Source organism: Gluconobacter sp. Dm-74 (assembly GCF_018256135.1).
In the GTDB taxonomy this organism is placed as follows: Bacteria; Pseudomonadota; Alphaproteobacteria; order Acetobacterales; family Acetobacteraceae; genus Gluconobacter; species Gluconobacter cadivus.
The window spans coordinates 455,604-511,677 of sequence record NZ_JAERLX010000001.1; the positions used below are offsets into that span (position 1 = coordinate 455,604).

Consider the following 56,074-nt stretch of genomic DNA (forward strand, 5'->3'; position numbering starts at 1 on the left):
CACGGCATCCACTTCCATGAAAAGGGCAACTGCGCGGCTCCGAAATTCACCAGCGCGGGCTCGCATGTCCATGCGACAACGCCGGTGGTGCATGGCCTTCTGAAAGCGGATGCGAATGACGCCGGGGATCTGCCGAATCTGTATGTCGCACCGGACGGGACGGCGACGGTAGAGCTTTATTCCACGCTGGTTTCGCTGAAGGGCGGCAAAGCTCTGCCTGCGCTGATGGATGCCGACGGTGCATCTGTGGTGGTGCATGCCAAGCCGGATGATTATCAGACCCAGCCGATTGGCGGTTCGGGCGACCGGGTGGCCTGCGCCGTTCTTCACTGAAGCGCGGCGTTATTCCCGGGTCGGGGGGCGGTCCAGCAGAAGATGGCGCGCTTCCTCGATCGAAACGCCTTCGTTAAGGAGGCGGGTGACGGTCTCGATAATCGGCACCCGCACATTATGTTTGCGGGCAAGGGCGAGCATCGCGGGGGCGGTCAGAACGCCTTCCGCAACTGTCGTGCGCGAAGCAAGAATATCCGCGAGCGGGCGACCTTCGCCAAGTTCCAGGCCCACGCTGTAGTTGCGTGAACCGCGACCGGTGCAGGTCAGAATAAGATCCCCCATGCCCGCGAGGCCCGCAAGCGTGCTGGCGCGGCCTCCAATGGCTTCGGCGACGCGGCCGATTTCGGCCACCGCGCGGGTGATCAGAGCCGCGCGGGCGTTTTCGCCCAGTCCAGCGCCGATCGTGATGCCTGCGCCGATAGCAATGACGTTCTTGGCGGCTCCCGCAAGCTGAACACCAGCGGCGTCATCGCTGGCGTAAAGACGAAAGCTGGATGTGTTGAGGAGCGCCGTGAGGGTTTGTGCAAGCGCAAGGTCCGAGCAGGCCAGTGTTGCGGCGGCGGGGAGACCTTGGGCGATCTCGATGGCAAAGTTCGGACCGGAAAGAACGCCTGTCGGGCGGTTCGGCATGGTCTGGGCCAGCACATCGAGCGGCAGGAGAGAGGTGGCTTGTTCCAACCCCTTACAGCAGGTCACGACCGGAACGGCCGGGTCGAGCACGGTCTGAAGCCGCGTTGAGACATCGCGGGCGGTCTGCACCGGGGTTACGAGCAACACGACATCGGCGGTGCGCGGGAAATCACCGGTAATGGTGACGGTGTCGGGCAGGGTGATGTCTGGCAGACGCGGCAGGGTGCGGGTTCCCGGCGGGACCGGGTTTCGCATCCAGAGCGTGACGTCCGCGCTGGTAGCCGCCATGGCGCAGGCCAGCGCCGTTCCCCAGGCTCCAGCGCCGATGACGGCGATATGCGGGCGTCTGCTCATCATTATTCCTCGGCCAGCCGTTCGATCGTGATCTTGATATCTTCCGCGTCAGGAGAACGCAGGCCGACAGCAAGGGCTTCGAGAATATTGCGCGCTTCGTCCTCAAAGCCGAACGGGGCGTTGACGACCAGCAGACCACAACCGTTCAGACGCGACGGATCGACAGGCGGGCGCAGCAGAAACTCGCAGGCGAGCATGTCCCGGAAGCCCGCGTCCTGAAGGGCCGTATAGAAGGCGCGGACGGGTGTACGGTGCTTGATCGGGTACCAGACGGCGACGATTCCGGCGCGGAAGCGGTTACGGATCAGGGCAACAGCCTCTGCACAGCGGGCGAAATCGTCCGGTTTTTCAAACGGCGGATCAATGAGAACGAGACCGCGCTTGAAGTCCTTGGGCGGGAGAAGCGCGCGCAGGGCTTCGTAACCATCACGGTGATGGACGGCGGCCTGCGGGTCTGCATGGAAGAGGCGGCGGAGGGGGCGGACGTCTTCAGGGTGCAGTTCGCAGGCAATAAGCTGATCCTGCGGGCGCAGTTCGGCGCGGGCGAAAGCCGGAGAGCCGGGATAGCGGTGTCGGTCCTGCACATTGGGGCGGACGGCGTCGAGATACTCCGCAAGTGGTGCTGCGGTCGGACTGTTCAAGAGTTGGCCGATGCCTGCGCGCCATTCGCCGGTTTTTTCAGCTTCTTCGGACGTCAGATCGTACCGGCCGCATCCGGCATGGGTGTCGAGGATGAGGAAGCCCGCGGGTTTGCGCTTGAGCGCCTTGATGAGCGCCAGAAGCAGAGCGTGCTTCATGCAGTCGGCGAAGTTTCCGGCGTGATAGATGTGACGGTAGTTCAAGAGAATTGTTCCGGGATGGCGGGAGTGCGTTCAGAGAGCGGCCAGCGGGGGCGGGCGGCGGTGTCGATGTCGTTGGGTGTTTCGCCTGCATGAAGACGCTCAAGCGCAGCCCACGCAACCATCACCGCATTATCCGTACACAGCCGCAGGGGCGGAGCGAAGAAAGGGATGCCGTGATTGGCGGCGACCTGTTCGAGGGCGTGGCGCAGGGTTTTGTTGGCCGCGACACCTCCTGCCACGACAAGCGCTGTGGCATTCGGGCTGAGGGCGAGGGCATGTTCGGCACGGTCTGCCATCACATCCGCGACGGCGCGCTGGAAGGAGGCGGCGACGTCTGCGGCGAACTGGCGTGGCAGGGCATCGCGGCTTCCGGTCGGATCCTGCGTGTCGATCAGGCGGCTGACAGCGGTTTTCAGGCCCGAAAAAGAGAAATCGCAGCCTTCGCGGCCTTTGAGCGGTCGGGGAAGCGCATAGGCATCGTCCCGGCCTTCGGTGGCAAGTTTTTCCAGCGCAGGGCCGCCGGGCCAACCCAGGCCGAGCATTTTGGCGACCTTGTCGAAGGCTTCTCCGGCGGCGTCATCAATGGTGCCGCCGAGGCGAACATAGCGGCCCGTCTGTTCGACCGACACGCACTGGCAATGACCGCCTGAGACGAGCATCGTCAGGTAGGGAAAGTGAAGCTCCGCTCCGAGACTGGGAAGTCGGGGCGTGAGAATATGGGCTTCGATATGGTTCACGGCCATGAAAGGACGGTTCAGCGCCATGGCCAGCCCTTTGGCGTAGGAACTGCCAACAATCAGGCCGCCAATCAGACCCGGACCGGTCGTGCCAGCGAAAATATCGATGTCGGCGAGCGTCAGAGACGCTTTTTTCAGGACTTCCGCCACCAGAGCGGGCAGGGCGTCCAGATGCGCACGGGCCGCGATTTCCGGGACGACGCCACCAAGAATGGCATGATCGATCTGGGACAGCACGCTTTCGGCCAGAATGGTGCCGTCATAAGCGAGAATGGCGCAGGCCGTATCGTCGCAGGACGTCTCGATTGCGAGAAGGGGACGCGCAGGTGTGGGAGAATGAGTAACGGGGGCTGACATCCCCTTATTATGGCCGAGTCTGTCATATCATGACAGTCCCGTGTGAATGGGCTAAAGCTGCCGTTCATGAATGCTCCCGTCCTGCCTTCCGATGCGCTCCAGCGAGTTGCCGCGGAAGCCGTCCGCCGTTCCCATGCTGCTGAGCCGCCGACTGGCCGCAAGCTCCCTCTCCGTGTCGGGTCGCGGGCGTCGCCGCTGGCGCTGGTCCAGACGCGCAATTTTCTGACGCGTCTGACGCGGTTCTGCCCGGTCCTGCGCGACATGGGTGCGTTTCAGGAATACCAGATCAGCACAGAAGGCGACCGCAATCAGGTTCAGCGTCTGGCGGAAATTGGCGGTAAGGGACTGTTCGCCAAGGAAATTCATGAGGCACTGGTTGCAGGGCGGATTGATTTCGCCGTGCACAGCCTCAAGGATCTGGAAACCAATCTGCCGCCGGGCCTCGTGCTGGCCTGCACGCTCAAGCGTGAAGACGCGCGCGATGCGCTGATCCTGCGGGACCGGACCGTAAAGATCGACCCCGAACGCCCGTATGACTGCCTGCCCGAAGGCGCGCTGATCGGATGTGCGTCCGTGCGGCGTCAGGCGCAGATGCTGCATGTGCGGCCTGATCTGCGGTTCGGGCTGCTGCGCGGCAACGTGCAGACCCGACTGGACAAGCTGCGGGCCGGGGCGTGCGATGCGACGCTTCTGGCGCTGGCCGGGCTGCGTCGTCTGGGCATGGAAGATCGTGTGGATGTGGTGTTCGAGCCGCATCAGATGCTTCCTGCCTCAGGTCAGGGTATCGTGGGCGTGACGGTTCGTGAAAGCGATCTGGAACTGCGCGAACTGCTGTCTGCGATCGAAGATCCGGAGGCCCGGGCCGTTTCGACAGCCGAGCGCGCGCTTCTGGCGGAGCTTGACGGCTCCTGCCGGACGCCGATCGGAGGCTATGCCCGCATCGAGAAGGGCGTGCTGAAGCTGACGGGCATGATTGCAAGCGAGGACGGCACGTTCCTGTTGCAGCGCCACATCGAAGGCGCGCCGCTCGAAGCCGCCCGTATGGGAACGGAACTTGCGGACGAACTGCGCCGCGATACGCCGTCCAACATTTTCGAAGACATGAGGCGTCCCTGACGTTTCTCTCGGACCGCGTCGTTCTGGTGACCCGGCCGGAGCCCGGACTGTCCGCTACCATGGCGGAAGTCAGGGCTCTGGGCTGGCAGGCGATAGCGTGTCCGATGCTGGACATCACGACACTGGCGCCGGTTGCTCCTGAAAACTTCCGTGCGGTTCTGGTGACAAGCGCGAATGCACTGCCTGCGTTGCGGGACTGGCCGAAGGATAGACTGCTCGTTGCCGTGGGCTCGCAAACGGCGGCGCGGGCGCGTCAGGCCGGATTTATCCATGTTGAAGCGGCAGACGGAGATGCCCTGGCTTTGACCGCATTCTGCCGGATGCGGGGCATTACGGGCGCAGACGTGCTTCTGGCCAGCGGCGAAGGCTACGGTCTGGATCTGGCGAGAAATCTGGAGGTGCAGCGGGCGGAAGTTTACGCAGTCAGCAAGTGTATGACGTTGCCGGATGATGCGGCGGCGGCTCTGCGGGAGCGACGAGTCGAAGCTGTGCTGCTGTATTCCGGGAAAACGGCGGAAGCGTTTCGAGGAGCACTTGGGGCCGAAGATGTGACGGCACTGTCTGCCGTGCGGGCGCTCTGTCTGTCAGAGGCCATAGCCGCGCGCCTGAACCATAAGGAATGGCGCGCGGTGATGTGGCCCGATCCGCTAAAGCAGCTCGGGCCAGTTGCCTGAGATCAGGCTTCGACTCAGGCTTCTCCGGCGGGTTCCGGGAACTGCTGGGCGCGCTTGGCCTGCCACAGGGCCACGAAGTCGATCGGCTGAAGCACGACGGGCGGGAAGCCGCCGTCACGCGTGACATCGCTGACGATGGCGCGGACATACGGGAAGATCAGGCGCGGCACTTCAACCAGCAGGATCGGCTCGACCAGTTCCTGCGGGGGGTTGGTCAGTGTCACGACAGCGGCATAGGTCAGTTCGGCGATGAACACCGTACGACCGGCCTGTCCACCTTCCTGTGCGGGCGGCTCAGCGGCTTCGGCGCGGACGGCCAGAGCGACTTCATAGACGGCCTGGTCTTCTTCCAGACGGTTGGCCTGGACGTCGATGTTGACGGAAATCTGCGGGGCAGAGCGAAGCGTTGCGAAAATGGACGCGCCAGCCGGAACTTCGAAGGAAAGATCCTTCGTATATTGCAGGTTGATGGCGAGCGGCATTGCCGGCACGTTTTCCTGACCCATCACGGTGTTGTCGGCGGTGTTCTCTGACATGCGGTCTCCGGTTCCGCAGGGGCGAACCCCATGGCGGACATCGATTGAAACGATTGCGATCCCTCGGCGGTAGCATGATGTCTGCTGAACGCCAAGACACGCTTCTGGCCGACAGATGGTTGAGATCAGAGGGATTGCACCCTATCTGTAGGGCAACGGATCTTTAAACCGGGCACTGCAAAGTCCGGACAGTGAGAAACAGAGCTTCATGTCTTCTGACGACATTCACCTCCCCGCTGGCCTCATGGCACATGCTGGCCATTCTTTCCCCTGGGACCTCGTGGTCCTGTTCGTGCTCGCCGTGGTGCTGGGTGTGAGGCTGTACCGTGTGCTCGGCCGTCGCGTCGGAATGCAGGGTGTGCGGCAGGAGCGTCCGGGCGGTGGCCGGTTCGGTTTTGGACCGCAGAAGGGCGTTGCTCCTGATGCAGCACGTCCGGGCGCGCCGCCTCCACTCCCGGGACAGGCTTCGGGCAAGGGGGATAATGGTGCGTTCGCCGCCACCGTGCCGGATGTGGACTATGAAATTCCCGCACCTGTGACCCGTGTCGGTGGCGTTCTGGCTGAAATTGGAACGACTTTCCCCGGCTTCTCGCCCTCAGGCTTTCTGAAAGACGCTGAAGACACGTTCCGGCAGGTTGTTCCGGCCTTTGCGGTCGGGGACCGTGCCGCGCTGGAAAAACTTCTGACGCCCGCTGCGCTGGAGAGTTTTTCTGCGGCAATCGACGCTCGGACGCAGGCTGGTGAGACGCAGCGGAGCGATCTTCGTGGCGTTGAGAGCCTTTCCATCCTTGATGCGATGCTGGTGTCTGCGGACGACGGGCAGCGGACAGGCCGAATCGAGGTGCGCATCGTGTCGCGGCAGGTGAATATCCTGACCGATCGTCAGGGCGAGCCCGTGGTCGGAACCGAAGCCGTCACCGAGTTCCATGATCTGTGGCTGTTCGAGCGTGTGGCTGGACAATCCGATGCACAATGGCGTCTCGCGGCTTCCTGCCCGGCCTGATCGTTTTTCGAGATTTTTTCTGTTCGAGTTTTCTGCCTGTCCGATGAAAAAACTGCTGACTCTGATGACTCTCGGCGTGCTGTGCGGCTGTACGCCGCAGGAGGCGCCGTCGTCATTTTCGCTCTCTCCTGTAGGATATGATTCGCTTGCCGGATGGGGGCAGGAGGATTTTGCATCGCTGATGCCGCTGCTTCGGGAAGAGTGCCATCGGCTGTCGCAGTTGCCGCCTGAGACGCTTCTCGGCGGAAGCGACGCCATCAGCTACGGGCGCCATGCTGCCGATTGGAGCAATGCCTGTACCGCGCTTGCGACGGCAACGGACGCCAGAACATATCTGGAAACATGGTTCCAGCCTTATGAGACCGCTACCAAAGCGTTCTATACGGGTTATTTCGAGCCACAGATTCCTGCGTCCCTGACACGCGGCGGGGAGTATCAGACGCCGGTCTATGGCCGTCCGCATGATCTCGTCCGGGCGAAGGCGACCAACGGCCAGATGGTCAGCGGGCGCTGGGTGAACGGACAGTTCGCACCCTATTACGACCGGGCCGCTATTGATGGCGGTGCACTGGAAGGGCAGGGGCTTGAGATCGCCTGGCTGAAAAACCCGATCGATCTGTCGTTTTTGCAGATCCAGGGCTCGGGACGGCTGATCCTGCCCGATGGTGGGCAGGGGCGTGTGAGCTATGACGGACGCAACGGGCAGGCTTATGTGCCGCTGGGGCGTGTGCTTGTGCAGCAGGGCGAACTGCCTGCGGATGGTGTCAGTATGGACAGCATCCGGAACTGGCTGGAAACCCACCCGGACCAGATGATGTCCGTGCTGGAGCGCAATCCGAACTATGTCTTTTTCCGTCGTGACGACGGTAATCTGGCGCAGGGGCCGAAAGGCGCGTTCGGGATGCCGCTGACGGCTGGACGTTCCGTGGCGGTTGACCGGTCTCTGGTGCCATTTGCGATGCCGCTCTGGGTTGAGACGAAGCTGCCTTATGGCGCGGGCCAGCCCGTCACATGGGATCATCTGGTGTTCGCGCAGGATATCGGGACCGATATCAAAGGCGCGGGCCGGGCTGATCTGTTCACCGGTTGGGGCGCGAGCGCGCAGTCCATCGCCGGGAACCTGCATGCACATGGCCGGATGGTGCTGTTTCTGCCGCGCCCACCTGCGGATTCCGGGGCGCAATGATCCGCAGTCGCCGGGAAAAACTCGGTGTTCATACGCTGATCCGGGGAGACTGCACGACGGTTCTCAAGCGGATGCCGTCGCAGAGTGTGGACGTGGTGGTGACGTCGCCGCCCTATAATCTGGGTGTGTCGTACCGGACATATCAGGACCGGCTGCCGGAAGACGCGTATCTGGACTGGCTGGAGGATGTCTGCACCAGTTTGTGTCGCGTGATGAAAGATGATGGGTCATTTTTCCTGAATATCGCAGGATCGTCGTCCCAGCCCTGGCTGCCGTTCGAACTGATGACGCGGTTGCGCAAACTGTTCGTGCTCCAGAATCATATCACCTGGATCAAGTCGATTTCGGTCGGCGAGATCACCTACGGGCATTTCAAGCCGCTGAATTCGGCACGTTTCGTCAACCGCAACCATGAGCATGTGTTCCATCTGACCAAGACAGGAACCGTGCCGGTCCAGCGGCTGGATGCGGGTGTGCCGTTTACGGACAAGAGCAATATCGTCCGACGGCAGCACATCACGGACCGGCGGTGTCGTGGCGATACGTGGTTCATTCCCTACGAGACGGTGCGCAGCCGCAAGGAGAAGTTCAGCCATCCGGGGACGTTTCCGGTGGCGCTTCCCGAAGCCTGCATCCGGCTGCACGGGCTGCGGCCCGGTGGCGTGTTGCTGGACCCGTTCATGGGCTCCGGGACGACGCTGGTGGCGGCGGAGCGGATGGGCTGTGTGGGGATCGGGATTGATACCGATACGTCTTATGTGAACGTGGCGCGCAAGCGGGTGCGGGCTGCGATCGATCATGAGGACGAAGATTAATCGACGACACCTGTTTTTCTGACAGGTTCAATCACTTTGACTTTGCGTGTCACTTTTCGACATTATCACGACACCGTGAGCATAAGGAGAAAAGTGGTGCGTTCCAGCACGATTACAAAGGGAATTGCCGGTCTGGTGGCGCTGGGCGTTGTCGCCTGGGGCGGGACTGTCACATATCTCGAGCATTTCGATCATGCTGGAGCACCGCAGCTTCCTGCCAGCAGCCCAACGCGTCAGGATCCGACGGCCATGGCGGCTTTTGCGGCTCTGCGCGAAGTGCGCTGCGATTACTGCCACACGCAGAATGCGAACCTGCCGTTCTATTTCAGCCTGCCGCTGGCCAACCAGATCATGAAGCGCGATCTGGTGCAGGGGCAGCGTCATTTCGAATATGCGCCTGTTCTGGCCGCGTTGCAGCAGGGCAAGCCGCCTTCGGTCGAGCAGCTTTCGCGCATCGAGGAAGTCATCACCCAGAACCGTATGCCGCCTGCGGCTTATCTGCTGATGCATCCGCATGCCCATCTGAACGAGAAGCAGCGCGTGGACATCCTGAACTGGGTGCGTGAACAGCGCGAGCGTTATTATGCGACGCCGGGCGTGGCAGCGCAGTTCCGTGGCGAGCCGATCCAGCCAATTCCCGAGAATGTGGGCGTGGACTGGAAGAAGGCTGAGCTTGGTCGGGCGCTGTTCTTCGACAAGGGCCTGTCGGGTGACGGAACGCTCAACTGCGCAAGCTGTCATGGTCTGGACAAGGGTGGTGTGGACAACCTGACGACCGCGACGGGTATTGGGGGCCAGAAGGGGCCGATCAATGTGCCCAGCGTCTATAATTCTGTGTTCAGCATGTCCCAGTTCTGGAATGGTCGTGCAAAGGATCTGGCGGAGCAGGCGGCAGGTCCGGTCATGAACCCGCTCGAAATGGGTTCGCATGACTGGGCGACGGTGGCCGAGCATGTCCGGAGCACACCGGGCTATGCCGGGCAGTTTGAGGCGGCTTTCGGTTCCGATCAGATCGACAAGGACACGATCACTGGCGCGATTGCGGAATATGAAAAGACGCTGATCACGCCGGACAGCCGTTTTGACCTGTATCTGAAGGGCGATGCAAAGGCGATTACGGCGCAGGAAAAGCGCGGCTATGAGCGCTTCAAGGAAATCGGCTGCTCAGGCTGCCATAGCGGTATTGCCGTGGGGGGTGACGCTTACGAGATCCTTGGACTGGAAGGCCCGTATTTCGAAAACCGTCACACGAAGCTGACGGCCGCGGATGAGGGGCGTCTGTCTGTGACGCATGCGGAAGGCGATCGGGCGCGGTTCAAGGTTCCGAACCTGCGCAATGTCGAACTGACCGGACCGTGGCTGCATGATGGTTCGGCCACCACGCTGGAGCAGGTCGTGCGGGAAATGGCACGTTACGAGACGCCGGATCGGGACATCGCCGATCAGGATGTGGCGGATATCGTGGCGTTCCTCAAGACGCTGACAGGCAAGTACGAAGGCATTCCTCTGAAGGATGTGCCCGCTGACCAGCCGTTGCAGGCTCCGGCTTCGAACTGAAGTCTGCGGAAACTGCGGAAATAAAAAACGGCCCCGGATCATCCGGGGCCGTTTTTTTTATGGGCTGTGTCTGTAAGGGCTTATTGCTGCGGAACGGGATTGCACTGCGGCGGAACAGGCTGGCCGGTCATGACTTCGTTAGTGAAGATCGCGGAATCGGCCAGAGAGCCGTTGACCGTCTCACTGTGGTTCAGACCCTTGTAGAGATGCGCCTGAACAAGCGATCCGGCAGCGCAGGCGGCTTTAACCAGCCCGAGCTGAAGTGCAGGCGGGACGTCACGGTCTTCTGTGCCCGTCCCGGTGAAGAGGGGCTGGGCCAGCTTGAGGGTTGGGAACTCCATGCCCTTCAGAGCTGGGCTGATAGCCTTGAGAAAGGTCGGCTGGAGCGTGTTGTGCAATGTCAGGCCAGCGGCCTGCGTCTGCTGGGACAGAGATGTCAGGCATTCATGCGCCGCCTTGCGATAGAGGGGCAGCGCCTTGGGTGTGAAAGCCTCTTCGGGACGGAAATGTGGGTCGTGTCCTGCCAGTCCGGTGGCAAGGTAGAGGACATAATCGACGAGCGGGCTGTAGCCTGCGTCGGGATGGGCGGCATTCTTGAGCAGATCCCCAAGAAGTTCGGGCGTGACGTAGGGGGCTCCGGTGGCCACGGTGCCGCGGATGTCCAGTTCGGGGGCGTAGGTCGGCGCATAGGCCGCCGTAGCGACGGCGGCGCCACCGCCCTGAGACTGGCCGACAATCATGATTTTGTTTTTCAGGTCCGGCACGTTGGCCAGTGCGGCGCGGATGCTGTCGAGGACGCTATAGGCTTCGACCCGGGTGTCCAGATAGGCATGCGTGCCGGGTCCGCCGAGGCCCTGATAGTCCGTTGCGACGATAGCGAAACCGCGTTTCATCCATGTTGAAAGATAGGTGCTGTTGCGATCGTTATAGGGATTGAGGGAGGGCGCGCAGCTATCGTCCACGCCGACAGTGCCGTGTGCCCAGGCGACGATCGGCCAGCCGCCTTTTGGCGCAGGGCCGGGGGGAAGGATGATTTCGGCCGTGACGGGAACGAGGCCCTTGCCGGTAATGCCGTTCGTCGAAAGATAAGTGATGCGCAGGGCGCGCCCGGCGTCTGGAAGGCTGAGCGCTGCGGCCAGCGGCGCCGAGGTTGTGATGGTTCCGGGTTTTTGAGCGCCGGATGGGGCTGCGGCCTGTGCCGCGCTGAAACAAAGGGCGGTGCTGGCGAGAAGGGGGGCGAATTTGCGCAGGAAAGGCAGGGGCATGGAAGATCCTAGGTCGGTCTTGGGCCGGTCTGGCGTTGCAAGCGAGACTGACGGCATGGTCCTTAACATCAAGTGAATTTAAAATGGCTTTGTGTAAGAGACGGCATCTGACGTGATGCGGGCAGTTCAATCGTCCTGCGCGAGGCGGCGGTCGGCGGCCTTGTCGATCCGTTCACGCTCTTCCGCCGTCAGCAGGCCGCGTTCGTATTCCTGTGTCGCGCGGGCCTTGGCGTTGCTGGCGCGGGCGCGAGTATCGATCGGGTAAGTGCGTTTTTCAGGTAGCGCGAAGGCACTGTCGGGAAGGCTGTCGCGCTCTTCCTGTGTCAGATGGCTCATGGTCCTGTTCTTTCGGAAAATGGAACCTGAGGCGTAAACGCATCCGCAGACGGAAAGTCCCGAAAGAACATTGTTCAATGATGCCCGAAGCCGTTACATGCTCGGGGCCTGAACTGTCTGATGGACAAGGGCGGCCGGACAGGAAGTGAGGATAGTGTGGCGAAGCGGGATCTGAGGGAGGAGGAAGCGACGCTGTGGCGGACGGTTGTCCGCGATATCAAGCCGTTGCGGTCTCCGCGCTCCCCGCGTCGTCTGGTGCCTGCGGCCAAGGTCGAGCCTCCGGTATCCTTACCCGAGGTCCCGCGTTCCATGCCGCTCGTGACGGGACGCTCTTTCCCGCCTGTACAGTCTGAGAAGCCGAAACCGCGTCCTGCGGAGCTTTCGGTGGGTGTTCGTGCGCCGGGGCTGGATGATACGAGCTGGAAACGTCTGTCGCGTGGGCAGATGAAGGTGGATGCGCGGCTCGATCTGCATGGCTATGTTGTGCAGGAGGCGTTCGAGCGACTGTATGATTTCATGCAGCGCGCGCGGGTGCGGAATTGGCGCTGCGTAGAAGTGGTGACGGGGCTTGGTAGTGGACAGACCAGCGGGCTGATCCGTCGTGAGCTTCCAATGTGGCTTCAGCGCGGGGATCTGCGCTCCATGGTTCTGGCTGTTGTGCATCCCCATGCGGCCAATCACGGATCAGTCAGGATTTTGTTGAAAACGCGCCGTCGCTGACGCTGTCAGAGGTGGCGGGTTTCCTGCCCTTCGCGCCAGCGCGGTGTATTGACGGAGAGCCACCGGCGCAGGGCCAGCGTGGCGCCCAGATCGGGAACGGCGCGTGAGAGGAACGGGGCCGCGTTGTCGCCCGTGACCAGCTTGAAATGATGTGTTTCGGCCCAGCGCCTGACACCGGCATCCGCAGTGGCAGCCGTGCAGGCCCGGTTCCATTGCGCGACGATCTCAGGTGGAGTCAGCATGGGGAGGGCAATGGCCATGGCCGTATCTGCGGCGGCGGAGACAGCCTGCCAGGCGTGATAGAACGGCCCTTCGGGCGCGCGGTGTCTCGCCTGCTGATAGGCTTCCATGAAAATGGGGATGGTCGTCGAATGCGTGTCGGTCAGGTCGCCGGTGTAATAGATCGCGCTCGTACCTTCTGGCAGGTTGGCGAGGACGTCATCAAGCGGTCGGTCGAGCGTGTAGGGAGAAATCTGCACGGCATCGACGGTGCCTTCGTGCAGGGCGGTCAGGGCGTTTGACGAATCCACATAACCGGGCACGGGAATGGGGCGCAAACCGAGAAGCGAGAGGCCCATCAGGGCATTCAGTTCCGGGCCGCCAATGCGGGAGACGGCAAGGCGGACGGGATGATCGTGGAAGAAACCCGTCAGGCGGCTGCGCAGGGTCTTGTGCAGTTCAGCGCGGGCAATGACGACCGTCGTGGTGGAGGCCACCAAAACGGGAGTCCAGCGTCCAAAATCGTAATGGACGCGGGAATCGCCTGTCAGGGATGCCAGAAGTGTGGCGCCGGGAAAGGCCAGCGCCGTATTGCCGTCAGGCGCGCTGTTGGCATCGAACAGATTTGCGGCGCGAACGCCGTCCTGTCCGATATCGGGGGTCAGTTCGAGAGGGGTCGCCAAACCCAGTGTGTGGGAAATGGCACCACTTGCGAGTTCTGCGAACTGGCCGGGGATGGAGGCGAGCGTGCCGCCCAGAAGGAGCTGAACATCCGTCAGGGTCCCGGCGCGCGCCGGGGTGTTCAGGAAAGGAGCGGTTCCGCCAAGGGCCGCCAGCCCTTTCAGGGCGGCACGTCGGGTCAGTCTCACGGCCAGCGGACTTCCGGCGGCATGCTCATGAGGATGGCTTCGGTGTTCCCGCCCGTCTTGAGACCGAACAGCGTGCCACGGTCATGCAGCAGATTGAACTCCACATACCGGCCACGGCGGATGAGCTGGGCATCGCGGTCCGCTTCGGTCCATGGGGTGAACATCCGGCGGCGCACAACAGCGGGGTAGGCGTCATGGAAGGCCATGCCGACATCCTTCGTGAAGGCGAAGTCCTGATCCACATTTCCGGTAGAGAACTGATCGTAGAAAATACCGCCCAGACCGCGTGGTTCGTTGCGGTGGGACAGGTGGAAGTAGCGGTCGCACCATTCTTTGAAGCGGAGGTAATGTTCCGGGTCGTGGCGGTTGCAGGCATCTTCGAACGATTTGTGGAAATAGTCCGCGTCCGACCGGGCTTCCGCGCTGTCAGGGAACATGGGCGTGATGTCCCCGCCGCCGCCGAACCAGCCCTTCGTCGTGATGATCATGCGCGTGTTGAAATGCGCGGCACTGACATGCGGATTGCACGGATGGGCGACGAGGGAGACGCCGGTTGCAAAGAAACGCGGGTCTTCTTCGGCGCCCTGAATGTTTTTGCGGAATTCGGGGGAGAACTCGCCCCAGACGGTCGAGACATTGACGCCGACTTTCTCGAACACGCGGCCGCGCATGACGGACATGACACCTGAACCGCCTTCGGGGCGGCTCCAGGCCGTGCGTTCGAAACGGCCGGGGGCGGTGCGGTCGCGCAGGACCTGCGAACCACCTTCGGCCGCTTCGTCTTCGAGTTTTTCGTAGGACGCGCAGATGCGGTCACGGAGGGTTTCGAACCAGGCTTTGGCGTCCTGCTTGAGGGCGTCGTGAGGTACGTCTGGACGAACGGTTTCGGCGAAACCGGGGCTGATCTGGTCCATTTTTTCTTCCCCCGTCTATACAGGACAAAACTTCGTTACGCGCAGTGTCCTAGCAAATCGTGCCGTCGTCGAACAGTTGGCTGATGCATGACTGACGCTCATTCGTGGCGGGCATCCGTGGCGGGACGATGGCGCAAAGGCATTTTCATTTCGTAAAAACGCTGGGTTTTGTGAAAATATTTTGCTGAACGCGGGAAAGGGGCATGTCCGGCGCAGGAGGCTTGCGCGCCGGGCGTTCTCGTGGTCCAGAACGGGCGAGCGGACCAAACAACAGTCAGGAACAGACATGTCTTCGGAACAGGAAATCCAGCCCGTCATCGGTGTGATCGGTGGTTCGGGGCTGTACGATATCGACGGACTCGAAAACAAGGAATGGCGCAAGGTTGAAACGCCTTGGGGTGAGCCGTCCGACGAACTGCTGTTCGGGACGTTCGAGGGCGTGCAGTGCGTATTTCTGCCGCGTCATGGACGGGGTCACCCCATTCCGCCGTCGCGCCTGAATTTCCGCGCCAATATCGATGCGCTCAAGCGCGCTGGCGTGACGGATATTCTGTCGCTTTCGGCTGTGGGGTCGCTCAAGGAAGAGCTGCCGCCGGGGCATTTCGTGCTGGTGGACCAGTTCATCGACCGCAGCTTTGCGCGTGAGAAGAGCTTCTTCGACACGGGCTGTGTGGCGCATGTCGGGATGGCGGACCCGGTTTCGGCGCGCGTGCTGGATGTGGTGCAGGATGAAGCGGCTTCGCTCGGTATTCCGTTCACGCGGGGCGGGACGTATCTGGTGATGGAAGGTCCGCAGTTCTCCACGCGTGCCGAGAGCGAACTCTACCGGTCCTGGGGCTGTTCGGTCGTGGGCATGACGAACATGCCGGAAGCCAAGCTCGCCCGCGAAGCGGAGATGAACTACGCGACCGTTGCAATGGTCACGGATTTCGACTGCTGGCACAGCGAGCATGACAGTGTGACGGTCGAGGCTGTCGTGAAGGTCATGACGGGCAATGCGGAGAATGCGCGTCGCCTTGTGAAGGCTGTCATTCCGGTGCTGGGTAAGAAGCGCCCGGTCGATGCCAGTGCCGAGCGTGCTCTGGATCATGCGATCATCACGGCTCCGGCTGCACGTGATCCGAAGTTGGTGGCCAAGCTCGATGCTGTGGCCGGACGTGTTCTGAAACAGGGCTGAGGCTCTGCTGAACGCCGCGCCTGCGTAAAACGGGCGCGGCGGAAACCATAATCAATCGAAATTATGGTTCGGGTCTGCGTTCAGGTCGATGCCTGCCCGTGCATCATCAATTTCCACGCCGTCCAGTTCCACCGGCGGCAGGTCCTTAACCGGAGTGCCCTGCGGCACTCCCTTGATGGAGATCAGGTCGGCGGCTTTTTCGAGATAGCCTTCTGGACCACAGTCCGGCTTGCCATCGGCTTCCCACAGAAGACGCGCTTCGTGACGGATCGCGGCGTCGTGCTTGGGGTCGTCTTTGAGCGGATTGGTGCTCATCTTGAAACTCCTGTCTGATTCGGTGCGGTATTCGCCGGGATTGCTATCAGTATAGACCCCTTCCACGGTTTTGCGACAGTCTGTGTCACCGTGTCGGGAGAGTGCTTCAGGCGAGATGTGTTTTCAGAAAATCGACGCTGCGGGACCAGGCGAGATCGCGGGCGTCACGGTTGAAGCTCGGGCGTTCGGGGCAACCGAAACCATGACCGGCGTCGTCATAGACATATTCCTCGATCTCGGGGCGGGCGTCGCGGATCTTCTGGATTTCGGTGTGGGGGATGGAGGAATCCTCGCCGCCGAAATGCAGTTCGACCGGACAATGCGGCGCGGTATCGACATGGTTGCCGATGCTGCCGCCATACCAGCTGACGGCGGCGTCCACGTTATGGGTCTGGGTCGCTGTCAGCCATGCAAGCAGACCGCCCCAGCAGAAGCCGATGATACCGACTTTCCTGTGTCCGGCATCACGCAGGGCCTTCGCGCAGGCAGCAATATCGGTAAGCGTCTTGTCGGACGGAATCTGGCTACGGAGTTCGAGGCCTTCCGTCACGCCAGCCTGTGAGTAAGGCAGGATGACATCGGCTTTTGCACGGTCGAAAACGGCCGGGGCAATGACGTGGAAGCCTTCTGCGGCGAAGTCGTTGCAGACATTGCGGATATGGTCGGTGAGGCCGAAAATTTCCTGCACGACGATGAGGGCGAGGGGCGACTCCGCCGAGCCTGCCTCATACGCATCGAAGCTGTGTCCGTCTGAAGCTGCCAGCTTGACCATCTGGCCTGATGCGGGGGTTTTCTTGTCCGATGGGCTGTGTTTCATGTCTGTCTATCCAGTTTTGTCATGCCCGAAAGGCCATGAATCATGAGCGACGTCATCAATCTCCGCCGGGAACGCAAACGCCGCAAGGGCGTTGAGGATGCCAAGGTTGCGGATGCCAATCGTCGTTTGTATGGACGGACCAAAGGCCAGAAACTGACGGAAAACATGGAAAAACAGCGGCTGAAAAGCCTGCTTGACGGGCGGAAACTTTCTTCTGGCCCGTCTGGAGACGACAGCAAGAAACCTTGACGGAAACGGGTTGGGCGCCTATGTCATTGGCACTCTCCATACGAGAGTGCCAAATGCACTGCAGTCATTGAGTGCAGCAACCCGGTCATGCTGCTTTTTACAAGGGTGTGACCAATAATGGAGCGATCCATGACGAAGTTTCGTCCCCTTCACGACCGCGTGGTGGTCCGTCGCCTGACGGGCGAAGAGAAGACCGCCGGCGGCATCATCATTCCTGACACCGCCAAGGACAAGCCGACCGAAGGCGAAGTTGTTTCCGTCGGCCCGGGTGCCCGCAACGAGCAGGGCCAGACCGTGGCTCTGGACGTCAAGGCTGGTGACAAGGTGCTGTTCGGCAAGTGGTCCGGCACCGAGGTCAAGATCGACGGCGAAGAGCTGCTGATCATGAAAGAGAGCGACATCATGGGTGTGATCGGCTGATCAGCCGTCCCCGTTTCCTCTCGTAAAAACCTCATTCAGGAGTAAGAATTATGGCTGCCAAGGACGTAAAGTTCGGCGCTGATGCCCGCGAGCGTATGCTGCGTGGCGTTGATATCCTCGCAAACGCCGTCAAGGTCACGCTCGGCCCGAAGGGTCGTAACGTTGTTCTCGACAAGAGCTTTGGCGCACCGCGCATCACCAAGGACGGTGTTTCGGTTGCCAAGGAAATCGAACTGGCTGACAAGTTCGAGAACATGGGCGCCCAGATGGTCCGCGAAGTCGCGTCCAAGACGAACGACATCGCAGGCGACGGCACCACGACCGCAACCGTGCTGGCTCAGGCCATCATCCGTGAGGGCGCCAAGGCTGTTGCTGCTGGCATGAACCCGATGGATCTCAAGCGCGGCATCGACAAGGCTGTTGGCGTTGTCGTTGAAGAGCTGAAGAACAACACCAAGAAGATCACGTCTCCGGAAGAGATCGCTCAGGTCGGAACGATTTCCGCCAACGGCGAGACCGAAATCGGCGAGATGATCGCTTCTGCCATGCAGAAGGTTGGTTCCGAAGGCGTCATTACGGTTGAAGAAGCCAAGGGCCTGCACACGGAACTCGACGTTGTCGAGGGCATGCAGTTCGACCGCGGCTACATCTCCCCGTATTTCGTGACGAACCCGGAGAAGATGACGGCTGATCTCGACAGCCCGTACATCCTGATCCACGAAAAGAAGCTCTCCTCGCTTCAGCCGATGCTGCCGCTTCTCGAGAGCGTTGTGCAGTCCGGTCGTCCGCTGGTGATCATCGCCGAAGACGTCGATGGTGAAGCCCTTGCCACGCTGGTCGTGAACAAGCTGCGTGGTGGCCTGAAGATCGCTGCCGTCAAGGCTCCGGGCTTCGGTGACCGTCGCAAGGCCATGCTTGAAGACATCGCCATCCTGACGGGCGGTCAGGTGATTTCCGAAGATATCGGGATCAAGCTGGAATCCGTCACGCTCGAAATGCTGGGTCGCGCCAAGAAGATCCACATCGAGAAGGAAAACACCACGATCGTCGAAGGCGCTGGTAACAGCGACGATATCAAGGGCCGTTGCAACCAGATCCGCGCGCAGATCGAGGAAACGACGTCTGACTACGATCGCGAGAAGCTTCAGGAGCGTCTGGCGAAGCTGGCTGGTGGCGTTGCCGTCATCCGCGTCGGTGGCAGCACCGAAGTCGAGGTGAAGGAGCGCAAGGATCGCGTTGACGACGCCCTGCATGCAACCCGCGCCGCTGTTGAAGAAGGCATCGTTCCGGGTGGTGGTACGGCTCTGGCCCGCGCATCCTCCGCTCTGAAGGGTCTGACCTTCGACAACGACGACCAGCGCGTCGGTGGCGAGATTGTCCGCAAGGCGCTTCAGGCTCCGCTGCGCCAGATCGCCTTCAACGCTGGTGAAGACGGTGCAGTCATCGCAGGCAAGGTGCTTGAGAACGACGGCTATGTCTTCGGTTTCGATGCCCAGAAGGGTGAGTACAAAGACTTGGTCGCGGCCGGTATCATCGACCCGACCAAGGTTGTGCGTACGGCCCTGCAGGACGCCGCTTCGGTTGGTGGTCTGCTGATCACGACGGAAGCCATGGTTGCCGAGCGCCCCGAGAAGAAGGCTCCGGCCGGCGCTCCGGGTGGCATGGGCGGCATGGGTGATATGGACTTCTGATCGAAGTCCGGTCCGTCTCTCGCCTCTTTTACGAAAGAGGCGAGATGCCAGATCTGTTGCAAAAAAGCCTCTGGCCTTCGGGTCAGAGGCTTTTTAAATTTCAGTTTAATTACTGAATCCAAACCAAAACCCTGGCTGGGTATAACCGTTGCATTTATCACACATGTTGCATTCAAGTGCCCTCTGAAGACATGGCTGGTATGTATTTTTCGTGACAGTCACGCTCTGAGATCTTTAGACAGGGAACAACATTCTTCTGAAGGATTTTGTTCTTTGATGAGCACATCTCGTCGCCACCTGTTGCTGTGTGCATCAATTCTCGGAGTTGGGACCCTGTCAGGAACGGCTTTCGCCGCTTCCACGACACAGCCGGAACACCGTTCCCACAAGGCTGTGCCTCACAAGACAGCCGCTTCGACGACTGCTGCAAAACCTGCTGTTACGCCCGTGCAATCCGTGGCTGTGCCTGTCGCCACGACGGCTCCGACCTCTGCCAGCCGTCGTCGTGCTGCTGTTCTTGAGGCACAGGGCGTGTCGGGTGGTTCCGAGCGTATGGTCGTTACGGGATCGGCGCTTGCCTCCTCGAACAACCAGAACGCCAACCCTGTCCAGATCGTGACGGCCAAGCAGATTCAACAGACGGGCGCCACGACCCTCAGCGACTTCTTCGCGCGCATTCCGTCCATCGGCGGAACGGGCACGAACAATTCTGAGACCAACGGGACGGGCGGTGCATCCTGCACTGACATTCGTAACCTTGGTTCCAACCGCGTGCTCGTTCTGATTGACGGCAAGCGTGCAACGCTGAACGGCCAGACGAACTGTATCGATCTGAACGCGCTTCCGGTTCAGCAGATCGCCAGCGTCGAAATCCTGAAGGATGGTGGTTCCGAGCTTTACGGCGCTGACGCCGTCTCGGGCGTCATCAACATCAAGATGCGTCATGATCTGTCGGACGGAAACATCACCATCCGCGGTGGCATCACCGGTCATGGCGACAACGACACCGGTATGATTTCCGCCTACAAAGGTTGGAACTTCGATCACGACAAGGGCAACCTGACGCTGTTCGGTCAGTATATGACGCAGGGCGGTGTTCTTCAGCGTAACCGTGGCTGGGCCAATCCGGTGCAACTTACGGATAATCCCGTGGGCTCGGGTGGAGAAGTTTTCGGATCAGGTTACTCGAACTATACGCATGTTCAGAACAGTACGACTGGTCTGAACGCCGCAGTTGCTCCTGATGGAAAAACAGTGAGCAACTGGGGTTCCAGCAATCGTTATCCGTATGGCCAGCATCAGAGCCTAATCAACCAGCTTCAGAATTCCAGCCTCTCGGGTGATTTCCACTACGAGTTCAACCGCCATGCCAATCTGTATTCCAATGTGATGTATTCACATCGGACCAGCTCCAGCTACATGGCGGCCGAACCGTTTGACGGCTCTGTTCCTCCCAGCACGCTACCGTCCGTTCTGACGGTGCCGGCTAATGATCCGAACAACCCGTTCGGTCAGGATGTCGACATCACGAAGCGTCTGACGGAACTTGGAGATCGTCGCGACGAGAACGCCACCGATACGGTCACCTCCAAGGTGGGCATGAACGGTGCGATTGCTTACGGCTGGGATTACGACGTTTCGTATACCTACGGTTCGAACATGTCGACGGATCATCTGGAGAACGTTGGATCGTACACGAACCTGCTGAATGCTTATGGTCTGCAGCAGGTCGATCCTTCTAACTCGGCCAGCGCTCTGCTTTATAATCCGAGCGTCTGCCCGTCTTTTGGATGCAGCAATCCGTTCGGAACGATGGGCAAGCAGGCTGCTTCCTACGTCAACTACAACACCAACACGCATTCGCACTACCAGCTTCGTGACTGGAACCTGCGCATCAACAACAACCATGTGACGACGATGCCCTGGAAGGGCGGCGGCGATCTGGGTATGGCGTTTGGTTTCGAGCATCGTGGCGAACAGCTGACCAACACGCCTGATCCGTTGATCGTCAGCGGGCAGAGCCTGACCAACACGGTTCTTCCGACCAGCGGTGGCTTTGATGTGACGGAAGGGTATGCGGAAGCCAAGGCGACGCTGCTCAAGAACGTCTTCCTTGCAAAGGATCTGACGATCGACGCGCAGGGTCGTGCGTCGGGCTACAGCACGACGTCCGAGACGGCGAAGAACTGGAAGGCGTCCATCAACTGGGCACCGACGCAGGATATTCGTTTCCGTGGCACGATCGGAACGTCCTATCGCCAACCGAACGTGTATGAACTGTATGGCGGTCAGTCGCTCAGCTATAACCTTGCCAACGATCCCTGCGATGCCGGACAGGTCGGCACATATGGTGCGGCTTCGGCGACGGTTGCGGCAACCTGTGCGAAGCAGGGCATCAATACATCCACGTTCCATCAGTCTGGTACGGGCCAGGTTCCGACGCTGGGTGGTGGCAACGCTCATCTTGCACCTGAAATCGGGCGGACCTACACGTTCGGTACGATCATCACGCCGCGCTGGATCCCGAACCTCTCCATTTCCGGTGAGTTCTGGCACTACTCGGTCAACCACACGATCAGCGCACTTCCGACACAGTATATTCTGGACGGATGCTACACGGGTACCAGCCCTTCGCTGTGCAATACTGTGAACCGTCTGGCGAATGGCCAGATCAACACGGTTTCGGCAACGAACCAGAATACCGGCGCTCTGCATGAAAGTGGTGTGGACTTCGATTTCGACTATCGTATTCGCGTTGCCCCTCACGATGTCCTGTCGGTCTCCAACAACTTTCAGTATCTGCTGAACTACACGCAGCAGCTCGTTCCGGGTGGCGCGTTCACCAACTATACCGGTGCGCTGCTGTATGCGGGTGGCCCGAACAACGCAAATGCATCCTATGGCATTCCGCGTGTTCGTGACTATGCGACGTTCGGCTGGACGCATGGTGCGTTCACGGCGACATACATGATGCAGTTCATCGGCGGCATGCGCTGGAACGATCAGTCCGAGTTCCTGAATTCCACCACGGCGGGCCGTTACAAGACCCCGATGATGATCGAACAGGATCTGACGCTGGCGTACCGCTGGAAGAAGTGGAACTTCGAGAGCGGCATCAACAACATCACCAACAAGAAGCCCCCGTTCGTGGCCAGTGGCGTGGATAACAGCGCCGGCGCGACCTATGGCAGCTTCTATCAGGGTCGTTATTTCTTCCTGCAGGCAGGCATGAATTTCTGATCCTGACACTCTGGATGACGGCTTGGACCATTGGTCCTGAAAAGCTCCCGGTCATTGTGGCCGGGGGCTTTTTTTATGTGAACTTTTCGAAAGCGGAATTTCTTGATTGACGGGAGAGGAAACCTGTCGAACTGTAACAGCCGATGTCGAAGAGGGGCTCATGACCGGGAATATCGACGATCTTGCGGCGCTGATCCGGGACGCTGAAGGCGGTCGGGAGCGTTTTCTGGAAAAGTTCGCCGCCTTCTGCGAGCAGGCGTTCCCGCGTCAGGCAATCGTGACTCGGAAGACACGCGGATGGCTGAAACGCACGGTCGATATCGAGGAGCTTGCCCTTCGGTTTGAAACACGGGTTTTCGTGCTCCGGCGTAACGGAACCGGGGTTGTCGCCGAGATCGCGCATGAGGTGCGTGGAGTGGTTATCAGTCGCAAGCAGGTTCCGGTCCGGGACTGGATCACGGAGTTGCGTCAAAAAATCCATGAAGCTGGGCTGGCCGTTTCGGGTGAGGGGCACGCAGCCGCCGAACTGACGGATTTTCAGCCGTGATGCGGCTGTTTCCGTGGTCCTCCGGTCTGAAAAAAGAGACCGAGGCACGGGCGTTTCACGAGCTTGGCGGTCAGGCACGTCCTCTGGTGCGTCTGGGATCCGTGCGACAGGCGCTTCTGACGCCGTCCATGGCGATTATACCGCTGGGCAATGTCCATTCTGAAACCTGGTGGAAGTCCGGGATGAACTGGCAGGCCGTGCATGAAGCAGGCTGGCGCACGGCAACGGATCGAATCCGCGAGCAGGCGCGGGCGTTGGGGGCGGGAGCGGTTCTGAACCTGCGATACCGGCTTGAGCATCATGGCGGCGCTCTCGGGTTCATGTTGCATGGGGAAGCCGTGCGTGTGCCGCAGCTTGAACGTCTGGATGTTCTGCCCTGCGTGCCGTGGAATGTGGCGACGCTGGATGTGGCGCTTGCAGCCGGGATCGTGCCTGTGAATTATGGTGTCGGGACGTGGGAGGACATTCGCTACACGGGGCCGCTGGAAGGCTTTTTTGATGCGTTCAGTATTGGGGAAAGTGCTCTCCTCACGCAGGCCAAGCGGTCGGCCCGGGATGCGGCGGCGCTGAGCCTGCGGAACGATCCGGCGTGTCAGGACTGGGACGGGGCGCTGGGACATGACGAGATCGTCGGACTGACGGTGCAGTCGGAACGGGGTGTCGTGAAGTCGCTTCGGGTTCGGGCGGCTGTGAGTATTCTTGGATATCGGCGCATCGGCGGTCAGGGTGCGGTGTCACCGGCGATGGTGTGCGGGCTGGATGATGCGGTTCGTTCGGGCTTGCAGCATCGGCCGCTTTTCGCCGGGGTTTCGAACCGGATCGAGGTTGAGGAGGAGGCTGGCGAACGGGGCAGGGATGGTCGCGTCGAGGCGGCTGTTCTGGGCCTTGAAGTCGGCGGTGAGGTTGTCAGCGAGGTCGTCGAGGGACTGGATGGTCTGTTTGACGGCTTGAATGATCTGTTCTGAGGCGCGTTCAGAGCGGCTTCGGGGTGTTGTGGATTTTACGGCGGGAGTCCCATGGGTATCTTCGATCAGGTTCCGGGTTTTGACGCGCTTCCTCCGGGATGGGGCGGGAGTGGCACTTCTGAACCGGCGCAGAGTGGGGGGCAGATGCCGCCGGTGAGGGCTTCTGGCGGTCGGGTTGCGACGTCGGATTTCAGCGTGCGCGAACTGCTGGTCGTCGAGCAGGCCGGGTTCCGGGCATTGGGGTTATGTCTGGGCAACAGCATCTGGAAGGTGCAGGCCAATACGCAGTTTCGCAACACGTCTTATGAACTGACGGATCTGACGGGCGCCATGTATGGTGCGCGTGAGAAGGCCGTTGAAATCATGCGCGAAGAGGCCGAGCAGCTTGGTGCGGACGGGATCGTGGGAACGCGTCTGGAGATTTCACAGCTTGCCGATAGCGGCATGCTGGAGTTCCGGGCGTTCGGGACGGCCATCGTTCATGCCGAAGGGCACTCTGGCTATCGGCGGCCGGATGGACGACCGTTCACGTCCGATCTGTCGGGGCAGGATTTTGCGCTGGCACTCCGCTCGGGGCGGCGGCCGCTGGATCTAGTTCTGGGATGTTGCGTGCAGCATATTCCGCGCCGGAGCCTGATGACGACGCTCAAACAGGCCATGCAGTGCGTGGAACTCGATCTATTCACGCAGGCCTACTACACGGCGCGCGAGCACGCGATGGAGCGGATGTCGGCTCATGCGGCGGAAGTCGGGGCCAATGAAATCATCGGGACGACACTGCGCGAAGAATCGCATGTCTGGGGCGATCATATTGTCGAGTTTCTGGCCATCGGCACGGCCATGTACGACACTGGAAAGCCGGACCCGAATTTCCGTATCGACCCGACCTTTACCCTGACGCTGGATGACTGACATGAGTTCTGACGAGACCAGACCGCTGGATCTGAGCGATCTTTATGCCGATGAGTCCGCGCCTTCGCCTGTGAAGGTTGAGGCGCCGGTTTCCAGCAGTGCCGTTCCGGTGGCGCTGGAGCCGATGCCCGCTTTTCCGCGGCTGGTGGAGATCAGCCGGTTGCCAGCGGACATGGTCGAAGAGGCGCATCGGCGGGCGGAGACGATCAATTTCGGGGATTTGAACACGCTTCTGTCACACGGGATGGGCGCGCTTGGGGAGCTTGCGAAGGTTTCGGACCGGATGCTGGCCGGACGGACGTTGGGTGAAAGCGATGCGGTTGGGGAAATCGCGGCAGGTGTTCTGGATGGTGTGAAGATCCTGCGGATCGGCGATTTACAGAAGCTGGCGCGTGGTGAAGGCGGGACACCGGGTGGCTTTCTGGCGAAGATGGGCGGTCTGCTCGGTGGGGCGAAGGACGCGCTCGGCGGATTTGCCGAGAACCGCAAGAAGTTCAACGCCCTGATGGATCAGCAGGAAGCCAAGGCCCGGGTGACGATTGCCGATCTCAAGCGGAACATTACGTCGTTCGAGGATATGTATCAGGCTCTGCGGCATGGGGTGCGGGAACTGAACATTGATATCGCAGCCGGGCAGCTTGCGCTTGAAGAGGGCGAGCGAAAAGTTGAGTCGCTGCGACAGCATGCGTTGGAGACACAGGACCCTGTAGATGCGGCCGAGGTCATGGAACTGCGCGGACGTCTGGCGAATTTCTCGGGGCATCTGAGCGAGCAGCGTGAAGGGCTGATGCGGGCTGCGCTGACCATCCCGATGATCAAGAGCACGCGTGAGGCGGCGGAAGCACGGATTATGGCGCTGCATTCGGCTCTGACGAAAACCATTCCCAATCTGAAAGCAGCCTGTGCGGTGGCGGTGGGGCAGGTGGACAACCGCAATGCCGCTACCGCGCGCGATGCGCTGAACGAGGCGGACCGCAAGATCCTTGGACTCGTGGCCGACGGTGCGCTGGATGCGGCGCGGACGACTGCCGCCAGCCGGGGTGTGGACCCGCGACAGATGGAAGCACTGGCGCAGGCGGCGGACAAGGTCACGCAGGCTCTGGGCGAAATGGCGCAAAATGACAGGCTCGCAGCCGAAAGGGCGCAGGAGCAGGAAAAAGAACTGCATCAGCTTCGGAACCGTCTGGCGAGTAGCATGCGCAGCCTGGCGCAACAGTCGGTGCAGCCCTTGGCTCAGCCCTGAAGGAGGGGCGGCTCGTTTTCCTGCTCTTGGGGACGCAGGAAGCGGGCGATGTCTTCCAGTGCGTCGGCCAGAGACATGCGGCGGACATCCACGCCGTCGGGGAAGGCCGAGAGCAGGCGTGAGGGCATCCGGCGGTCCAGCATGACGAACACGCCGCGATCATTGCCCTGACGGATCAGGCGGCCGAACGCCTGCCGCAGACGCATCCGGGTGATGCGGTCGTCATAATCACCGGGGCGGCCTTCGGAGAGCAGACGGCGGCGTTCGCGGTGCAGGATGTCGGGGCGGGGCCAAGGCGTCTTTTCAAACACGACCATACGCAGGGCCTCGCCGGGCACGTCTACACCGTCGCGCATGGCGTCCGTTCCCAGCAGGCAGCTATGGGTTTCGGTGCGGAAGACGTCCACGAGCGTTGCGTTGTCCATCGCATCGACATGCTGCGCGTAGAGGGGAAAGCCCTGCGTTTCCAAAGGTTCGTGGATGCGGCGGTGCACTTCTCGCAGGCGTCGGATGGCTGTGAACAGGCCGAGCGCACCGCCACCGGCGGTTTCGAAAAGGGCACGGAAGGCATGGGCCAGCGAGGCGATTTCGCCAGAGACGTCCGTAATCACATAGGCGCGTGTCTGCGTGGCGTAGTCGAACGGACTCATGACCGAGGCGCGGATGGGCGGCTTGAGGAAATGCGTGGCGCCCAGACGTAGTTCGGCTGCGTGCCAGCTTGCTTCGTTCTGCGCGTCGCCATGGCCGGTCTGGTCGCGCAGGGTGGCGGAGGTCAGCAGCAGGCCGTGGGCGGGTGTCTGAATCGTCGAGACGAACGGGATGGTCGGGTCCAGCCAGTGCCGGTACAGGCCGATATCATGGTCGCCTTGTGTGGCGCGGGTGCGGGGCAGGCGCTCGGTGCGGATGAAGTCCACGAAAGTAGGGGGGACGTCCGGTTCGGGCGGCGTTTGCAGCGCGTCAAGCATCCCGATCCAGCCGGACAGGCGGCTGATGGCGCGGCGGTGCAGGGTGCGGATCATGGCCTCGATGCGCTGGCGGGTCGGGGCGTCCATTTCCGCATCGTCCTCGACCTGTGCGGCGAGGCGGTCTGCCAGAAGTCGGATGGGATCGCGCAGGCGGGTCAGCGCGCGGCTGAGGATTTCGGAGGCAGCTGCTACGTCGTCGTTAACGGGGTGCAGATCGCATTCAGCAGAAATGTATCCGTCCCGAGGATCTTTGGTCTGTCGCGCGCGGAGTTGCTGGTCGAGCGAGCGCAGGAAGGCTTCGGACGGGTTTTCCGGCGCGGGTTCGGCTGGGATCAGTAGGACGGGCGCATCCTCGGAAGGCGGTAAGATGCTTTCGTCAGCGGGGCTCTCGGGGCGCAGGCGCCTGCTCCAGCCGGGGGCGGGGAGGCTCCGCGCCGCCTGAAGTGCGGCTTGCAACGGCGTGTCGATCATGGGCAGGCGTTCGACCAGATCGTCGAGGCGCCGTTGCAGACCCCGCGCGCGGGAACGGCTGCCTTCCGCGCCGAGAAGCCAGCGACGGAGTTCGGCGGCTTCAAGCCCGGAGAGGGCCGTGGCGAAAGCGCTGTCGGCAGCGTCGGGGATGTGATGGCCTTCGTCGAAAACATAGCGGGTGGGCGTGGTGTCTTCGTCTGGCAGGCCGGGCGGCGCGAGGGAGGCCCACGCCGCCTGGGAGAGAACGAGGGCGTGATTGGCCACAACCAGATCGGCCTGCCGAGCACGGCGGATTCCGTGTTCGACAAAGCATGTCTGATAATGCGGGCAGGCGGCGTGGATGCATTCGCCGCGCCGGTCGGCGATGCCAAAAAGCGTGCCATGGCCGAAGAGTTCGCCGAACCAGCCGGGGAGGTCCCCGCCCATGAGATCGCCGTCGCGGCTGGCTTCGGCCCATCGGGCGAGCAGGGCCATCGGCAGGAGCGCGGCGTAACCGTCAAGGCCACGGGAACTGGCGACGTTGAGCAGGTCTTCCATGTTTAGCAGGCAGAGATAGTTTTCCCGGCCTTTGCGAACGACGACTTTCTCCCGAAGAATCTTTTCACCCGGATAGAGGCGGCGCAGTTCCTGCTCGATCTGGCGCTGGAGATGGCGGGTATAGGTGCTGATCCAGACGGCGCCATCATTCTGCTCGGCCCAGAGACTGGCGGGCGCGATATAACCCAGAGTCTTGCCTGTGCCGGTTCCGGCTTCGGCAAGGACGACATTGGGGGAGCCGATGCTTTCACGCGGCTCGAACGCACCAGTGGCGACAGAGGCAAAATCGGCCTGCCCGGGACGGATTTCAGCGTTTTCTCCAAGGATTTCTCGCAGGCGTTGACGGGCAGCGTTTGGAGAGACGGGCTGGCTTCCGGGGGCGGGGCGCGGGGCGGTCTCTTCCCAGCGCGGCAGGCGCTTCCAGATGCGGATGGCTTCGTAGGGATGAGCGCCTGTCGTGTCTTGCGGAGTGCCGAGGACGTCCGTGACTTCGCCACTCCAGGCCCATCCGGCGCGGGTCAGGGGGATCATCAGGGCACGGAGGCGTGTGCCTTCGGGTGTTGCGGCCTTGTGGCGCAGTTCGTCGAGCAGGGTTTCGCATAGAACAGGCAGGAGGTCCGCGCCAATGGTTTCGGGCGGGTCGATTCCGAGGGCGAGGGCCAGTCCGCGCGGGGTGGGTGCGACGGTCGTAGCAGGACGGACGAACAGGAACAGGTCCAGCAGATCGAACCATGGCACAGGCTGGGACAGCGGGGAGAGGTCCAGTGCGCGCAGGGCGGCGGGGCCGTGGACCAGAAGGGGCGGCGGAAGTTGTGTCAGGCGCTCGCGGGTTTCCTCCGCTGTCAGGTCCAGCAGTTCGCCATCTGGGGTCAGGAGGGACGACAGGCCACGACGAGCGACGAGGGCCGGAGCGTCGAATGGCGACAGGAAGGTGGGGGCGCGGGGCATTGTGGGCAGTGTAGCGGGAAGGAAAAATTCCGGCGAGGATGTTTTGCGAGTTTTGCGAACGGAACGTGAAAGCTGGCTGTCTGCAAGGGGTTGGGTCGAGCAAAAAAGTTACTGAAATATTTCGTAATGTGAAGGATTGGTCAGAGTGAAACGGGAATGTGTCGTATTGCTTGACCAAGAAGGGGTGTCTCCCTACTTTTTCCTGTAATCATGCAGAAATCCAAGACACCTATCGCCCCGTCCCTCTCTCCTGACGCGCCGCTTCCGAAAGCATGGCCGTTTGAAGAGGCGCGAAAAATCACCGCGCGCATGGACGCGCGCGCATCAGATGCTTCGGAACAGGCTCCGGCTCTTCTGGAAACGGGTTATGGTCCATCGGGCCTGCCGCATATCGGTACGTTCGGCGAAGTGGCACGGACGACCTGGGTGCGTCAGGCTTATGAGGCGCTCACGGGTCGACCGACGCGTCTGCTGGCGTTCTCTGACGACATGGATGCGCTGCGCAAGGTGCCAACCAATGTGCCGCAGCAGGAACTTCTGGCGAAGCATATCGGCCTGCCGCTGACGCGGGTGCCTGATCCTTTTGGCGAGTATGAGAGCTTTGCCGCGCATAATAATGCGCGCCTGCGCCAGTTCCTCGACAGTTTCGGTTTTGAATACGAGTTCGCCTCCGCCACGCAGTATTACACCAACGGCACGTTCGATACGGCGCTGCGCCGGATGCTTGAAGTCCATGACGAAGTCGTCGCGACCATTATTCCGACGCTTGGTCCGGAGCGTCGGGCGACCTATTCCCCGGTTCTGCCGATCCATCCTGAGACCGGGCAGGTCATGCAGGTGCCGATCATCAAAGTTGATCCGGATGCCGGGACCGTTGTCTGGAAGGACGAATCCGGCAAGACGTTCGAGACATCCGTTCTGGGCGGCCATGCCAAGATGCAGTGGAAGGCCGACTGGGCCATGCGCTGGTATGCACTGGGCGTGGATTATGAAATGTCCGGCAAGGATCTGATCGACAGTGTGAAGCTATCCTCGAAGATCTGCCGTATTCTGGGCAAGGAACCGCCTGCGGGTCTGACCTACGAACTGTTCCTTGATGCGCAGGGGCAGAAGATCAGCAAGTCCAAGGGCAATGGTCTGTCGGTCGAGGAATGGCTGCGCTATGGCACGCCGGAAAGTCTGGGGCAGTATATGTTCCAGCAGCCGACGCGGGCCAAGCGTCTGTTTTTCGATGTTATTCCGCGTGCGACGGATGATTACCTGACGCTCGTGCAGAAGGCGGAGACGCAGGAAGGGCCGGATCTGATGGCCAATCCGGTGTGGTTCATTCATGGCGGGACGATCCGCCCGGAAGACACCAGCCCGGTCTCGTATACGGCGCTGCTGAACCTTGCGAACGTGGCCAATGCCGACAAGCCGGAGACGTTGTGGAAGTTCCTGCGCCGCTACGATCCGACGCTGTCGCCCGAGACGCATCCGTATGTGGACCGTCTCGTACGCTGTGCGCTGACGTATTTTCAGGAACAGGTTTACCCGAACAAGACCTATCGTGCGCCGACCGAAACCGAGCGCAAGGGTCTGGTGGATCTTGCGGACGAACTGGCAAAGCTCGCGCCGGAAACGCCGCCGGGCGATGTGCAGGATGTCGTGTTCGAAGTCGGTAAACGGTATTTCGAGAAGTCCGAGCTGCGGTCGTGGTTCGGGTGCCTGTATGAGGTTCTGCTGGGGCAGACCGAAGGGCCGCGTTTCGGGATTTTTGCGTCCCTGTTCGGGCTTCCGGAGACGGTTGGCCTGATCCGGGAAGCTCTCGCGCGGCCTGTTGAAGAGCCTGTACAGGGCTGAGCCGTGGGCGCGCCCAAAGAGAAAAGACCGGAGTTCCGGTCCCCCGATGTTCAGGCTTCGTCTGTGAAGGACGAAATCTGTGCATTGGTCGAGGCGGATCCCGTGGATTGCGGGTGTGAGGACGCCAGTCCGTCGAAGCGGCGCTGGCAGGTTCTCCTGTCTCGCGCGCCGGCTCTTGTGGGGCTGGTTCTGCTGGTGGCGGCTGTGGTCGTTATCTGGCGCGAACTGCGACATCTTTCGCTGCATGACATCACAACGAGCCTGAGCGCTATTCCGGATTCCGCTCTGATGGCAGGCGGCGCGGCAACGGTTCTGTCGTATTTCATCCTGTCGTTCTATGACAGGCTCGCGTGTCTGCATGTCCGGGCGGACGTGTCGTATAAGCGTTCCGCCTTTGCGGCGTTCTGCTCCTATGTGCTGTCCCACAATCTGGGCTGTGCGGCGATTTCGGGGGCAGCGGTGCGGTTCCGGCTCTATCGGAGTTGGGGCGTTACGCCGGGTGCGATTGCTCAGATCATTGCTTTCTGCTCCGCGACCTATCTGCTCGGTACGATGGCGTTGATCGGTGGAATTCTGATTATCGAACCGCACGCGGTGCCGGTTCTGATGCATCTGCCGACGTTTCTGCTCAGATTTGTTGGTCTCGGCCTGTGGGCTGTGTTGCTGGCCTATGTGCTGGTCTCGCGCGTCCGCAAGCATGTGCGGGTCTGGAAGTATGAGATTGAACTTCCGGGGCCGGGAATTGCGATTGCACAGATCGCCGTCAGTGCGGCTGACATGGCGGCGACGGCGCTCATTGCGTATTGCGTGCTGCCGCCTCTGCCGCCGGAAGCCCATTTCGGGTTCGGGACGTTTCTGGCGATCTATCTGGCTTCTTACACGGCCGGATTGATGGCGAGCGTTCCGGGGGGTTTGGGCGTTTTTGATGGTGCCATGCTGCTGGCGTTGCAGGCTTATCTGCCAACGTCGCAGATCATGGGCGCGATCCTCGTCTTCCGGCTTTTCTATTACATTATCCCCCTTCTGATTGCGGGGCTGATGTTCGCGGGGCATGAGCTGTTCCTGCGGGGAGAACAGGCTCTGGTCTCGGCCGGACAGACGCCGCGCAGGGTCAGGCCCAGTCAGGTCATTCGTGAATCGGAAGCGGATTTTTCCGTGGCGGTGGCGACGAGTGTGCAGGCTGTGGTCGGGCTGTTGCTGCTGCTCTATGCGCTGGTGGCAGACCTGCCGCCTGTCCAGACCTCCTTCTGGGCGGCGGTGTCGCAGATTGCGGATCTTCTGCTGACGGTGGTTGGTGTCGGGCTTGCGGCACTGTCCTGGGGGCTGTCGCAGCGTGTGGCGCTAGCCTGGAAATTTTCTCTTGGGATGCTGGGATCGGCGGTTCTGCTGCTGATCCTGCGTCATGCGCCGTGGGAAGGGCCGGTTGTCATTGCGCTCGTGATGCTCCTGCTGCTGCCGTTCCGGAATTGCTATTATCGTCGGGCACATCTTTTGACCGCCCCGTTGACGCCAGCCACGCTTGCGCCCCTGTCGCTGTGGGGGCTGGGGCTCATGGGGGTTGGCTGGGTGGCGATACAGCGGCATCTGGGGCCGATCTGGTGGCGCTCCATGATCTATGATGCCCATACGGCTGTTGGGCGCTGGTTTCTGGGGTTTTCGGCCCTTTGTGGGTTTTACGTCCTGTGGCGCGGAATGCGCCGGACGCGCATTCGGTTCGAGGCATGGACGGCCGAGAATGCCTGCCGCTATCACAGTCTGGCCCACGCTTTGCCGCAACTGGGTTTGCGTCGTCCGACTGGTCTTTTGCTGGACGAGGCAGGGCGCGCGGCCATTCCGTTTCTGCGGACGGGGCAGTTCATTATCGGGTTGGGAGATCCGGCGGGTTCCGAACGAAACTGTGTGGCGGCAATCTGGCGACTGCGGGATCTGGCGTTGCAGGAAGGTTGCAAGCTCGCTTTCATACAGGTTGGCCAGTCCCTGATGGCCGTTTATAACGATCTGGGACTGACGGTCTGTCCAGACAGGACAGCCGGGACGGTATGCTGTTTTTCCGAGGACTATCGGATGCTGCGGGCTTTTCTGAAGGGTGAGGAACGTCTGGCACGCAAGCGCCAGCCACAGGCTGCAACAGGCTCATGAGTCTGGCGCCCGGGCTGGGGAATACGCTCAGCAGCTGGCTGATTGCCTTTCCCGCGCTGTTTTCGATCATCAATCCGCTCGGGGCCTCGCTGATTTTCGCGCAGGCAACGGAAGGGCGTGAGCGCCGCGAAGTCGTCGAACTCGCGCGTCAGGTGGCGTTGAATTCGCTGGGCATCATGTTGGTGTCCATCTGGTTCGGGAGCTGGATTCTCGGGTTTTTTGGTATTTCAATCAATGCCTTGCGGATTACTGGTGGTCTTGTTGTGGCCTCCCGGGCCTGGGTGATGTTGTTGCAGCCTGAAACGTCCGAGGCCCGCAAGGAAAAGCAGGCGCTTCAGGGGGGGCGCACCGTAACAACGCCGGATCTGCGGGAGCGGGCGTTCTTTCCGCTGGCAATGCCGTTCACGGTGGGGCCGGGGAGTATTTCCGTCGCCATCGCCCTGAGTTCGTCCACGCCCCCCCATATGCCAACAGCAGATTACTATCTGGGCGTTTCCGCTGCGGCGACGACCATGGCCGTCGTTGTGGCCATCGTTTACGCCTATGCCGAGCGTGTCGTGGCGATGCTGGGTGTGACCGGTGCGCGGATTGTCAGCCGTCTTGCCGCCCTGATCCTGCTGGCGATCGGGATTCAGATTCTCTCCTCCGGCGTCGAGGGGTTTCTGGTCGAGGCTTTCAGGCAGGCTAAAGCCGCCTGAAATTCAGCGCTCGGCAAGCAGCGCATGAACGCGCGCTCGCAGGGCCGGGATGACCTCTTCCTGAAACCATGGCGCTTTCTTTTCCCAAACCCCGGTCCGCCATGACGGATGGGGCAGGGGAAAATACTCCGGCAGGTAATCCCTGAAATTCCTGACGCGCTCCGTGACTGAACCACGTCCCAGAATATGGTTCTGGGAGTAGCTGCCGACGAGAAGTGTCAGGCGGACATCAGGCAGAAGCGACAGGATACGCTGTCGCCATAGAGGGGCGCATTCAGGGCGCGGCGGTTTGTCGCCGCCTTGAGGCAGGCGTCCGGGATAGCACAGACCCATTGGCAGAATAGCGACATGCCGGGTGTCGTAAAAAATGTCTTCCGGGATATCGAGCCAGCTTCGGAGCCGATTGCCGGACGGGTCGAAAAACGATTTTCCTGCAATATGGGCCTTGGTGCCCGGTGCCTGACTTGCAATCAGAATTCTGGAAGTCGCGGAGGCGTGGACCAGAGGGCGAGCCCCCAAAGGCAGGTGTTTCTCACAGACGCGGCAGGCGCGGACTTCCCTGAGGAGGGCGTCAAGACGCTCCTCAGGGGAGGGGATGGATCGGGTCATTCTTCCTCAGGAGTCAGCGGCATCTCTGGCTGCCACGCATATTCGGCTCTGGGAACATAGACATGCTCTCCAAGGCTGCGCAGACTTTCGAAAAGCGTAACGTGCTCTACAGACATCGGTTTGCTGCGAAAGAGATTGTGTCTCTGGACCCACTGAATGGCATCCGCCCGCTGGCTGGAGGAGAAATGCCCCAGCGTGACGGCTGGCTGGAAGCGTCGCTTCGCGGGAGGACATCCGGCACGGCGAAGGACACTTTCGACCTGAGACTGGAGCGCTTCAAGTTGTGGCGTGCGCTCAACCCCGATCAGAAGGCTGTCGGCATTGAGGCCCTCGCGGATATCGGCCTGTGCAAGCGACAGATCAAAGGGCTTCCAGGACAGACGGGAGAGGGCGAGGTCAATTTCCTCCATTCGATGTCTGTCCGTGATTTCCCCGATGAAGCGAAGCGTGATGTGGTGGTTTTGGGCAGGAACCCATTGCACGCCGGGCATGGAACCGCGCATCAGCGCAAGCGTTTCCCGGATATCGACAGGAAGGTCGAGTGCGACAAAAAGTCTCAAGAGGCGCGTTTCCCATGAAAAATAAGTAAGGGACGGCGGAGTATTCTTGACCCCTCCGGCAAAACTCCCACATTCAGGTGGAGTGTACGGACGGCCCTCCCTGGTTCGTCAAGCGCCCTTTTCAGAAGGGCATCTCATTGGAAAAGGTGTCATGGCTTTTAATTCCAACTTCAGCAGAGCCGGTGTGCAGGCCGGAGCCGGCAGCCTCGATGCCGGACTTCGCGCTTATATGTGCCGGGTCTTCAACTGGATGGCGCTTGGTCTGGTGATCACGGGAGTGGTCGCCTACGGCGTCGCACAGACATCTCTGCGCGCTCTGTTCTTCCATCTGGCTGAAATGCCGAATGGTACAATCGTCCTGCGACCGACCCTCCTGGGTGGTATCAGTATATTCGCGCCGCTCGTGTTCGTGATGGTTCTGTCTTTCGGTGTTAATCGCCTCTCCCGTCCGGCTGTGCAGGGAATTTTCCTTCTGTTCAGTGCCGCGATGGGGGCGAGCATGGCCAGCCTGCTGTTGAGCTATACGGGCGTTTCCGTGGCTCGGACGTTCTTCGTGACGGCCATTACATTCGCCGGAATGTCGCTGTGGGGATACACGACCGGTGCCAATCTCGCTCGACTCGGTTCGTTCCTGTTCATGGGCCTGATCGGTATCGTTCTGGCTTCGGTGGTGAACATTTTCCTGCACAGTTCTCCGCTGGCCATGCTTGTTTCTGTAATAGGCGTGGGTCTTTTCACCGTGCTTGCAGCCTATGACACGCAGCGGATTAAGATCACATATCAGCAATACATGGCTTATGCTGGTCCGGAAGAAGTAGCGAAGCTGAGTGTCTATGATGCTCTGACGATGTATCTCAATTTCGTGAACCTGTTCCAGTTTCTCATCCAGTTCATGGGCGTGCGTTCAGGTAACAGCGACTGACAGTATTGTCTGGACGATACTGGATATCGGGAAAGGGGCGGCAGTTGATGCCGCCCCTTTCTGCTTTTTGGACCAATAAAGTCTTGAATTATTTCCGCGAATTCTAAAGAGGTTTACATTAAAAATCTGTAATGTTCATATTTAATGAAAGTCATAATTAGATCAAATGTGGCGAAAAACAGCCATTTCATCCTGAGGTCCATGCTGGGGATAGGCTCACGAAATCCGTGATAAGCCTTGTCTTTGAGGCGATTCAGGCAGAAAAAACCTGAGGAACCGGGACAGCCGTGTCCCATGCTGAATGAACTTCAGGATCGGATCTTTGATCCGGTTCCTGACGTCAGGATACGAACGAGAAAGGTAGCAGACTATGGCAGCGTTCGGCGGCACTGATGCGGACCTTATCGTGTCAAACCGTTTCCCGGCGACTACTGCAAGCCGGAACGGATGATGAAAGCAGGACCGATGAAAAAACTCTGGCGATATCTCCCAGCGTTGCCGGCGCTGATGCTATCGGGTTGTACGGTTGATCTGCTTCAGCCGCGCGGCCCGGTCGCAGTAATGAACCGCGATGTCATGGTGGCGGAATTCGTCATCATGATGCTCGTTGTTGTTCCAACCTGCGTCGCGACGCTTTATTTTGCGTGGAAGTATCGTGCTTCCAACAAAGAGGCCGAATACCTCCCGACCTGGGATCATTCGACCGCAATTGAATATGTTATCTGGGGTGTTCCCGCCATTCTGATCGCCTTCCTCGGCGCTATCAGCTGGTGGAGTACGCATGCCTATGACCCCTACCGCCCGCTTCAGACGGATGACAATGTCAAGCCGCTGAATGTTCAGGTGGTTTCTCTCGACTGGAAGTGGCTGTTCATTTATCCGGATCTGGGGATCGCAACGATCAACCAGCTGGATGTGCCGACGAACACGCCGCTGGACTTCCAGATCACCTCTGATTCCGTCATGACGTCGTTCTTCATCCCCCGTCTGGGCTCGATGATCTACGCCATGCCGGGTCAGCAGACGCAGCTGCATCTGATTGCAAGCTCACCTGGGGATTACCTTGGTGAAGCGTCGCAGTTCAGCGGTCGCGGTTTTTCGGATATGAAGTTCCGCACTCTCGCCATGGACCCGGCTCAGTTCAATGACTGGGTTGAGAAAGTGAAGAGCGGAAGCGAAAATCTCGACGACACGACATACCCGAAATATGCTGCGCCGCAGGAAGCTGCACCGGTACAGTATTTCGCGCATGTCCAGCCGGAACTCTTCGACGGCATCGTTGCCAAGTATAATAATGGCATGGTGGTGGACAAGACGACGGGCAAGGTCATGCACATGCAGTCCGTTCTCAACGCTGCACCGTCCGACACTGGCATGAAGGAATAACCGACAGATGCTCGGAAAACTCTCCTTTTCAGCCATACCGTTGGATGTGCCGATTCTTGTCGGTACATTCCTTGGTGTTGCTGTTATCGGTCTCGCCGTACTGGGTGCTGTCACCTATTATGGCAAATGGGGCTATCTCTGGCGTGACTGGTTGACAACTGTCGACCACAAGCGTCTTGCAGTGATGTATATCATTCTGGCGATCGTCATGCTGTTCCGCGGTTTCGCGGATGCCATCATGATGCGGACCCAGCTTGCGCTGGCCTATAATGGTAACCCCGGTTATCTGCCGCCACATCACTACGATCAGGTCTTCTCCGCTCACGGCACCATCATGATTTTCTTCATGGCGATGGCGTTCATGACGGGCCTGATGAACCTAGTGGTTCCCCTTCAGATCGGTGCGCGTGACGTTGCGTTCCCGTTCCTGAACTCGCTCAGCTTCTACATGACGCTGGTCGGAGCCCTGCTGATCAACATCTCGCTGTTCATCGGTGAGTTTGCCCAGTGCGGCTGGCTGGTTTACCCGCCTCTGTCCGAGATGCAGTTCAGCCCGGGTGTCGGCGTTGACTACTACATCTGGGCCGTTCAGATCTCCGGTGTTGGAACGCTGCTGACAGGCGTGAACTTCTTCACGACCATCGTCAAAATGCGTGCTCCTGGCATGGGCTGGATGCAGATGCCGGTGTTCACCTGGACTGCATTCTGCACGACCGTGCTGATCATGGTGTCCTTCCCGGTTCTGACGGTTACGCTGGCTCTGCTCAGCCTTGACCGTTACCTCGGCATGCACTTCTTCACAAATGATGCCGGCGGCAACGTCATGCTTTACCTCAGCATGATCTGGACCTGGGGCCATCCGGAAGTTTACATCCTCGTCATCCCGGCGTTCGGTGTGTTCTCCGAAGTCACAGCAACGTTCTCCCAGAAACCGCTCTTCGGTTACAAGACGATGGTGTACGCCACGTGCTCCATCATGGTGCTCTCCTTCGTCGTGTGGGTGCATCACTTCTTCACCATGGGGGCTGGTGCCAACGTCAATACCTTCTTCGGTATCATGACGATGATCATCGCCGTCCCGACCGGTGTGAAGATCTTCAACTGGCTGTTCACGATGTATAAGGGCCGCGTGGAATTCACGGCTCCGATGTACTGGACGCTGGGCTTCATGATCACCTTCTCCATCGGTGGTATGACCGGTGTCATGATGGCCATGCCTGCTGCTGACTGGATCCTGCACAACTCCCTGTTCCTGATTGCCCACTTCCACAACGTCATCATCGGCGGCGTGTATTTCGGTTACATCGCGGGCATGGGTTTCTGGTTCCCGAAGGCTTTTGGCTTCAAGCTGAACGAAGCCTGGGGCAAGCGCGCGTTCTGGTGCTGGTTCGTCGGCTTCTATCTGGCCTTCGTTCCGCTCTACATCCTCGGTCTCGAGGGCATGACGCGTCGTATGAACCATTACGACAACCCCGACTGGTATCCGTGGATGCTGGTTGCTGAAGCCGGTGCAATCGTTATCGCCTGCGGTATCGTCTGCCAGCTGACGCAGCTCTATGTGTCCATCCGTGACCGTAACCTGCCCGAGAACCTCGATCTGACGGGTGATCCGTGGAACGGCCGTACGCTGGAGTGGTCCATTTCCTCTCCGCCGCCGGCTTATAACTTCGCGGTCATTCCTGACATTCATGGTCTCGACACGTTCCATACCGAGAAGCAGCTGGGCCTGAAGGCTCACGGCAAGCCGCTGGCTCCGATCCACATGCCGAAGAACACATCTGCTGGTGTTTTCATCGGTCTGTTCAGCTTCATTCTCGGTTTCGCTTCGGTCTGGTACATCTGGTGGCTCGCTGCCATCGGCCTGATCGGTATCGTTGCAACCATGATCCTGCGCAGTGCAAACCGCGACGTCGACTACTACGTCCCGGTGAGCGAAATCGAGCACAACGAGGAAGTCTATTCTCGTCGTATCGCTGCGGCGCAGGCAGCAGAGTAAGAAGGAGGCATAAGACTTATGGCTCACGAAGCAACAATGTCGCCTCTGGCACACGCCGACGATCACGGCGGGGAACATCATCACGAAACCCCCAACGTGTTCGGCTTCTGGCTCTACCTGATGACGGACTGCGTCCTGTTCGGGTCGATCTTCGCTGCCTTTGCGGTCCTCCGGAACCAGTATGCCGGTGGCCCGTCGGGCAAGGAACTGTTCGACCTGACGAACGTGGGGATCGAAACGGCTATCCTGCTGTTCTCGTCCATCACGTACGGCTTCGCCTCGCTGAATGCGCTGGCGAAGAACAAGACGATGGTTCTGGTCTGGCTTGCCGTCACGTTCGTTCTTGGCGCGTCCTTCGTCGGTCTGGAGGTGAACGAGTTCACCTCCATGATCGCAGAAGGTAATGGCCCTGACCGTTCTGCATTCCTCTCCGCGTTCTTCACGCTGGTTGGAACGCATGGTCTGCACGTCACCTGTGGCCTGATCTGGATGGTCGTCCTGATGGTTCAGATGATGGGTCCGCAGGATCTGTCCGAGCGTATGATGAACAAGCTGGCTTGCCTCAGCCTGTTCTGGCACTTTCTCGACATCGTCTGGATCTGTGTCTTTTCGTTCGTCTATCTCGCAGGAGTGATGTAATGGCTCAGGCACATACAGCCCACGATAGTAGCCACGGCTCCTATTCGGCTTATCTGATCGGCTTTGTTCTGGCCGTGATCCTGACGGTGGCATCCTTTGCCGCTGTCATGGCCCACGTTCTGCCTCCGTCTATGACGCTTGCAGCGCTGACGTTTCTTGCCGTCGTGCAGATCGTCGTCCACCTGGTGTTCTTCCTCCACCTGAACACCAGCAGCGAGCAGAGCTGGAACCTGATGTGCTTCATCTTTGCTGCGGCATCGGTGATCGTCATCATCGGCGGTACGATCTTCATCATGCATGACACTGCAATCAACATGATGTCCCGCTAAGGTTTCTTTCGAAACCTGAGGAAAGGGCTGGTGGGAGAAATCCTGCCAGCCTTTTTTTGTGCCGTACTCCGTGGTGGGGATCGGGATGCCAGTCAGAGCAGGTGGCACAAAAAAACCCGATCTCATGAGAGACCGGGTGAGGATAACTTCGGTATATCGGAGAAAATCAGCCCTGATGCGGTGCTTCGGACAACATGGCGGCTTTGCCCGGTTTGTCTTTCCATTCTTCCGCGTCTGGCATGGCATCGATCTTGCGGGTCATATTCGGCCACTGTGCCGAGTATTTCGCATTGACTTCGATCCACGGTGCGGCGCGGTTGTCGCTGTCGGGGAAGATGGCTTCGGCCGGGCATTCCGGCTCACATACGCCGCAGTCGATGCATTCGTCCGGATTGATGACAAGGAAGTTTTCACCTGCGTAGAAGCAGTCTACGGGGCAGACTTCCACGCAATCCGTGAACTTGCAGCGAATGCAGTTTTCTGTGACCACATAGGTCATTGACGTCTCCGATCGTCTTGCTGGTCCGGCATCCGGCCGGTTTCATCCGAGCGGGATGATATGCGAAGGTTTGGCGTCAGACGCAAGCATCCTCAGCCGTCTTCTGTGATGACTTCGTAAAGAAGTGCGGCTTCTTTTGCCGGACCGCGGCGTTCACCAAGATCCAAAACGCGCCACACGCGCACTTCTCCGCCAGAAACTGCGGGAAAAGTCAATATGTCGCCGATGTGAAGCTTGGCATGGGGCTTGCTTGTGGGCTGCCGGTTGATGCGGATGCGACCTTTCCCGACGATAGCCGCACAAAGCGGACGTGTCTTGGCGATGCGGGCGTAATAGAGCCACTGGTCTAGTCGCTGATATGCTTCGCTCATGGGCGGACTTTTTCCCTCAGGATGGCGAGGGCCGCGAAAGGACTGTCAGTCCGTGGAGGCGAAGGGCGCCTGGACGCGGACCCGTGTTGAGCGGCTCTGGGGCGACGGGAGGCTCGGGTTTTACGGTCGTGCAGGATCATGAGCGGGCGCGGTGGGCCGGCGTGGGTGGAGGACTGAGCCTCTGCAGGTTGATGCGCGATGCCCAGACCTTTCAGGACGGAGGGAAGGCTGTCGGATTTTACGCCCAGCCTGGAGGCAAGATCGGGCGGTGCTGTGTGGTCGCGGCGGCGTGTGAGCTGGTGCAGTTCCGCGATGCAGCGTTCTGCGATATCGAGGCGCAGGCCCGTCTCTCCGGCACGGATCCAGCCGAATTGCCCGCTGATTTCAGGCCATGGAAGGGAGACGCGGCCGGGCGCTGTCGGGCGGTGAGGCGTCTGGCGATGCAGGGCGTGGAGCAGTCCTAGAAGATCCAGAGGGCGTTTTCGGAACAGGGCTGGGCAAAAGATTGAGAAACGTCCGACTTCGAATCCGTGCTTCCGTAGCGTGTTGCGCAAAGCGGGAGGAAGCGCCTGATCTTCTGGCAGGGTTTCGGTGATGCCGCCGTCTTCCATGAGACGGTGCAGAATGGCACGAAGTCCTGGTCCGTGTTCGGCAAGTGCGTGGGCGCGATAAAGGGCTTTCAGATCCGTTCGAATGAGGTTGGCCACAAATGTCAGCAGACGGGTTTCGACATGGGTTTTCTGAACCGTATCAGTGAACTCGGCTGGAAAAAGCTGGATGGCGGGGCGCAGCAGGGAGGTGCCTGCGGTGAGGCGACCCAGAGGAGTTTCGTCCCAGAAAAGATGTCCGGTGGTGGCGTCCAGTTTAAGGGCGGTGTCGGGCGCGTCCTGTAGGAGACGGATGCGGCGGGGGATTTCGTGGATAAGGGCTTTGCGTCCGGCCCGCAGGATCATCTGGCGCTCCGGACCGGAGGCGACGTCCGTCTCCAGTGTGAAGCCCCGGATGCGTCCGATGCTGTGGCCTTCTACCAGAACATCGCCATCGGGTTTGACGGCGGAAAGGAGTGTGCGGTCGCCATCGCTGTCGAGGCGGCGCAGAAGCGTCGTGGCGCGGCGGTCCACGAAGCGGGTGGTGAGGCGCTCGTGCAGGGCGTCGGAGAGCTGGTCTTCGACTTCGCGGGCACGCTCCTGCCACATGGCGGAATGGCGGCTCCATTCGGTGCGGGCGGCGACATAGGAACACACCCGTACGCCGGTGAGGCGGTGCATGAGGGTGTCGATATCGCCTTCGGTTTTGGCCAGACCACGGATATGGCCTTCCATCCAGTTGGCGGGAATAGACCCGTCCTTAATTAGATGGCTGTAGAGGCGCGCGCAGAGCCGGGTATGGCTGTCATCGCCGAGCTTGCGAAAGTCGGGGATCTGGCAGACGTCCCAGAGCAGGGTTGTGGCGCGCTTGCCTCTCGCGATCTCGCGAACATCCGGGTCAAGCATCAGGGATTCGAGGGTGGTGACGTCCGAGGCTACGCGCCCTGCGGTCAGGCCGCGCAACGGCGGCGGGCGGGTCAGGCTTTTGAGCAGGTTGGCTGGGTTGGTGAAATCGAGTTCGTGGTTGCGCCAGTAGAGACGCTGGATCGGATCGAAGTGGTGCTGTTCTACGGCTTCGACGAGGGCGCTGGACATGGGCGCGCAGTCGGCCGTGGTTCCGAAAGTGCCGTCTTTCATGCCGCGACCGGCGCGACCGGCGATCTGAGCGATTTCCTGCGGGAACAGCGGGCGAGGAACCGTGCCGTCGAACTTGCTGAGTTGGGCAAGGGCGACGTGATCGACGTCCATGTTCAGACCCATGCCGATGGCATCGGTTGCGACGAGATAATCCACATCGCGGTTCTGATAGAGCTCGATCTGAGCATTACGGGTACGGGGGCTGAGCTGGCCCATGATAACCGCACAGCCGCCACGGCGTCTGCGGATCACTTCGGCCAGCGCATACACTTCGCTCATGGAGAAGGCCACGATAGCCGAGCGTGGAGGCAGACGGGAGAGCTTGGTGTGTCCGGTGCTGGCGAGGCTCGAGAGGCGGGCGCGGATGTCGATTTCGATACCCGGAACGAGTCTCTGAAGCAGCGGGCGGATGGTCTCGGCGCCGAGGAACAGCGTCTCGACGGTGCCACGAGCGTGGAGCAGGCGATCCGTGAAGACGTGACCGCGATCCGGATCCGAGGCAAGTTGGATCTCGTCGATGGCGATGAATTCGGCCTTACGGTCCAGCGGCATGGCCTCGACGGTACAGGAAAACCAGCGTGCGCCGGGGGGCACGATTTTTTCTTCACCCGTGATGAGCGCGACGCTGCGCTCGCCTTTGATTTTAACGAGGCGTTCGTAGTTTTCTCGGGCCAGAAGGCGCAGAGGAAAACCGATGATGCCGGACGCATGGGCCATCATGCGCGTCAGGGCATAATGGGTCTTGCCGGTATTGGTGGGGCCGAGGGCAGCACGGATGCTGGCTGGCATGATATGGTCGCTGGACGAGGTTCCGTGGAATGCACCCTTCATGTCTGAATGGTCGGGTGCCTGCGGAGCAAAAGCAAGCATCTGAAGCCTTCCCGATGGATCTTTCTCGGGTGAGGCAGGTCTTTGAGGAAGAAAATTTCATGAATTCGCATCCCCAGCTTCCCTTCGTGACCTCTGCCGAAGCGCCTTCGGCGCGTCTGGTTCATCTGGTGGCCTGTGAGGACAGTGCTGCGATCACGACTCTTCTCGGGGAGCATGCTCTGTTTCTGCAAGCGCAGGGATTTTCGTCGAAAGACGGAGCTTTCACGCTGCTGCCGGGTGAGGCCGGGGTCGGGGCTGCAATGCTGTGTGTGGCCTCCGCGCGGTCGAATGATCCGGAGGCTTTCGGGGTGCTGGGTACGGCGTTGCCGGAGGGTGACTGGACGGTCGTGCTGCACGGACTGGAAGCCGGAGCGCTGGAGAGTGCGCTGCTCGGGTTCTGTATGGGGGCATATCGGTTCGGTCTGGGGAAGGTGAAGCCACGCGCGACGCGGATGGTCGTTCCCGACGATGCGACGCGGCTTGCAGCGTTGTCGAAGGCTGTGTGGTTCGGGCGGGATCTGATCAACATGCCGGCAAATCTTCTCGGGCCGCGCGAACTTGCGCAGATGGCAGGCAAAGCGTTGGTGCATCGGGGGGCGAGCGTCAGTCTCGTCGAAGGGGATGATCTGCGCGGTGCATATCCGTGTCTGGCGGAAGTGGGTGAAGGGTCCGAACGCAAACCGGTCGTGGTCGTGGCGCGCTGGAAAGCACGTGAGGGTGCGCCGAAGGTTTCGCTGGTCGGCAAGGGGGTATGCTTCGATACGGGCGGCTACGACCTCAAAGGCGCCGCAGGGATGCTGCGGATGAAGAAAGACATGGGCGGGGCGGCTCTGATGCTTGCGGTGACCTGCGCGGCGATCGATCTGGGTCTGGATGTGGATCTGGAACTACGTCTGGGTTGCGTGGAGAACAGCGTGTCCGGTCATGCCATGCGGCCGGGGGATGTTCTGAAGACGCGCAGCGGCAAAATGGTCGAGATTGGCAATACGGATGCAGAGGGGCGGTTAGTGTTGTGTGATCTCATAACGGAAGCGTCTGAAAACCGTCCGGATGTCATTCTCGATGCTGCAACCCTGACGGGTGCTGCGCGCGTGGCACTCGGTCCGGATGTGCCGGCGCTGTTCAGTAATGACGATGAACTGGCCTCACTTATTCTCGAATCGGGAAAAGCGACGGCCGATGTAATGTGGAGAATGCCGCTCTGGCATGGCTATGATGCATGGCTCGATAGTAAAGTCGCCGACTTCGGAAACGTGACGTCAAAACCCATGGCCGGGGCGATTACTGCGGCGCTTTATCTCCAGAAATTCGTTCCGGATGGCCAAAAATGGGCACATATCGACACTTATGCATGGAATGACGGAGGACGCCCCGGCCGTCCTGAGGGCGGAGAAGTACTTGGTCTTCGGGCAATTCTGGAAACATTGTCACGAATTCATAACAATTCCTGAGCTGTTATGAAGCGTTTCACTCGGGAAACAGTGGGGCGGTGTGAAGAAGGCCTGAAAGATTAGGGTGTCAAACGCGTTTCAATGAGGCATATGCCCCTTATCGTTTCGATGCAGAGTCATCGTCTACTGGAATGTTTTGGAACCCATATGCTTGCGTATGCGTTTCGAATCACCATCTGAGTGCAACTGAAGCCTCTCCGGGAAAGGGGAGGTAAAGACAATTTCATGTTGGCTCCCGTGCCGCGGGTCTCTGTTATGGGATCGGACAACAGGGGGTCTAACTGTTTAGGAGAGAGATCATGCCCCAGGCTACCAATGATCAAATGCTCAACCTTCTGTGCGACACCATCGTTTCCATGGTCCGTCGTGACGGACCCGACCTGTCGGCACGCCAGCTTGCCGTGTTCCTGACCTGCTATCTGCGGGACGGCGCCCACACGGTTCGTGGTCTGGCCCTTGAGCTCAAGGTGTCCAAGCCCGCCATCACCCGTGCGCTTGACCGTCTGGGTGAACTGGATCTGGCCCGCCGCAAGGTCGATCCGCTGGACCGTCGTTCGGTTCTCGTACAGCGCACGCTGAAGGGTTCCACCTTCCTGCGCGAAATGCGCGCCGTCATGACGGAAGCCTCCGGCACCCGCTCGACCCGCACGGAACGCGCTTCGGCTTCCGTCGAGCGCCTGAGCAGCCGCCGCGCTGGCTGAACGATCCGCTGATTACCAGCGATCCTGCACGCGGGCTTTGGCCCGCGTGCAGACATATCCTGTCCACAAAATCTGTGGCAGCGCGATCATAAGAACTGTCGTAATGATCTGACCTGTGGCGAACGCCACAGCGCCCCAAAGGGCAAATCCCCAGTATAAAAAAGTGACGAGCGGTACCGACAGCCCTGAGCGGACGGCCAGTTGATAGAGATGGCCACGATGAGCTTGGGCGAGTCTGTCTCCGGCGCGGGCGCGACGTAGTAGCGTAAAGGTTACGTCCCACAACACGCCCGAGAGCAGCGCGATCACGAGGACGCCGCCGCCTGTGCCAAATCCTGTCATGCCGCCCCACGCGATGGCGAGCCCGATGGGCTGGCTGCCAACGTCGCCCATGAAAATTTGGGCCTTTGGAAAATTATGGGGCAGAAAGCTCAGCAGGCAGATGGCGAGCAGCATGAAGGCCACGGGCATGATGCCTGCGCTCGCCAGAAAGATGGCGGAGATGGCCATGATGCCCGAGGCGAGACCGTTGATCCCGTCGATGAAATTCAGAGCATTCGTAATGAACACCGCAGCGAGAACGAAAGGCACTACCATCCATGATGGAATATTCGTGCCGTATGTCGCTCCGAATACCGCGGCAATAGCGGCCAGAAACTGGGCTGCGAGTTTGTAGCGGGCTGGGAAGGGCCGCATATCGTCGAGCCACGATACGGCGCCGAGCACGATCATGCCGATCAGCAACCCCGTCATGGCGGGAATGATGGACGCCGGGGCATGGGCTGCGCGTAAGGCCGGGATCAGGCACAGAACAAAGGCTCCCACGATGCCGATGCCGCCCCCTTTCGGGGTTGGTCGTGTATGGGAACTCCGCTCTACGGGATGATCCAGAACACCGGCCCGGATCATGAGCAGGATCAGGATATTGCACAGTACGACTGCGGCCACGCAGGGGAGCGTAAGGCCGTTGTTAATATTCTGAAAAGAAAAGGGCATGGAACGACTTTATGGGAGAGCGGCTTTTGGCGCTATAAGGGGCGGGTGACATCTGCTGATCCTACAGGCCCTGCCGCTCCGGCCTCAATGCCCCCTTCGGCGCCGTCTTTCAGGCCGCCTTCTGCCTCGCATACGTCGATGCGCGCGCGGCGCATTGCGCTCAATGTTGCGCTGGACGGAGTCGTGTCTGCGGCTGCCGCACCTGTTGCGCGCTGGCTGGCAGATCCGGCCGGAGGGTGGCTGCATCCGCTGTGGTTTATTGCGGGTGGGGGCATTACGCTTCTGGTGGGTGGGCTGCCGTTCCGCGTTCCGCAGCAATACTGGCGGTTCTCGGGTGTGGCAGACCTGTTCAATATTGCCTGCGCCTCGGTTCTGAGCGCGCTGCTGTTTGCGGGACTCTTACGTGTGGCGGGCTATCCGCTGCCGACGCCGACCTTTCCAATCATCCATGCGCTGGTTCTTCTGGTGTTTCTCGGTTCCGTCCGCATGATGTGGCGGCTGGCGGCGCGCCGTAAGAGCACCGCGCTGGCCAGTCAGCGCATTCTGCTGCTGGGTGCGGATCATGAGGCGGATCTGTTCATCCGGGCGATGGAGCGGGACAGCGAGAACAGTCGCAGCGTGACGGGAATTCTGACTGGCGGTTCGCAGCAGGCCGGACGGCGTATTCATGACTGCCCCATTCTGGGAACGATCAGCGAAACGCCCGCCATTCTGGAGCGCCTGTTCGCTGCGGGAAAGCTGCCGGATGCGCTGGTTCTGACGTCAGGAGACATCAAGGGGCGGGACTTGGCACGCATTCTTGAAGCTGCGCGGGTTTATGACATCGACGTTCAGCGCACGCCGTCTTTGACAGCGTTGCAGCCGGCAGACAGGGTGGAACTTCGGCCTATCGCGATTGAGGATCTGCTGAACCGTCCACCGGTTGCGCTCGATTCGCAGGGTATGGCGCGGTTGATCAGTGGCCGTGTTATTGCTGTGACCGGGGCGGGCGGCAGCATCGGCTCCGAGCTGGCGCGGCAGATCGCGTCGTTTCAGCCTGCTGTGCTTCTCCTGATTGAGAGCAGCGAGTACGCGCTGTGGCAGATCAATCTGGATATTTCCGAGCGCTTTGGTGATGTGACACGCCATCAGATCGTGGCCGACGTGCGCGATCGGCGACGTATGGCGGAGATTTTCGGAGAGTACCGACCGCAGATCGTGTTTCATGCGGCGGCCCTCAAGCATGTGCCCATCGTCGAGGACAATCCGGTCGAGGGCGTGCTGACAAATGTGATCGGTACACGGATTGTCGCGGACGAAGCCGAACGCGCGGGTGCGCAGGCGATGGTCATGATTTCCACCGACAAGGCGGTCAACCCGTCCAGCCTGATGGGGGCCAGCAAGCGTTGTGCGGAGGTTTACGGGCAGGCGCTCGATATGCGCGCGCGGGCCGGACAGGGCGGCATGCGGTGTGTGACCGTGCGGTTTGGCAATGTGCTGGGGTCCACGGGATCGGTCGTGCCGCTGTTTCGGCGGCAGCTTGAACATGGCGGTCCGCTGACCATCACGCATCCGGACATGACGCGCTATTTCATGACCGTGCCTGAGGCCGTGGGGCTTGTTTTGCAGGCGGCTGTGCGCGGAACGCATGAGCGTGCGGAAAACGATGCGACGGACCGGCGCCTCAAGCAGGGCGGAATTTTCGTGCTCGATATGGGCGATCCGGTGCGGATCATGGATCTGGCGTTCCAGATGATCCGTCTGGCGGGACTGCGCCCCGAAACCGATATTGAGATCCGCTTTACCGGCCTGCGTCCGGGAGAGAAACTGTTTGAAGAACTGTTCCACGGACGCGAGGCCCCCGTTCCGACCGATGCGCCCGGTCTGCGGATGGCCTCCCCGCGCACAGTTGATTTCAGTGTTGCGAGACTTGCGATGGATGAGCTGGAAATGGCCTGTCGCGCAAACGATCTGGGCGCGATCATGACGATCCTGTACAGGCTGGTCCCCGAATTTCTTCATAACCGTGACGGCGGACTGCCGGTTGCGGTCTCCCATCCCGATCCGGAGATGATAGCGCCATGACACGGCAGATTGCTTTTCTAGACCTCCCCGCCCAGCAGGCGCGCCTCGGCGGCAGCATCCAGAAGCGCGTGGATGCCGTCATGGCGCATTGCCGCTTCGTGCTTGGCCCGGAAGTGCAGGAACTCGAGCATCGTCTGGCAGAGTTCGGCGGTGCGAAACATGCGATCGGCGTCTCATCCGGGACCGATGCGCTGCTGATGGTGCTGATGGGCGAGGAAATCGGGCCGGGAGATGCGGTTTTCCTGCCAGCCTTCACCTATACGGCGACGGCGGAAGTCGTCCTGTTGCTGGGTGGAACACCGGTTTTCGTGGATGTCGATCCGCAGACTTTCCAGATCAGTCTTGAATCGCTGAAGGCGCGGCTTGAGGCCGTCCGTCAGACTGAAGATCTGGAGCCGCGTGTTGTGATCGGTGTGGATCTGTTCGGCCAACCCGCGCCCTGGGACGAACTGAAGCTCTGGACCACGCAGGAAGGCCTGACGCTGGTGGCCGATTGTGCGCAGTCTTTTGGGGCGACGTATCATGGTCGTCGTCTGGGACATGAGGCGAAAGCGACCACATTGTCTTTCTTCCCGTCCAAACCACTGGGTGGGTATGGGGACGGTGGCGCGATCCTGACGGACGACGACGATCTGGCGGCGCTATATCATTCCCTTCGCACGCATGGCGAAGGCCGTACGCGCTATGAAGTCGAGCGGATCGGGATCAACGGGCGGCTGGATACGCTTCAGGCGGCCGTGCTTCTGGCAAAGCTCGATGTGTTTGACGCAGAGCTGAAGCGCCGGGATGCGATTGCGACGGCCTATGACGCCGGGATGCCTGAGGGGATCGTACCGCCCGTACGCGTTCCGGACAGCGAGAGCGCGTGGGCGATCTATACGATCCTGCTGCCGGATGCGGAAAAGCGAGATTCGCTTCAGACGTTTTTGAAGGATGCAGGCGTTCCAACCGCTATTTACTACCCAAAACCGCTGCATCATCAGCCAGCCTATGCGCCGCATCATGACGGGGCCTCTCTGCCGGTCGCAGAAGGGCTTGGCGCACGCGTTCTGGCGCTTCCCATCCATCCCGAACTGACGGACGATGACGTCCGTCATATCATTGCAGCCCTCAATCGGTGGGCAGGAGAACAGGCGTGAGACGCGAGCAGAAACTTCTTCTGGTTTTCGGGGCGCTGGTCCTCATTCCCGTAGGCATCATCTGGTTTGTGACATGGCCGCTGCTGCATGCGTGGAAATTCCCGCAGGTGACTGCGGGGCAGATGAGTGCGCCGATCAGTCGCGATCTGTCTGCAGATGAGGTTCAGAAGGTCAATCTGTGGCTTCAGTCGCATGAAACGGCCTGGGGGCCGTCGGGCGAGAAGACCGATCTTGCACCGAAAGTCGTTCTCGAAATGGCGGGCGCACAGGGCGAGCCGGTTATTATTTCCATCTGGAAATACAAAAAGCAGGACGACATCGTTGGGATCCAGCTTGCGAAAAATGGCCCGTACCGGATGAATGCTTTTCCCGACGCACAGCTTATGGCCTTGCAGCCTGCTGGAGCGCAGCCCGGAAAGTAAGGACTTTCTGGAGCGTGTTGAGAGCACAAAAAAGACCGGCCTCCTTCGGGAGTGCCGGTCTTTTTTGTGCTGTCGGGGAAAGGACGAGGCTTATTTCTGCTGTTTCTCTTCTTCTTCCGTAACTTCGCCGACATCACGACGGGTCTGGTTTTCGTCCTCCAGCGGGGCTGTGGCCTTGTCGCCCATCGCCAGAAGGGCGGCGGTGATGGGGGAGGCGAGGATCAGGCCGGGGGCGCCGAGGATGGAGCCGAAAACCGTCTGCGACAGGATCGCCATTGCGGGAGGCATATGCACGGCGCGGCGCTGGATCAGCGGGGCAAGGACATTGCCTTCGAAAAACTGTATCACGCAGTAGAGAATGGCGACGAACAGGCCCTCATGCGTGCCGAGCGACAGGCCCAGCAGGACGGCTGGCACGGCACCGAGAATGGCACCGATATAGGGTATGAAATTGCACAGACCCGCCACGACACCGAGCGCCAGTGCGAGCGGCACGCCAATCAGCGACAGGCCGACGCCTGAGAGGATGCCGACCACGAGCATGTCCAGTGCCTGCCCGGCGGTCCAGGCCCAGAGCGTAGCTCCTGCGGTCAGCATCAGTTCACGCGCGGCGGGACGGTGCTGCGTGGGGACGAGGCGGATCATCCCGTCGATATAGACGGCCGGGCTGAGGGCGAAATACAGACCGGCGATCAGAACGACCAGAAGCGTTCCGATGATACCGAAAACACTGCTGAGAAGCCCTGTGACCGAGCCCGCAAGTCCTGATCCCAGAGAGCCGAGGCCTCCTGTTCCGGGAGCGTTTCCGCCAAGAGAGGCTGGCAGGTGGTCAAGGACCATCTGGCCGATCGTGGAGCCGGAAAGATGGGCGCGGAGTTCACCGGATTGAGTGATCAGCGCCTGTTTGAGGCGGATGAACTGGTCGCTGATGGAAGGGCCGCTGCTCCAGCCAAGGCCGATCATGGCAACGAGGATCGCAACGGTTACGAGAGCAACCGCGCCCTGATAGGGAATGACGGGAACGTGACGCCGAAGCATACGGGCGAGCCCATGCAGGACGATGGCCACGAGAGCGGAGGCGAAGATCACGGCCAGAACATCGCCGATCAGCCAGATGGCGAGCAGCATCAGGGTCAGGGCGAGCGTGATCCGCATCAGCCCGGCAATTTTGGACAGTTCCCGCGCACGGGGTTCCGTTTCGCTGCGTTCTGCCGGATCGGAAAAAGAGATGCGCATGGAGGTGTCAGTCCTGAGGCTCAGTCGTTGGCAACTGGCTTATGTGGCGGGGGAAGGAGGGTCAATGGGCCTGGCTCAGGCCGTTGCGTCTTCCAGTTCGGCCTGTGCTTCAAGCCAGCTTTCCTCGACGGTTTCGAGCGTGGCGTTGAGCGCGGCCAGATGGACGTTAAGGGAGGTCAGTTCCGCAGCATCGCCGGACTGATACAGAACAGGATCTGCCAGTCGGGCCTCGATCTTTTTCTTTTCGCCGGAAAGCTGGGTCATTTTCGCTTCGGCATCGCGGATTTTCCGCCGCAGCGGTGCGAGGGCGCGGGTCTGTTCCTTGCGGTCGATGCGTTTCTGGGCAGACGCTGTGCCGCTATCTGCTGACGCCGTGGCGGCCTTGCTGCGCTCCGCCATCTCGGCACGCGCTTTGCGGGCGCGTTCGAGAAGCCAGGCGCGGTATTCGGCCATGTCGCCATCAAACGGCGAGATCGTACCGTCTTCGACCAGCCAGAAACGGTCGGCGACGGATTCCACGAGATGGCTGTCATGGCTGATGAGGACGACCGCGCCTTCGAATGCTGATAGGGCGCGGATCAAAGCGTCACGGGCGTCCAGATCTAGATGGTTGGTCGGCTCATCGAGGATCAGCAGATGCGGGGCTTCGCGGGTAGACAGGGCGAGGAGCAGACGCGCCTTTTCGCCACCGGAGAGTTCACCGACTTTTGTTTCAGCCCGGTTTTCATCAAGGCCGAACCGGGCGAGTTGCGCGCGGACGGCAGCGGGGAGCGCGTCCGGCATGGCGCGGCTCATATGGTCGATGGGTGTGTCGGTCAGGACGAGTTCATCGCTCTGATGCTGGGCGAAATAGCCGATTTTCAGCTTGGGCGAATGACTGTAGGTGCCGGACATGGGCTCCAGCCGACCGGCGAGCAGCTTGGCGAAGGTGGATTTACCGCGGCCGTTCTGACCAAGCAGGGCGATCCGGTCTTCCATATCCAGACGCTGGTTCAGCCCTTTAAGCACGACGCGCCCGTCATAGCCGAGGCTGACATTGTTCAGGCTCAGCATCGGGGGCGGCAAAGGCTGTGGTTCGGGGAAAGAGAAGCGCGTGGGGGTGTCTTCCACGACGCTCTCGATTTGGGGGAGGCGTTCGAGGGCTTTCAGGCGGGCCTGCGCCTGTTTGGCTTTGGTGGCCTTGGCGCGGAAACGGTCCACGAAGGATTGCATATGGGCGCGCTGGGCCGCGATGCGCTCGGCAGCGCGGTTCTGCTGGAGCGCCTGTTCCGTGCGGATGCGGACGAAATTGTCGTAGCCACCGGGGGTAACACTGATTTTCTGGTGATCGAGATGGGCGATGGCATCGACGGTGTTGTCGAGCAGGGAGCGATCATGGCTGACGATGATCGCGGCACCCGAGAACTTCGCAAGCCAGGATTCCAGCCAGAGCGTGGCTTCGATATCGAGATGGTTCGTCGGTTCGTCGAGCAGCAGCAGGTCAGGGTTCAGGAACAGGGCCGTGGCGAGTGATACGCGCATTCGCCAGCCGCCCGAGAAGTCCGAAACCGCTCGATTCTGCGCGTCCTGATCGAAGCCGAGACCAGACAGGATGGCCCCGGCGCGGGCGGGAGCCGTGTAGGCGTCGATGGCGATGAGGCGTTCATGGACATCTGCGATGCGGACAGGATCGGTCGCGGTTTCGGCTTCCGCGAGCAGTCGGGTGCGTTCAAGGTCGCCTTCCAGAACTGTATCGAGAATGGACGTACTGCCGGAGGGTGTTTCCTGTTTGACGCGGCCCATCGTAGCGCGGGCGGCGAGGGTGATTGTGCCGCCATCAGGCGCGAAATCACCAGCAATCGCGGCCAGAAGGGTGGATTTTCCGGCGCCGTTCCTGCCGATCAGGCCGATCTTGCGTCCTGGGTCCACACTGAGGGACGCATTGTCCAGCAGGGAGCGGCCCGCGATGCGAAGGGACAGGTCGGTGATGGTGAGCAGGCTCACGGGCGCCTCGATCAGTCGGAAGAAAAGAAACAGGTCGGTTAAAATACTGCGACAGACCTATCAGGAACGATGAATTTGCTCTAGTGGAACGGCGGTATTGACCCGCTGGTCCAGCGAGGACCGGTCCTAACAGGAGAAGAAAGATGGCTCTCGAGCGCACGCTTTCCATCATCAAGCCCGACGCGACCAAGCGTAACCTGACCGGCAAGATCAATGCCGTGTTCGAAGACGCCGGCCTGCGTATCGTCGCCCAGAAGCGCATCCACCTGACCGAGAAGCAGGCTGGCGCTTTCTACGCAGTTCACAAGGAGCGTCCGTTCTACGGCAGCCTCGTGTCCTCCATGATTGCCGAGCCGGTCGTCGTGCAGGTTCTTCAGGGTGAAGGCGCTGTCGCCAAGAACCGCGAAGTCATGGGCGCGACGAACCCGGCCGATGCTGCTGAAGGCACCGTTCGCAAGCTGTTCGCCGAGAGCATCGAAGCCAATTCCGTGCATGGCTCTGACAGCCTTGAGAACGCGAAGAACGAAATCTCCTTCTTCTTCGCCGAGACGGAAATCCTGCCGTAATTTTTACGATAGGTAATCTGTTCTCAACAAAAAAAGGCGCGGACTTCGGTCCGCGCCTTTTTTGTTTGGAGACGCTGGACGTCTCTTACTTCGCAAAAACGTCGCAGATCATTTCGAGTACGTCCGGGTAGAGCAGGTGTTCCTGTTCCAGCACGCGGGCGGCAAGGGTTTCTGGCGTATCGGTGTCAAGGACGGGAACGCTGGCCTGCCCGAGGATAGGGCCTTCATCCACGCCGGATGTGACGAGGTGGACGGTGCACCCATGTTCTTTCGCACCAGCCTTGAGGGCGGCTTCATGGGTGTGTAGGCCGGGGAAGGCGGGTAGGAGGCTCGGGTGGATGTTGAGCATCCTGTCTTCCCACGCCTTGACCAGCCATGGTGTCAGGACACGCATATAGCCCGCGAGGACGACCAGCATGGCGCCGGAGGCCTGAAGGGCTGCGTCTATTTCGCGTTCGTGGGCTTCGCGGTCCGTACCGAAAGGCTTGTGGTCGATGACGAGGGTTTTCAGGCCCGCGTCTTCGGCGACCTCAAGGCCCGGCGCATCCGGGCGGTTGCTGAGGACCAGCACGATTTCGGCGGGATAGTCCGGTCGGGCACAGGCTTCGATCAGGGCGCGCATATTGCTGCCGCGACCGCTGATGAGGATCGCGACAGGCACCTTCTGGATTTTTTTTGGCGCGTTTTTAGGCTGGGCTTTGGCTCTGTTTCTGACGGGCGGCTTCTTCATGCGAAGGAAACCGGTGCGGTCAGGGTGTAGGCGTCGTCGGAGCGGACGATCTGGCCCATGAGGAAACCGGTTTCGCCGCGCGCATCCAGTTCCGCCATGACCTTTTCCGGCTCGGATGTGACAAGCACCATGCCGATGCCGCAGTTGAAGACGCGGAGCATTTCGTCAGCCGCCACATTGCCGGTTTTGGCCAGCCAGCGGAAAACGGACGGAACGACCCATGCGGAGCCGTCCACGCGGACGCCGAAGCCTTCGGGCAGGACGCGCGGCAGGTTGCCCGGCAGGCCGCCGCCTGTGATGTGGGCGCAGCCATTCAGCAGGCCCTTGGCGTGCAGGTCTAGCACCGTTCGGACATAGAGTGTCGTGGGCGTCAACAAGGCTTCGGCCAGCGTGTGACCTTCGGCGAAGGGAGCGGGATCGTTCCAGCCGAGGCCGGAGCGGCGCACGACTTCGCGGACCAGAGAGAAGCCATTAGAGTGAACGCCGGAGGAGGGCAGGCCGATCAGCGTGTCGCCTTCGGCGATATTGGCGGGAAGCAGGTTGCTGCGCTCGGCCGCACCCACGCTGAAGCCTGCGAGATCGTAATGGCCGGGAGCATACATGCCGGGCATTTCAGCCGTTTCGCCGCCGACGAGAGCGCAGCCGGACTCGGCGCAGCCCTTGGCGATGCCCTTCACGACCGTGGCTGCGGCTTCGACGGAGAGTTTTCCGGTGGCGAGATAGTCCAGGAAGAACAGCGGGGTGGCGCCTTGTACGACGAGGTCGTTGACGCACATGGCGACGAGGTCGATCCCGACATCATCATGCTTTCCGGCCTCGATGGCGACCATCAGTTTCGTGCCGACGCCATCGGTGCAGCTGACGAGGACGGGATCGGTGAAGCCTGCGGCCTTCAGATCGAAAAGCGCGCCGAAGCCGCCGAGGCCGCCCATCGTGCCGGGACGGTTCGTGGCTTTGGCTGCGGGCTTGATGGCGTCGACCAGCGCATCGCCAGCGGCAATATCCACGCCGGCCTGTGCGTAGCTTGCGCCGCCAGTCGTGCTGTGGCTCGATCCGGGGGCGATATCAGGCTGATCGGTCATGGTCGAAAGGTTCCCGCTGGTTGACGTGACGCCGTTCTAGAGCATCCTGCGCGCTGGCGGAACGCCTGTTTGATGGTGTTACGGCATGAAAAAGGGGGCTGCGATGACGAAACGGGATGTGGGCGGGGTGTCCGGAAGACCCGCGGCCACCCAGATGGCG

Annotated in this window: 53 protein-coding genes (2 of these 53 only partly in view); 32 read left to right on the forward strand and 21 right to left on the reverse strand. The window is 60.6% G+C overall.

The genetic code is table 11. The annotated features are described in order from the left end of the window. Nucleotides 1-333: the 3' portion of a superoxide dismutase[Cu-Zn] gene (sodC, locus tag JK208_RS02105; protein WP_211574150.1), read on the forward strand. The gene continues 192 nt to the left of window position 1, outside the view; only the last 333 of its 525 coding nucleotides appear in the window; the start codon falls outside the window, past its left edge; its stop codon occupies nucleotides 331-333. Nucleotides 334-342: 9 nt separating this feature from the next. On the opposite strand, the gene JK208_RS02110 is transcribed toward sodC, so the two are convergent. From JK208_RS02110 to tsaD, 3 genes are read right to left on the reverse strand one after another with little or no spacing between them, the layout of a single operon-like run. Next, nucleotides 343-1,317 (reverse strand): NAD(P)H-dependent glycerol-3-phosphate dehydrogenase, encoded by a 975-nt coding sequence (locus JK208_RS02110; protein WP_211574151.1) that lies wholly within the window; start codon nucleotides 1,315-1,317, stop codon nucleotides 343-345. Nucleotides 1,318-1,319: 2 nt separating this feature from the next. Further along, nucleotides 1,320-2,159, reverse strand: a complete 840-nt coding sequence (locus JK208_RS02115) for a 23S rRNA (adenine(2030)-N(6))-methyltransferase RlmJ (RefSeq protein ID WP_211574152.1) — start codon at nucleotides 2,157-2,159, stop codon at nucleotides 1,320-1,322. After that, entirely contained in the window at nucleotides 2,156-3,253 is a 1,098-nt protein-coding gene (gene tsaD / locus JK208_RS02120) for a tRNA (adenosine(37)-N6)-threonylcarbamoyltransferase complex transferase subunit TsaD (RefSeq protein WP_211574153.1), read from the reverse strand. Before tsaD ends, JK208_RS02115 begins: the two co-directional genes overlap by 4 nt. Before the next feature lie 66 nt (nucleotides 3,254-3,319). On the opposite strand from tsaD, the gene hemC reads away from it, so the two are divergent. Both hemC and JK208_RS02130 read left to right on the forward strand, forming a co-directional pair. Next, entirely contained in the window at nucleotides 3,320-4,369 is a 1,050-nt protein-coding gene (gene hemC / locus JK208_RS02125; RefSeq protein WP_194261663.1) for a hydroxymethylbilane synthase, read from the forward strand. A 26-nt stretch (nucleotides 4,370-4,395) separates the two neighbouring features. Then, nucleotides 4,396-5,043 (forward strand): uroporphyrinogen-III synthase, encoded by a 648-nt coding sequence (locus JK208_RS02130; protein ID WP_349291952.1) that lies wholly within the window; start codon nucleotides 4,396-4,398, stop codon nucleotides 5,041-5,043. A gap of 14 nt (nucleotides 5,044-5,057) precedes the next feature. Here JK208_RS02130 and secB read toward each other — a convergent pair whose 3' ends face one another. Then, a complete protein-coding gene (gene secB / locus JK208_RS02135) occupies nucleotides 5,058-5,579 on the reverse strand; it encodes a protein-export chaperone SecB (RefSeq protein ID WP_062033330.1) in 522 nt (173 codons plus the stop codon). Between the two features lie 208 nt (nucleotides 5,580-5,787). Between secB and JK208_RS02140 the strand changes: the two genes are divergently transcribed. The 4 genes from JK208_RS02140 to JK208_RS02155 all read left to right on the forward strand — a co-directional run bounded on the left by JK208_RS02140 (nucleotide 5,788) and on the right by JK208_RS02155 (nucleotide 10,140). Beyond that, entirely contained in the window at nucleotides 5,788-6,582 is a 795-nt protein-coding gene (locus JK208_RS02140; RefSeq protein ID WP_211574154.1) for a Tim44/TimA family putative adaptor protein, read from the forward strand. Nucleotides 6,583-6,625: 43 nt separating this feature from the next. Beyond that, nucleotides 6,626-7,768 carry a murein transglycosylase A gene (locus JK208_RS02145; RefSeq protein ID WP_211574155.1) on the forward strand — a complete coding sequence of 381 codons (1,143 nt, stop codon included), beginning with the start codon at nucleotides 6,626-6,628 and terminating at the stop codon, nucleotides 7,766-7,768. Then, nucleotides 7,765-8,583, forward strand: a complete 819-nt coding sequence (locus tag JK208_RS02150) for a site-specific DNA-methyltransferase (RefSeq protein WP_202256828.1) — start codon at nucleotides 7,765-7,767, stop codon at nucleotides 8,581-8,583. The genes JK208_RS02145 and JK208_RS02150 overlap by 4 nt, the downstream gene beginning before the upstream one ends. Before the next feature lie 96 nt (nucleotides 8,584-8,679). Continuing rightward, the gene (locus tag JK208_RS02155) at nucleotides 8,680-10,140 is read left to right on the forward strand and encodes a cytochrome-c peroxidase (RefSeq protein WP_211574156.1); all 1,461 of its coding nucleotides are present in this window, start codon (nucleotides 8,680-8,682) and stop codon (nucleotides 10,138-10,140) included. 80 nt (nucleotides 10,141-10,220) lie between these two features. Here the strand turns inward: JK208_RS02155 and JK208_RS02160 are convergent, their stop codons facing one another. Beyond that, nucleotides 10,221-11,405 carry a lipase family protein gene (locus JK208_RS02160; protein ID WP_211574157.1) on the reverse strand — a complete coding sequence of 395 codons (1,185 nt, stop codon included), beginning with the start codon at nucleotides 11,403-11,405 and terminating at the stop codon, nucleotides 10,221-10,223. A gap of 126 nt (nucleotides 11,406-11,531) precedes the next feature. Then, entirely contained in the window at nucleotides 11,532-11,741 is a 210-nt protein-coding gene (locus JK208_RS02165) for a hypothetical protein (RefSeq protein ID WP_211574158.1), read from the reverse strand. Nucleotides 11,742-11,861: 120 nt separating this feature from the next. On the opposite strand from JK208_RS02165, the gene JK208_RS02170 reads away from it, so the two are divergent. After that, on the forward strand, nucleotides 11,862-12,461 hold the full coding sequence (locus JK208_RS02170) for a Smr/MutS family protein (protein WP_211574159.1): 600 nt from the start codon (nucleotides 11,862-11,864) through the stop codon (nucleotides 12,459-12,461). Between the two features lie 5 nt (nucleotides 12,462-12,466). On the opposite strand, the gene JK208_RS02175 is transcribed toward JK208_RS02170, so the two are convergent. Then, on the reverse strand, nucleotides 12,467-13,549 hold the full coding sequence (locus JK208_RS02175; protein WP_211574160.1) for a hypothetical protein: 1,083 nt from the start codon (nucleotides 13,547-13,549) through the stop codon (nucleotides 12,467-12,469). Next, nucleotides 13,546-14,463, reverse strand: a complete 918-nt coding sequence (gene hemF, locus JK208_RS02180) for an oxygen-dependent coproporphyrinogen oxidase (RefSeq protein ID WP_211574161.1) — start codon at nucleotides 14,461-14,463, stop codon at nucleotides 13,546-13,548. Before hemF ends, JK208_RS02175 begins: the two co-directional genes overlap by 4 nt. A 286-nt stretch (nucleotides 14,464-14,749) precedes the next feature. Between hemF and JK208_RS02185 the strand changes: the two genes are divergently transcribed. Continuing rightward, entirely contained in the window at nucleotides 14,750-15,640 is an 891-nt protein-coding gene (locus JK208_RS02185; protein ID WP_211574162.1) for an S-methyl-5'-thioadenosine phosphorylase, read from the forward strand. Between the two features lie 51 nt (nucleotides 15,641-15,691). Here the strand turns inward: JK208_RS02185 and JK208_RS02190 are convergent, their stop codons facing one another. Together JK208_RS02190 and JK208_RS02195 are read right to left on the reverse strand one after the other, a co-directional pair. Continuing rightward, the gene (locus tag JK208_RS02190; RefSeq protein WP_249201872.1) at nucleotides 15,692-15,955 is read right to left on the reverse strand and encodes a hypothetical protein; all 264 of its coding nucleotides are present in this window, start codon (nucleotides 15,953-15,955) and stop codon (nucleotides 15,692-15,694) included. A 106-nt stretch (nucleotides 15,956-16,061) separates the two neighbouring features. Beyond that, nucleotides 16,062-16,772, reverse strand: coding sequence for a dienelactone hydrolase family protein (locus JK208_RS02195; protein WP_249201873.1), 711 nt, complete (start codon nucleotides 16,770-16,772; stop codon nucleotides 16,062-16,064). A gap of 42 nt (nucleotides 16,773-16,814) precedes the next feature. Between JK208_RS02195 and JK208_RS02200 the strand changes: the two genes are divergently transcribed. The 8 genes from JK208_RS02200 to JK208_RS02235 all read left to right on the forward strand — a co-directional run bounded on the left by JK208_RS02200 (nucleotide 16,815) and on the right by JK208_RS02235 (nucleotide 26,039). Further along, nucleotides 16,815-17,021 carry a DUF4169 family protein gene (locus tag JK208_RS02200; protein WP_211574163.1) on the forward strand — a complete coding sequence of 69 codons (207 nt, stop codon included), beginning with the start codon at nucleotides 16,815-16,817 and terminating at the stop codon, nucleotides 17,019-17,021. A gap of 129 nt (nucleotides 17,022-17,150) precedes the next feature. Then, the gene (gene groES, locus JK208_RS02205) at nucleotides 17,151-17,441 is read left to right on the forward strand and encodes a co-chaperone GroES (protein ID WP_211574164.1); all 291 of its coding nucleotides are present in this window, start codon (nucleotides 17,151-17,153) and stop codon (nucleotides 17,439-17,441) included. A 50-nt stretch (nucleotides 17,442-17,491) separates the two neighbouring features. Next, entirely contained in the window at nucleotides 17,492-19,132 is a 1,641-nt protein-coding gene (gene groL / locus JK208_RS02210) for a chaperonin GroEL (RefSeq protein ID WP_062495641.1), read from the forward strand. A gap of 276 nt (nucleotides 19,133-19,408) precedes the next feature. Then, the gene (locus JK208_RS02215) at nucleotides 19,409-22,372 is read left to right on the forward strand and encodes a TonB-dependent receptor domain-containing protein (protein WP_211574165.1); all 2,964 of its coding nucleotides are present in this window, start codon (nucleotides 19,409-19,411) and stop codon (nucleotides 22,370-22,372) included. 160 nt (nucleotides 22,373-22,532) lie between these two features. Continuing rightward, complete coding sequence (locus JK208_RS02220; RefSeq protein WP_211574166.1) at nucleotides 22,533-22,919, forward strand: hypothetical protein; 387 nt, start codon at nucleotides 22,533-22,535, stop codon at nucleotides 22,917-22,919. Further along, a complete protein-coding gene (locus JK208_RS02225) occupies nucleotides 22,919-23,884 on the forward strand; it encodes a hypothetical protein (RefSeq protein ID WP_211574167.1) in 966 nt (321 codons plus the stop codon). Before JK208_RS02220 ends, JK208_RS02225 begins: the two co-directional genes overlap by 1 nt. 51 nt (nucleotides 23,885-23,935) lie before the next feature. Beyond that, nucleotides 23,936-24,796: a heavy metal-binding domain-containing protein gene (locus JK208_RS02230; protein WP_211574168.1), complete on the forward strand. Its 861-nt coding sequence runs from the start codon at nucleotides 23,936-23,938 to the stop codon at nucleotides 24,794-24,796. Nucleotide 24,797: 1 nt separating this feature from the next. Beyond that, entirely contained in the window at nucleotides 24,798-26,039 is a 1,242-nt protein-coding gene (locus JK208_RS02235; RefSeq protein WP_211574169.1) for a toxic anion resistance protein, read from the forward strand. On the opposite strand, the gene JK208_RS02240 is transcribed toward JK208_RS02235, so the two are convergent. After that, a complete protein-coding gene (locus JK208_RS02240; protein ID WP_211574170.1) occupies nucleotides 26,030-28,960 on the reverse strand; it encodes an ATP-dependent DNA helicase in 2,931 nt (976 codons plus the stop codon). The genes JK208_RS02235 and JK208_RS02240 overlap by 10 nt on opposite strands. Nucleotides 28,961-29,170: 210 nt before the next feature. On the opposite strand from JK208_RS02240, the gene JK208_RS02245 reads away from it, so the two are divergent. From JK208_RS02245 to JK208_RS02255, 3 genes are all read left to right on the forward strand, one after another. Then, nucleotides 29,171-30,802: a lysine--tRNA ligase gene (locus tag JK208_RS02245; protein WP_211574171.1), complete on the forward strand. Its 1,632-nt coding sequence runs from the start codon at nucleotides 29,171-29,173 to the stop codon at nucleotides 30,800-30,802. A gap of 102 nt (nucleotides 30,803-30,904) precedes the next feature. Beyond that, the gene (locus JK208_RS02250; RefSeq protein WP_408872097.1) at nucleotides 30,905-32,941 is read left to right on the forward strand and encodes a lysylphosphatidylglycerol synthase domain-containing protein; all 2,037 of its coding nucleotides are present in this window, start codon (nucleotides 30,905-30,907) and stop codon (nucleotides 32,939-32,941) included. After that, nucleotides 32,938-33,639 (forward strand): MarC family protein, encoded by a 702-nt coding sequence (locus tag JK208_RS02255; RefSeq protein WP_099285269.1) that lies wholly within the window; start codon nucleotides 32,938-32,940, stop codon nucleotides 33,637-33,639. Before JK208_RS02250 ends, JK208_RS02255 begins: the two co-directional genes overlap by 4 nt. A 3-nt stretch (nucleotides 33,640-33,642) precedes the next feature. On the opposite strand, the gene JK208_RS02260 is transcribed toward JK208_RS02255, so the two are convergent. Together JK208_RS02260 and thpR are read right to left on the reverse strand one after the other, a co-directional pair. Further along, nucleotides 33,643-34,248: a uracil-DNA glycosylase family protein gene (locus tag JK208_RS02260; RefSeq protein ID WP_211574172.1), complete on the reverse strand. Its 606-nt coding sequence runs from the start codon at nucleotides 34,246-34,248 to the stop codon at nucleotides 33,643-33,645. After that, the gene (gene thpR, locus JK208_RS02265) at nucleotides 34,245-34,808 is read right to left on the reverse strand and encodes an RNA 2',3'-cyclic phosphodiesterase (protein ID WP_211574173.1); all 564 of its coding nucleotides are present in this window, start codon (nucleotides 34,806-34,808) and stop codon (nucleotides 34,245-34,247) included. The genes JK208_RS02260 and thpR overlap by 4 nt, the downstream gene beginning before the upstream one ends. A 151-nt stretch (nucleotides 34,809-34,959) precedes the next feature. Here thpR and JK208_RS02270 point away from each other — a divergent pair, with 151 nt between their 5' ends. The 5 genes from JK208_RS02270 to cyoD all read left to right on the forward strand — a co-directional run bounded on the left by JK208_RS02270 (nucleotide 34,960) and on the right by cyoD (nucleotide 40,080). Continuing rightward, nucleotides 34,960-35,730, forward strand: coding sequence for a Bax inhibitor-1/YccA family protein (locus JK208_RS02270; protein WP_211574174.1), 771 nt, complete (start codon nucleotides 34,960-34,962; stop codon nucleotides 35,728-35,730). Between the two features lie 447 nt (nucleotides 35,731-36,177). Continuing rightward, the gene (gene cyoA / locus JK208_RS02275; RefSeq protein WP_194261496.1) at nucleotides 36,178-37,116 is read left to right on the forward strand and encodes a ubiquinol oxidase subunit II; all 939 of its coding nucleotides are present in this window, start codon (nucleotides 36,178-36,180) and stop codon (nucleotides 37,114-37,116) included. A gap of 7 nt (nucleotides 37,117-37,123) precedes the next feature. Next, complete coding sequence (cyoB, locus tag JK208_RS02280) at nucleotides 37,124-39,112, forward strand: cytochrome o ubiquinol oxidase subunit I (protein WP_194261495.1); 1,989 nt, start codon at nucleotides 37,124-37,126, stop codon at nucleotides 39,110-39,112. Nucleotides 39,113-39,130: 18 nt separating this feature from the next. Next, nucleotides 39,131-39,751, forward strand: coding sequence for a cytochrome o ubiquinol oxidase subunit III (gene cyoC, locus JK208_RS02285; RefSeq protein WP_062030824.1), 621 nt, complete (start codon nucleotides 39,131-39,133; stop codon nucleotides 39,749-39,751). Continuing rightward, nucleotides 39,751-40,080, forward strand: a complete 330-nt coding sequence (gene cyoD / locus JK208_RS02290) for a cytochrome o ubiquinol oxidase subunit IV (RefSeq protein ID WP_194261494.1) — start codon at nucleotides 39,751-39,753, stop codon at nucleotides 40,078-40,080. Before cyoC ends, cyoD begins: the two co-directional genes overlap by 1 nt. Before the next feature lie 166 nt (nucleotides 40,081-40,246). Here the strand turns inward: cyoD and fdxA are convergent, their stop codons facing one another. From fdxA to JK208_RS02305, 3 genes are all read right to left on the reverse strand, one after another. Continuing rightward, on the reverse strand, nucleotides 40,247-40,579 hold the full coding sequence (gene fdxA / locus JK208_RS02295) for a ferredoxin FdxA (protein ID WP_099285255.1): 333 nt from the start codon (nucleotides 40,577-40,579) through the stop codon (nucleotides 40,247-40,249). A 92-nt stretch (nucleotides 40,580-40,671) separates the two neighbouring features. Beyond that, a complete protein-coding gene (locus JK208_RS02300) occupies nucleotides 40,672-40,950 on the reverse strand; it encodes an RNA-binding S4 domain-containing protein (RefSeq protein ID WP_099285253.1) in 279 nt (92 codons plus the stop codon). Further along, a complete protein-coding gene (locus JK208_RS02305; RefSeq protein WP_249201874.1) occupies nucleotides 40,947-43,544 on the reverse strand; it encodes a helicase-related protein in 2,598 nt (865 codons plus the stop codon). The genes JK208_RS02300 and JK208_RS02305 overlap by 4 nt, the downstream gene beginning before the upstream one ends. Before the next feature lie 59 nt (nucleotides 43,545-43,603). On the opposite strand from JK208_RS02305, the gene JK208_RS02310 reads away from it, so the two are divergent. Continuing rightward, nucleotides 43,604-44,995, forward strand: a complete 1,392-nt coding sequence (locus tag JK208_RS02310) for a leucyl aminopeptidase family protein (protein WP_211574175.1) — start codon at nucleotides 43,604-43,606, stop codon at nucleotides 44,993-44,995. A gap of 299 nt (nucleotides 44,996-45,294) precedes the next feature. After that, nucleotides 45,295-45,696: a MarR family transcriptional regulator gene (locus JK208_RS02315; protein WP_062030832.1), complete on the forward strand. Its 402-nt coding sequence runs from the start codon at nucleotides 45,295-45,297 to the stop codon at nucleotides 45,694-45,696. Nucleotides 45,697-45,708: 12 nt separating this feature from the next. On the opposite strand, the gene JK208_RS02320 is transcribed toward JK208_RS02315, so the two are convergent. Further along, nucleotides 45,709-46,692, reverse strand: coding sequence for a glycosyltransferase family 4 protein (locus JK208_RS02320; protein WP_211574176.1), 984 nt, complete (start codon nucleotides 46,690-46,692; stop codon nucleotides 45,709-45,711). An 87-nt stretch (nucleotides 46,693-46,779) separates the two neighbouring features. On the opposite strand from JK208_RS02320, the gene JK208_RS02325 reads away from it, so the two are divergent. From JK208_RS02325 to JK208_RS02335, 3 genes are read left to right on the forward strand one after another with little or no spacing between them, the layout of a single operon-like run. Further along, on the forward strand, nucleotides 46,780-48,756 hold the full coding sequence (locus tag JK208_RS02325; protein WP_211574331.1) for a nucleoside-diphosphate sugar epimerase/dehydratase: 1,977 nt from the start codon (nucleotides 46,780-46,782) through the stop codon (nucleotides 48,754-48,756). Then, nucleotides 48,753-49,895, forward strand: a complete 1,143-nt coding sequence (locus tag JK208_RS02330) for a DegT/DnrJ/EryC1/StrS aminotransferase family protein (protein WP_211574177.1) — start codon at nucleotides 48,753-48,755, stop codon at nucleotides 49,893-49,895. Before JK208_RS02325 ends, JK208_RS02330 begins: the two co-directional genes overlap by 4 nt. Beyond that, the gene (locus JK208_RS02335) at nucleotides 49,892-50,317 is read left to right on the forward strand and encodes a hypothetical protein (protein WP_194261490.1); all 426 of its coding nucleotides are present in this window, start codon (nucleotides 49,892-49,894) and stop codon (nucleotides 50,315-50,317) included. Before JK208_RS02330 ends, JK208_RS02335 begins: the two co-directional genes overlap by 4 nt. Before the next feature lie 90 nt (nucleotides 50,318-50,407). Here the strand turns inward: JK208_RS02335 and JK208_RS02340 are convergent, their stop codons facing one another. After that, complete coding sequence (locus JK208_RS02340; protein ID WP_211574178.1) at nucleotides 50,408-51,553, reverse strand: AI-2E family transporter; 1,146 nt, start codon at nucleotides 51,551-51,553, stop codon at nucleotides 50,408-50,410. A 75-nt stretch (nucleotides 51,554-51,628) separates the two neighbouring features. After that, nucleotides 51,629-53,536, reverse strand: coding sequence for an ABC-F family ATP-binding cassette domain-containing protein (locus JK208_RS02345; protein ID WP_211574179.1), 1,908 nt, complete (start codon nucleotides 53,534-53,536; stop codon nucleotides 51,629-51,631). A gap of 143 nt (nucleotides 53,537-53,679) precedes the next feature. Here JK208_RS02345 and ndk point away from each other — a divergent pair, with 143 nt between their 5' ends. Further along, nucleotides 53,680-54,102, forward strand: a complete 423-nt coding sequence (gene ndk, locus JK208_RS02350) for a nucleoside-diphosphate kinase (protein WP_062030848.1) — start codon at nucleotides 53,680-53,682, stop codon at nucleotides 54,100-54,102. 85 nt (nucleotides 54,103-54,187) lie between these two features. Here ndk and purN read toward each other — a convergent pair whose 3' ends face one another. Both purN and purM read right to left on the reverse strand, forming a co-directional pair. Continuing rightward, nucleotides 54,188-54,832 carry a phosphoribosylglycinamide formyltransferase gene (gene purN, locus JK208_RS02355; RefSeq protein ID WP_211574180.1) on the reverse strand — a complete coding sequence of 215 codons (645 nt, stop codon included), beginning with the start codon at nucleotides 54,830-54,832 and terminating at the stop codon, nucleotides 54,188-54,190. Next, entirely contained in the window at nucleotides 54,829-55,914 is a 1,086-nt protein-coding gene (purM, locus tag JK208_RS02360) for a phosphoribosylformylglycinamidine cyclo-ligase (protein WP_211574181.1), read from the reverse strand. The genes purN and purM overlap by 4 nt, the downstream gene beginning before the upstream one ends. Nucleotides 55,915-56,017: 103 nt before the next feature. Here purM and JK208_RS02365 point away from each other — a divergent pair, with 103 nt between their 5' ends. Beyond that, nucleotides 56,018-56,074: the 5' portion of a DnaA ATPase domain-containing protein gene (locus tag JK208_RS02365; RefSeq protein ID WP_194266507.1), read on the forward strand. 657 nt of this gene lie beyond the right edge of the window; 57 of the gene's 714 nt are visible here — the first part of the coding sequence; it begins with the start codon at nucleotides 56,018-56,020; its stop codon lies beyond the right edge, outside the window.

Excerpts from the sequence above, each read along its gene's own strand:
- JK208_RS02325 (WP_211574331.1), top strand. The coding sequence starts at position 46,780 with ATGCCCCCTTCGGCGCCGTCTTTCAGGCCGCCTTCTGCCTCGCATACG.
- fdxA (WP_099285255.1), bottom strand. The coding sequence starts at position 40,579 with ATGACCTATGTGGTCACAGAAAACTGCATTCGCTGCAAGTTCACGGAT.
- tsaD (WP_211574153.1), bottom strand. The coding sequence starts at position 3,253 with ATGTCAGCCCCCGTTACTCATTCTCCCACACCTGCGCGTCCCCTTCTC.
- JK208_RS02330 (WP_211574177.1), top strand. The coding sequence starts at position 48,753 with ATGACACGGCAGATTGCTTTTCTAGACCTCCCCGCCCAGCAGGCGCGC.
- JK208_RS02200 (WP_211574163.1), top strand. The coding sequence starts at position 16,815 with ATGAGCGACGTCATCAATCTCCGCCGGGAACGCAAACGCCGCAAGGGC.
- JK208_RS02195 (WP_249201873.1), bottom strand. The coding sequence starts at position 16,772 with ATGAAACACAGCCCATCGGACAAGAAAACCCCCGCATCAGGCCAGATG.
- JK208_RS02110 (WP_211574151.1), bottom strand. The coding sequence starts at position 1,317 with ATGAGCAGACGCCCGCATATCGCCGTCATCGGCGCTGGAGCCTGGGGA.
- secB (WP_062033330.1), bottom strand. The coding sequence starts at position 5,579 with ATGTCAGAGAACACCGCCGACAACACCGTGATGGGTCAGGAAAACGTG.
- cyoC (WP_062030824.1), top strand. The coding sequence starts at position 39,131 with ATGGCTCACGAAGCAACAATGTCGCCTCTGGCACACGCCGACGATCAC.
- JK208_RS02320 (WP_211574176.1), bottom strand. The coding sequence starts at position 46,692 with ATGCCCTTTTCTTTTCAGAATATTAACAACGGCCTTACGCTCCCCTGC.
- JK208_RS02235 (WP_211574169.1), top strand. The coding sequence starts at position 24,798 with ATGAGTTCTGACGAGACCAGACCGCTGGATCTGAGCGATCTTTATGCC.
- hemC (WP_194261663.1), top strand. The coding sequence starts at position 3,320 with ATGAATGCTCCCGTCCTGCCTTCCGATGCGCTCCAGCGAGTTGCCGCG.
- JK208_RS02150 (WP_202256828.1), top strand. The coding sequence starts at position 7,765 with ATGATCCGCAGTCGCCGGGAAAAACTCGGTGTTCATACGCTGATCCGG.
- JK208_RS02215 (WP_211574165.1), top strand. The coding sequence starts at position 19,409 with ATGAGCACATCTCGTCGCCACCTGTTGCTGTGTGCATCAATTCTCGGA.
- groES (WP_211574164.1), top strand. The coding sequence starts at position 17,151 with ATGACGAAGTTTCGTCCCCTTCACGACCGCGTGGTGGTCCGTCGCCTG.
- JK208_RS02310 (WP_211574175.1), top strand. The coding sequence starts at position 43,604 with ATGAATTCGCATCCCCAGCTTCCCTTCGTGACCTCTGCCGAAGCGCCT.
- JK208_RS02185 (WP_211574162.1), top strand. The coding sequence starts at position 14,750 with ATGTCTTCGGAACAGGAAATCCAGCCCGTCATCGGTGTGATCGGTGGT.
- JK208_RS02255 (WP_099285269.1), top strand. The coding sequence starts at position 32,938 with ATGAGTCTGGCGCCCGGGCTGGGGAATACGCTCAGCAGCTGGCTGATT.
- JK208_RS02225 (WP_211574167.1), top strand. The coding sequence starts at position 22,919 with ATGCGGCTGTTTCCGTGGTCCTCCGGTCTGAAAAAAGAGACCGAGGCA.
- cyoD (WP_194261494.1), top strand. The coding sequence starts at position 39,751 with ATGGCTCAGGCACATACAGCCCACGATAGTAGCCACGGCTCCTATTCG.
- cyoA (WP_194261496.1), top strand. The coding sequence starts at position 36,178 with ATGATGAAAGCAGGACCGATGAAAAAACTCTGGCGATATCTCCCAGCG.
- JK208_RS02165 (WP_211574158.1), bottom strand. The coding sequence starts at position 11,741 with ATGAGCCATCTGACACAGGAAGAGCGCGACAGCCTTCCCGACAGTGCC.
- JK208_RS02260 (WP_211574172.1), bottom strand. The coding sequence starts at position 34,248 with ATGACCCGATCCATCCCCTCCCCTGAGGAGCGTCTTGACGCCCTCCTC.
- groL (WP_062495641.1), top strand. The coding sequence starts at position 17,492 with ATGGCTGCCAAGGACGTAAAGTTCGGCGCTGATGCCCGCGAGCGTATG.
- JK208_RS02190 (WP_249201872.1), bottom strand. The coding sequence starts at position 15,955 with ATGAGCACCAATCCGCTCAAAGACGACCCCAAGCACGACGCCGCGATC.
- JK208_RS02160 (WP_211574157.1), bottom strand. The coding sequence starts at position 11,405 with ATGCCCCTGCCTTTCCTGCGCAAATTCGCCCCCCTTCTCGCCAGCACC.
- JK208_RS02245 (WP_211574171.1), top strand. The coding sequence starts at position 29,171 with ATGCAGAAATCCAAGACACCTATCGCCCCGTCCCTCTCTCCTGACGCG.
- purM (WP_211574181.1), bottom strand. The coding sequence starts at position 55,914 with ATGACCGATCAGCCTGATATCGCCCCCGGATCGAGCCACAGCACGACT.
- JK208_RS02170 (WP_211574159.1), top strand. The coding sequence starts at position 11,862 with ATGGACAAGGGCGGCCGGACAGGAAGTGAGGATAGTGTGGCGAAGCGG.
- hemF (WP_211574161.1), bottom strand. The coding sequence starts at position 14,463 with ATGGACCAGATCAGCCCCGGTTTCGCCGAAACCGTTCGTCCAGACGTA.
- JK208_RS02340 (WP_211574178.1), bottom strand. The coding sequence starts at position 51,553 with ATGCGCATCTCTTTTTCCGATCCGGCAGAACGCAGCGAAACGGAACCC.
- JK208_RS02315 (WP_062030832.1), top strand. The coding sequence starts at position 45,295 with ATGCCCCAGGCTACCAATGATCAAATGCTCAACCTTCTGTGCGACACC.
- JK208_RS02230 (WP_211574168.1), top strand. The coding sequence starts at position 23,936 with ATGGGTATCTTCGATCAGGTTCCGGGTTTTGACGCGCTTCCTCCGGGA.
- JK208_RS02305 (WP_249201874.1), bottom strand. The coding sequence starts at position 43,544 with ATGCTTGCTTTTGCTCCGCAGGCACCCGACCATTCAGACATGAAGGGT.
- JK208_RS02140 (WP_211574154.1), top strand. The coding sequence starts at position 5,788 with ATGTCTTCTGACGACATTCACCTCCCCGCTGGCCTCATGGCACATGCT.
- JK208_RS02145 (WP_211574155.1), top strand. The coding sequence starts at position 6,626 with ATGAAAAAACTGCTGACTCTGATGACTCTCGGCGTGCTGTGCGGCTGT.
- JK208_RS02220 (WP_211574166.1), top strand. The coding sequence starts at position 22,533 with ATGACCGGGAATATCGACGATCTTGCGGCGCTGATCCGGGACGCTGAA.
- cyoB (WP_194261495.1), top strand. The coding sequence starts at position 37,124 with ATGCTCGGAAAACTCTCCTTTTCAGCCATACCGTTGGATGTGCCGATT.
- JK208_RS02300 (WP_099285253.1), bottom strand. The coding sequence starts at position 40,950 with ATGAGCGAAGCATATCAGCGACTAGACCAGTGGCTCTATTACGCCCGC.
- JK208_RS02240 (WP_211574170.1), bottom strand. The coding sequence starts at position 28,960 with ATGCCCCGCGCCCCCACCTTCCTGTCGCCATTCGACGCTCCGGCCCTC.
- JK208_RS02270 (WP_211574174.1), top strand. The coding sequence starts at position 34,960 with ATGGCTTTTAATTCCAACTTCAGCAGAGCCGGTGTGCAGGCCGGAGCC.
- ndk (WP_062030848.1), top strand. The coding sequence starts at position 53,680 with ATGGCTCTCGAGCGCACGCTTTCCATCATCAAGCCCGACGCGACCAAG.
- purN (WP_211574180.1), bottom strand. The coding sequence starts at position 54,832 with ATGAAGAAGCCGCCCGTCAGAAACAGAGCCAAAGCCCAGCCTAAAAAC.